Genomic DNA, 56,382 nt, shown 5'->3' with positions numbered 1-56,382 from the left:
CTGTCGCGCCCGGCCGGTACCCGTCGGCCCGGGACGCCGAGGGGCGCCCGCGTACGGACGCATCTCATGAATGTGAATATTCCCCCGCTCGAACTATTGCAAATCCACATTCACTTCGGCAGGATCTGCCGAGGCCACGCCGGTCAGCCGCATATTTGGCTGCCCGTGGACCCCTGGGTCGCTGAAACGACACACCCTGACCTCTGCGTCAGCCCCTGGCGGGCCTGCTGTCCCCTGGGAGAGCACCGCCCGGCTGCGCCGTTGTGGTTTCTCTTGAAAGGCACGTCCGTTGAGCATGAGATCCGGCACCGGAGGCGGTCTGCGGGCGGATGCCCTCAGCACGTACGACATGGTGGTCATGGCCGTCGCGGGATGTGGTCCTGCGTACACGGTCGCCGGAACGATTCCCGCGCTGATCGCCGCTGTCGGGATAGCGAGCCCCGCCGCTCTGCTCTACTGCGCGATACCGGTGATCGGCATCGCCCTGGCCTACCGGCAACTCGGCCGTGTGGACCCCAACGCCGGGGCCGCATACAGCTGGGTCGCCCGGTCGTTGCACCCGTTCCTCGGGTTCCTGTGCGGCTGGTCGCTCGTGGTCGCCTGCGTCGTCTTCATGGCGTCCAGCACTGTGCCCGCCGGCAACGCGACGCTGTCGCTCGTCGCGCCGAGCCTGGTCGGTGACCCGGTCCTGGCCGCGGTCGTCGGCTCGGGCTGGTTCCTCCTGATGGCAGGGGTGGTTGCGTACGGAGCCCGGATCGGGGCACGCGCGCTGGCCGTCATCACCGCCGTACAGCTGGTCCTGCTGATCGGCTTCGCGGTGACTGCGCTGCTGTCCGACGGGAGCGGGACCGAGTTCTCCCCGTCCTGGTTCGGCTTCAGTCACTTCGACGGACAGGAATCCTTCGTGACGGGCGCGCTGATCGCGACCTTCGCGTACTGGGGATGGGACGTGACCAGCAACCTGGGTGAGGAGACCCGGCGCGGCTCGCGTGGTTCGGGGTTCGGCGGGGTCATCGGTGTGGTTCTGGCGTTCCTGCTGTTCGCGCTGGTAGCCGTCGCGGTCAATGTCCTCATGACGCCGACCGCCGTTTCGAACACCCCGGACGGCATTCTGATCGAACTCGGTCAGCAGGTCTGGCCGGGTGTAGGCGGCACGCTTCTGGTGCTCGCGCTGCTGCTGTCGACCGTCGCCATGCTGGAGACCGCCCTCATCCAGGCCAGCCGCACCCTCTTCGCGATGGGCCGGGACAGGACCCTGCTCCCCGTCCTCGGCCGTATCCACGCCAAGCGGCATACGCCGTGGGTGGCCACCGCAACCATCGCGGTGGCCGCGAGCACGCTCGCCATCGTCGAGGCCGCCCGACTCGAGCCCGGCGAGTCGCTGCTCTCGGACGCTGTGAGCGGAGTCGGTCTGCACGTCACCTTCTACTACAGCCTCGCCGGACTGAGCGCCGTCGTCGTCCACCGCAAACTGCTGCGCACCTCCGCGTCCAACTTCTTCCTCATGGGACTCTGGCCGCTGGCCGGTGCGCTGTTCATGCTGTGGATCATGATCGAGTCCGTGGCCTCCCTGAGCACGTCGGCGCTGGTCATCGGGTTCGGCACGCTCGCCCTGGGACTCGCCCCGATGTTCGCCGCGTGGCTCCGGCAGCGGCCGTACTTCGAGCCCGGGCGTCTCGACGCCGAAAAGGCACGCGCCATGGACGATTCCTTCGGAGGCGCGGACTCCGACGAGACACACGTCGTCAGCCTGGCTCGGAGCCAGGACGAGCTCCTCACCGACTTCTGACTCCAGTTCCGCCTTCTGATCAAAGGACGCCTGCCATGGCCCCGGCCTGGAACCGAAGACGCTCCGCAGCACCTCACTACGACCAGACCTTCGGCGACAAAGCGCTGTCCGCCGCGTGCGAGGACATGGTCATGGGCCGCTGGGAAGGCGCACACGACCTGCTGGCCACCGGCCCCCACAGGGACTGGGACCGCCGCAGTCACCGCATCCGGCTGCTCGCCCACACCGCCGCCGACAAGCGGATCGTGGAAGCCTGGCAGACCGCCCAGCCGAACAGCGCGGACGCCGTCGTACTGCGGGCGGACACCGAGGTGATGCGGCTTTTCGCGGCCGCGCGCATGGGAACCCCGCCGGGCGCCGGGAGCCTGGACCGCACGGCCCACATCTGTCTCAATGCCTCCGAGGCCTTCCCCGAAGACCCCCATCCCTGGGTGTCGCTGATCACGCTGGGCAGGCTGTACGGCAGCGGGAACCACTCGATGAACCGGTGGTGGCCCGAACTGCTTGCCCGCGACCGGTACCACCGCGAGGGGCACCATCAGGCTCTGCGCTACATGTCGGCGCGCTGGCACGGCTCGCACGGCCAGGCCTATGCCTTCGCCCGTGACTGCGCGGTCTACGCGCCGGCCGGCTCTTCGTTGCTGGTCATGCCGCAGATCGCCCGCGCGGAGGAGTTCCGTCACCGCACCGAGGCCGAAGGGGCCAGGCCGCACACGATGGTCGGCTTCTGGGCCGGGGAGCGATGGGACCTCGTGGAGACCATGGAACGCTGGATAGCGGTCCGATCCCCGGTCGAGGCGGCCCAGGACGTCGCCGACCTCAACCATCTCGCTCACGGTCTCGCGCAGGCCGGACTTCTCGTCGAGGCCGCTGGGGTCTTCGACCTGCTCAAGGGACGCGCCACCCGGGCGCCGTGGTCGTACACGGGTGACGCGGAAGCGGAGTACATGCGCTGGCGCGAGCGGTCGTCCCGTGCGGCGGCGGAGCATACGGATTCCCGGAAAGGCTGACTTCTGATGCGTGCCGGCTCCTTCAACGAGTCCAGCCTGCTGGACCAGGCGGTGCAGGCTGCGTTGAGCGGTGCGAGTTTCGCTCCGTTCACCGAGGGGCCGGTCGGTGCCGTCGACCGTCGCCGAGGGGCGGCGCACAGTGCGGGAGCGGTGTTCCGGTCGATGCTCGGGAAGGACTTCAGCCTGGGGCAGCCCGGTGCCCGTGAACGGGTGGGGACCGAGTCGTCTCCGTACGGTCTCAGCCTGGGCGTACGTTATCTCCGTTCCGAACCCAGTGAGTTGGTGGAGGCGGCGGTGCGGGCGATCGCGGGCTGGCGTGCGGCGGGACCGCGGCGCCGGGCCGGGCTCGCGGTGGAAATGCTCTGCCGGCTCCACGACCGCAGCCATGAGATCGCGCACGCGCTGCACCACACCACTGGGCAGGCGTACACCACGGCCCACCGGTCGGGCGGTGCGCAGGCGCAGGACCGGGGACTCGAGGCCGTGGCCCATGCGCTGACCGAGTCGGTGCGCAGACCGGCAGCCCTGTCCTGGGAGCACCACGGCAAGTTGGGCGCCCCGGTGCGGATGGACGGCACGTGCACTGTCGTCCCGCGCGGCGTCTCGTTGCTCATCGGCTGCCCGGACTTCCCCACCTGGAACGGCTATCCGGGCCTCTTCGCAAGCCTGGTGACCGGGAATCCGGTGATCGTCAAACCCCACCCGCGGGCGGTCCTGCCGCTCGCGCTGACCGTACAGGTCGCCAGGGACGTACTGACGAAGGCGGGGCACGATCCCAACGTGGTGACACTGATGGCGGAAAAGCCCGGTGAGAAACTGGCGTCCCGGCTCGCTACCGACCCCGCGGTCCGGCTCATCGACTTCACCGGCTCCGCCCGGTTCGGCGACTGGCTGCGGCGCAACGCCCGTCAAGCCGGCGTATACGCCACATCGATCGGGGCCAACACGGTGCTGGTGGACTCCACCGCCGACTACCGCAGAATGCTGCGCGAACTCGCGCTGTCCCTGTCGCTGTGCAGCGGCCAGAGCTGCACCGCGCCGCAGAACATTCTGGTGCCTTCCGGCGGGATCACCACCGACGAAGGACACAAGCCGATAGGACGGTTCAGCGTTGATCTGGGCCGCGCGGTGAAGCGGCTCCTGGCGGATCCGCGGCGCGCGGCAGGCATTCTCGGGGCGATCGGCAGTGACCGCATCCGCAGCTCTCTCGCTCATGCTGCCGGATGCGGAGTGGTGGTGCACGAATCCCTGCCGGTCGCACACCCCGACCACCCGGCGGCGGACATCCGTACCCCGCTGATCGTCCGGCTGGAGGCACACGACGAGCAGGTGTACTCCCGCGAATGGGCCGGGCCCGTCTCCTTCGTGATCGCCACCAGATCGACCTCCCAGAGTCTGGACATCTTCCGCCGCACCGCGCGCGGACACGGCGGCCAGTACGCCTCGGTCCACTCGACGGACCCGCTGGTCCTGGGGGCCGCCGAGGCGGCATCCCTCGACGCCGGAGTACATCTGTCGGAGAACCTCGCCGGGAATGTCTTCATGGACCAGTCGGCGGTGTACGGCGACTTCTGCGAGGCAGGCGCGCCGGCGGGTGCGCACACCGCCCTCGCGGACCCTTCCTTCATCACCGGCCGCTTCCGTGTCGTGCAGGCCCGCCGTCCCGCGGCCCCGGTACTGGGCATGAGCTCTGTCGGGGCGTAACAGGGCGTAAGAGGTCGGTGGCACGAAGGGGCCGTGTTTCCGGGCCTGTGCACCCGACTGCCCGAATCGGACGCGGTCGGCGTACTGGACCTGGTCAGCAGCGCAAACCTGACGGTGTGGGTGGATGGCGGACGGGGCGGTCAGCCGTCAGCGGTGCCGCCCCGTCCTGTGGAGCCCGCGCGCGGCGGATTCCCCCGCCTGAATGTCCGTCCGAGGCGCAGTCGCACGAAACGCCACTGAGGCGCGATCATTGCCTGGGGCCGAGACACCGGTCGCGGAGGAGGAGTGGACTGATGCCGAACGAACACGCGGGACAGCTGGCGCGGCCCGAGGATCTCATCGATGTCGCCCGGCTGGTGACCGCCTATTACGCCTTGCACCCCGATCCCGCAGAACCCTCCCAGCGCGTCGCCTTCGGTACGTCGGGACACCGCGGGTCGTCCCTGGCTACCGCCTTCAACGAGGATCACATCGCCGCGACGAGCCAGGCAATCGTCGAGTACCGGGCCCGTCAGGGCACCGACGGGCCCCTGTTCCTCGGCGCGGACAGCCATGCGCTGTCGGAACCGGCCCGGGTGACCGCGGTCGAGGTCTTCGCGGCCAACGGAGTGACCGTACTCATCGACACCGCGGACGGTTACACCCCCACACCGGCGGTGTCCCACGCGATCCTTGCGCACAACCGCGGGCGTGCCTCCGGGCCGGCCGACGGAGTCGTGGTCACTCCCTCGCACAACCCGCCGTCGGACGGGGGGTTCAAATACAACCCGCCGCACGGAGGGCCGGCCGGCTCCGAGGCAACCGGCTGGATCCAGGAGCGCGCCAACCAGATCATCGAGGGGGATCTGAAGGATGTGCGCAGGCTGCCCTACGTCCGCGCGCTGGCCGCCTCGACCACCGGGCGGTACGACTTTCTCGGCTCCTACGTGCGGGACCTGCCGTCGGTACTCGATCTGGACGCCGTGCGCGCCGCGGGCGTGCGAATCGGTGCCGACCCCCTGGGCGGCGCGTCGGTCGCGTACTGGGGCCGCATCGCCGAGGAGCACCGTCTCGACCTGACTGTGGTCAACCCGCACACTGATCCGACGTGGCGGTTCATGACCCTGGACTGGGACGGCAAGATCCGGATGGACTGCTCATCCCCGTACGCGATGGCGTCACTGATCGAGCGCCGCGACCGCTTCCAGATCACCACCGGCAACGACGCGGACGCCGACCGGCACGGCATCGTCACGCCGGACGCCGGGCTCATGAATCCCAATCATTACCTCGCCATCGCGATCGACTATCTCTTCAGCCACCGCGAGCAGTGGCCGGCCGGTGCCGGCATCGGCAAGACGCTGGTGTCGTCCGGCATGATCGACCGGGTGGCCGCCGACCTCGGCCGCGAGCTGGTCGAAGTGCCCGTCGGGTTCAAGTGGTTCGTGGACGGGCTCCTCGACGGCGCCCTCGGATTCGGCGGTGAGGAGTCCGCCGGCGCCTCCTTCCTGCGCCGCGACGGCTCGGTGTGGACCACCGACAAGGACGGCATCCTCCTGGCACTGCTCGCGTCCGAAATTCTGGCGGTGACGGGGCAGACACCGAGCGAGCACTACGCGGCGCTCACTGCCCGGTTCGGCGAGCCGGCCTACGCCCGTGTCGATGCTCCCGCGACCCGGGAGGAGAAGGCGGTGCTGAGCCGCCTCTCCGCAGACCAGGTGACAGCCGACTCCCTCGCCGGGGAACCGATCACCTCGGTGCTCACGCACGCTCCGGGAAACGGGGCTCCCATCGGAGGTATCAAGGTGACCACGGCCAACGCCTGGTTCGCCGCACGCCCTTCGGGCACCGAAGACGTCTACAAGGTGTACGCCGAGTCCTTCCTCGGACCCGAACACCTGACCCTGGTGCAGGAGGAGGCACGGTCGGTCGTGTCCGCGGCCCTGGACGCCTGACACCGCTGCTCGCCCCCGCTGGGCGCACAGCGGACCACTCCTGGGTCGTACGGCAGTTGTGCCGCCGTACGGCCCAGGGGCTCATTCCGTCAGCTGCGCAGCGGTCCGTCGCAGGAGTAGTCGGCGCTGCCGGCGCGGCCGTCCGTCCAGAGGTCGACCTTGCCGAAGTGGCAGTTCATGTCGGCCAGGTTGGTGGACGCTGGGCGAGTCCGGTCCAGGATGAAGTAGTCGACCGTTTCGGACATGTCCTTGAAGACGCGGTCGGGGCTCGAGGAGTCGGTGAGGTTCGCGGTGATCCGTCCGGTGCAGACGAAGCGGTGCCTCGTCGGATCCGGTGCGGTCACGCAGGCGGGGCTGAGCTGGGTGGCGCCGGCGAAGGAAGCGCGGACGGCTTCGGCCGACGAGTCCCTCAGCCGGTCGTTCGGATTGAATGTGGTGTTCGGCACGAAGAGCTCGTCGACCTGGGCGATCCGTGCGTCCAGGAAGCTGTCGTACGCCCGCTGCAGAGCCGCGTCCGCGCCCAGCCGGTTCCGCCAGGCGTCGAAGCCGGCAGGGTCGTTGGCGCGCAGGTACCCGTACATCTCGCGGATCAGCGACGGCCGCTCGGTCCACAGGAACTCGAAGAATGTGCCCGCATAGTCGTAGAAGCGGAAGCCGTCGCCGTCGTAGGTGGCGTGCAGCAACTGCCGTACGGTCATGCGCGGCCCGCCGCCCGCCGTGTCCTCGATGACGCCCTGCACCAGTGACTTGCGCACGGCGATGCCGTCGTCACGGGTGGCGCCGTCGAAGAACTCGGCCGTGCCTTCGTCCATCGCGGTCGTGCGGTCGTCCTGGTACCACGGACCCTCACCGAAGTAACCGGGCACCGCCCAGCGGCCGTTGAGGTAGTGCGTGTACTCGTGACGGAAGAGCTCCTCGAGCGTGAGTGAGGAGTCCTGCGGAACACGCCGCTGGTAGGTGTAGAAGGTCGCGCCGCGCTCGATGTAGACGCCGCCGTTGTTGGTACCCATCCCGGTGAGCAGCGGGTGGTACGTCTCGTAGTCGGCGCGTGAGGCGTAGAGCACGATGTTCAGCGAGGTGTTGGTGTCACCGGCCAGCGGCGCGTCGGTGCCGAGCACGCGGTGGAACTGCGCCTTGACCTGCTTGCTCGCGTAGTAGAGCTGGTCGACGGTGGCCCGGTCCAGCCCGGTGCGGACCTCCATGGCGCCGTTGTCGTAGCTGTAGGTGTACGGGAAGATGCGGCGCTCGATGTCGTCCTTGCACACCCCGTACGGCTTGCACGCCTCGTAGAAGTTGAGCCAGCCGGCCACCTTGGCCCACGGCTGGCTGCCCTCGCCGAAGTTGCGCGTGGTGAGTGGCACCAGTGCACCCAGGCCGGAGACGGTCTCGGTCCTCAGTGCCTCGACCTGGCCGAAGCGCCCGTACTCCCCGAGCGCGTCCCGCACCACCCACTCGTTCGGCGTGCCCTTGAGATGGGTGTGGCCGGCGAACTTCTTGAAGGCGTCGCGGTAGGTCGAGTTCCGGGCGACCAGCGCGCGGAAGGAGGTGTCGTTGTTCCCGGGGTAGATGCCCAGGTAGTTGACGGAGAGCCCGGCGAGCGCGGCGCCGCCCCAGGCGGGGTCCTTGTAGGTGGTGGTGTGGTACCGGTCCATGGTGGCCAGCACCTTCTGGATCAGGCCGAGCTGGGATTGGCGCAGCCCGGGGCCGCTGCCCGCGTAGAGACCTTCGCGCAGGGTTTCGGCGTTGGTGCGTGTCACGGTGAAGGAGCGAGCCGCTGTCCCGAAGGCGTTGATGGCACGGCGCATGGCCTCGGTGGTGGGCGCGTCGGTGACGTCGATCTCGCCCCGTGAGAAGTCGTGGTACACCACGGCGTGGAGGTAGGTGAGCATCTCCAACAAATGACTGCCGTTCTTCCCGTCGTGGGCCGGGGAGAGCGTGGAGATGCGCCGGGAGACGGCCTGGACGTGGGCATCGGACATGACGGGGGCGAGGCGGGCGTCCCAGGTCCAGATGACGTCACGCAGACAGCCGTCGGCGGTGACGGCCGGATCGGCGAGGAAGTCCGCGAACTGCTCCGGGCTCAGACGGGTGATGCCGTCCAGTGTGCACGGCGCCACGAGAGCGCCGGCTGCCGTCTTGGCCCTGCCTGCCGCACTGGCGCCGGGGACACGGCCCTGCGGCAGCCCGCCGGGCGCGGGCGCGGTACGGGTCGTGAACCTGGGTGCGCCGGCGAGGCGTTCCACCTCGTCCTGCGGGCTGTGGCGCTCGACGGCCCCGGCGGGAGCGGCTGCCCGCTCCGGCTGCGCGGGCGCCGCCGATGCCTGGCCGAGCGGTGCGAGGGGAGCCAGCAGCGCTGCGGCCGTTATCACTGCGGCCAGCAGAGGTCTGGGTGCATTTCTGTATCGAGACACCGATGTCTCCTGAGGGGGGTTTGGGGATGAAGTGCCGTGTCACAGGCGGTAGTTGAGGAGAGAGACCCGCCTACCGCCATGTGATGCGTAACGTAGTAATGTGAAATTGCACTGACAACCCCTGTGCACACCCCACTTCTCCGGAACCTTGTCCCAGGGAGACGAATCCGATGACCGAACAGGCGCTCCGCACCGGAAGCCACGACCTGACGCCTTCCGCAGAGTTCCAGGCCTTCATGACCCATGACTGGGCCGCCGGCCCGCTGTCCGGCGAACTCCTACTGCCCGCCGCCCGGTTCACCCCCTCCCGCCGTGCCCGGCTGTCCGCCCGCTTTCCGGGCGAGCGACTGCTGATTCCCGCGGGTGGGCTCAAGGTCCGCTCCAACGACTGCGACTACCGGTTCCGCCCGCACAGCGCGTATGCCTGGCTGACCGGACTGACCGGCGAGGACCAGTCGGGACATGTACTGGTGCTGGAGCCGTCGGGGCCGAGCGGCCACGAAGCCGTGCTGTATGTCCGGCCCCGCTCCCCGCGCGACAACGGCGAGGAGTTCTACCGGGACCGCCGCTACGGCGAGTTCTGGGTCGGCCGGCGGCCCGACCTCGGCGAGGCGGAGCGAATGACCGGTATCCGCTGCGAGCACCTGGACGCGTACCGAAAGCTGCCCCCCGGCCGCGACGCGTCACACAACGCCGAACTCGCCTCCGTGCTGAGCGAATTGCGGCTGATCAAGGACGCCTGGGAGGTGGGCCAGCTCCAGCAGGCCGTCGACCACACCGCGTCCGGTTTCGAAGACGTTGTCAGGGCGCTGCCGCGAGCGCTCTCCCATCCGCGCGGCGAGCGCTGGATCGAGGGGGTCTTCGGCCTGCGCGCCCGCGCCGAGGGAAACGGTACGGGTTACGACACCATCGCGGCATCCGGCGCGCACGCCTGCGTACTTCACTGGATACGCAACGACGGCGCGCTGGACCCGCGGAAGCTGCTGCTGCTCGATGCGGGCGTGGAGACCGACTCCCTCTACACCGCCGACATCACCCGCACCCTTCCGCTGTCCGGGCGCTTCTCGTTCCTCCAACTCCAGGTCTACGAGCTGGTGCTGGCCGCCCAGGAAGCGGGCATGGCCGCGCTCAGGCCCGGAGCGAGCTTCCGGGACTTCCACCGGGCAGGCATGCGGGTGATCGCCGAAGGACTGGCCGAGTGGGGCGTTCTGAAGAGCCCGGAGGGCGATCTGCACCGGCGCTACACCCTCTGCAGCAGCGGTCACATGCTCGGACTCGACGTCCACGACTGCGCGCAGGCCCGCGCCGACACATATCTGGACGGTGTACTGGAAGAGGGGAATGTACTCACCGTCGAGCCGGGCCTGTACTTCCAGCCGGACGACGAGACACTACCGGCCGAACTGCGCGGCATCGGAGTACGGATCGAGGACAACCTCGTGATCACCAAGGAGGGTGCACGGCTGATGTCCGGCGCGCTGCCGCGGACGCCCGACGGGATCGAGTCCTGGATGGGCGCGCTCCTCAACGGCTGACTTCCCATGGCGGGCGTCCGGCCGGTCTTCTGCGGGACCTTGGCAGAGAAAATGCCATGTGACATATTACTCCTGTGCCCACAGGAAAATCCCCGGACGTCGTCGTCATCGGGGCCGGGGTGATCGGCGCGGCCTGCGCCTACTACGCCGCCCGGTCCGGCCTCGCCGTCACCGTGATCGACCGCGGCCCCGTCGCGGGTGGCACGACCGGTGCGGGTGAAGGCAATCTGCTCGTCTCCGACAAGGAGCCCGGCCCCGAACTGGAACTGGCGTTGCTGTCCGCCGCACTGTGGCGTGAGCTCGCCGAAGTGCTCCCCCGGGAGGTCGAGTTCGAGGCCAAGGGCGGACTCGTCGTGGCCAACGACGAGAACCGGCTGACCGCGCTGAGAGAGTTCGCCGCGACGCAGTCGGCGGCCGGGGTCGAAGCCATGGACGTACCTGGCGCCTCGCTGCACGAACTGGAGCCGCACCTGGCGCGGGGACTGGCGGGAGCGGTCCACTATCCTCAGGACGCACAGGTCCAGCCCGCGCTCGCGGCGGCACATCTGCTGCACGCCTCCGGCGCCGGTGTGCGCCTCGGTGAGGAGGTCACCGGGATCCTCACAGGATCCTCGGGCGGGATTCGGGGCGTGCGGACCGCCTCCGGGGACCTGCACGCCCCGTATGTCGTCAACGCGGCGGGCACCTGGGGAAGTTCGGTGGCCGACATGGCGGGTGTTCCGCTCCCTGTCCTGCCCCGGCGGGGCTTCGTCCTCGTCACGGAGCCCGTCCCGCGCCTGGTGCGGCACAAGGTGTACGCGGCGGACTATGTGGCTGATGTGGCCAGCGGTTCGGCCGGGCTCCAGACCTCGGCCGTGGTCGAGGGCACCCCGGCGGGCCCCATCCTGATCGGAGCGAGCCGCGAACGGGTCGGCTTCGACCGTTCGCTCTCGGTGGACGCCCTGCACCGCCTGGCCGCACAGGCGACCAGCCTCTTCCCGGTACTGGCGGGCGTACGCGCGATGCGCACATACGCGGGCTTCCGCCCGTACCTGCCCGACCACCTCCCCGCCATCGGCCCCGACCCCAGGGTTCCGGGCCTCCTCCACGCCTGCGGCCACGAAGGCGCGGGCATCGGCCTGGCCCCGGCCACGGGCCTGCTCGTCACGACCGTCCTGACGGGCGGCGAACTCCCCATGGATACACACCCCTTCGCCCCGGACCGCTTCGGAGACCCGCGGTGACCGCACACGCTTCGCGGCAGGAAAGGACCAGCATGCGCACCCCCGCGGAACTCGTCCACGCAACGGCCCGGGTGTCGTTCGACATCACCATGGACGGGCACCCCGTCACCGCCCTGGCCGGGCAGTCCGTCGCCGCCGCCCTGTGGGGCGCCGGCATCCTCGCCTGGCGAACCACCCGGACCGGGAACCGTCCGCGCGGCGCGTTCTGCGGGATCGGCCAGTGCTTCGACTGCCTGGCCACCATCAACGGGCAGCCCAACCGGCGGGCCTGTCTCGTGCCGGCCCGGCCCGGGGACGCCGTCATCACACAGGAGGGGCACGGCCATGGCTGATCGGTACGACCTCGCGGTGATCGGAGCAGGGGCCGCCGGTCTCGCAGGCGCTGTGACCGCTGCCGAACTGGGGCTGCGTGTCGCCCTGCTGGATTCGCAGGCCCGGACGGGCGGACAGTTCTACCGGCACCCCGACCCCGCGCTCGGCGCCGTACGCCCCGACAGGCTGCACCACGACTGGGCGACGTTCACCCGGTTGCGGCGTCGGCTCGCACACTGCGGCGCCCACCATCTCGCCGCGCACCATGTCTGGACAGTGACCCAGGGCCAGGATCTGTGGGACGTGCATGCCGTGACCGGGGACGACGGGGACGGAGAGCGGCCCGTGCGGGTACGCGCCCGGGCAGTACTGCTCGCCACCGGGGCGTATGAGCGACAACTCCCCTTCCCCGGCTGGACCTTGCCCGGCGTCGTCGGTGCCGGCGGGGCACAGGCCATGCTCAAGGAGGGGCTGGTGCTGCCCGGCAGACGGATCGTCGTGGCCGGAAGCGGGCCCCTGCTGCTCGCCGTGGCCTCATCGCTGGCCACCGCGGGGGCGCGTGTACCGGAGGTGGTGGAGGCGTCCCGGTACCTCGGATACGCGCGCCGGCCACGCGCCCTCGGCACCAACCCGGGCAAGTTCAGGGAGGCCCTGCTCCACGGCGCGGCCCTGCTGCGCCACGGGGTCCGGGTGCGCACCGGCAGAGCGGTCACCGAAGTGCACGGTACCGACCGGGTGGAAGCCGTCACCGTCTCCCGGCTCGACCGGGACTGGCGGCCACTGCCCGGCACGGGCCGCCGGATCACCTGCGACGCCCTCGCCGTGGGGCACGGTCTCGTGCCCCGGATCGAACTCGCCACCGGCCTCGGCTGCGCCGCCCTGCGGACACCGGACGCCACCTTTGCCCTCGCCCTGGACGGGAACCTGGAGACCTCGGTGTCCGGCGTCTGGGCCGCGGGGGAGGCCGGAGGCATCGGCGGTGCCCAACTGGCGTTGACGGAGGGGGAACTGGCGGCTCGGGCGATCGCGGCACGGCTGTGCGGAGCACCGGCCGTCACCGCGGCGCTGCGCCGCCGCCGGGCCCGGATGCGCGCCTTCGCCGACGCGATGGGCGCAGCCCACGCTCCCGGTCCGGGTTGGCCCGGCTGGCTCACCGACGACACCGAGGTCTGCCGCTGCGAGGAGGTCACCGCGGGCCGGATCCGTACAGCCGTGGACGAGCTCGGTGCCCGGGACACGCGCAGTGTCAAACTCATGACGCGCGCGGGCATGGGCTGGTGCCAGGGCCGTATGTGCGGCCAGGCCGTGGCCTGCCTCGCCGGCGGAACCGAGTCCCCCGAACGCCGGCCGCTCGCCACTCCCGTCCCCCTCGGTGTACTGAGCGGGCTCGACCCCACCGACTGAACCAACTCCGCGAACCCTTGCACGCCCCGTAGGAGCCTTAATAAAATGTCACACCTCATCGAAGGGGATCCTTCATGACCTCCCACTCCTGGAGCAGCGCCCACCCGTGGCGCGGCATCATGGTCGCCACCGCCCTCCCGCTGCGCGACGACCTCTCCGTCGACTTCGACGCGTACGCCGAGCATGTCGCATGGCTCATCGCGAGCGGCTGCGACGGCGTCGTACCCAACGGCTCCCTCGGCGAGTACCAGACACTCACCGACGACGAGCGCGCCCGCGTCGTCCGCGTCGCCGTGGATGCCGCCGGTGACGGAGCCCGGGTCATGCCCGGTGTCGCCGCCTACGGCAGCACCGGGGCCCGCCGCTGGGCCGACCAGGCGGCCGAGGCCGGGGCCGGCTCGGTCCTGCTGCTGCCGCCCAACGCATACCGCGCCGAAGACCGTGCCGTACGCGCCCACTACGCGGAGGTCGCCCGGGGCGGACTGCCGGTCGTCGCGTACAACAACCCCTACGACACAAGGGTCGACCTCACCCCCGAGCTGCTCGCCCGACTGCACAGCGACGGCAGCATCGTCGCCGTGAAGGAGTTCAGCGGCGATGTCCGCCGCGCCTACCAGATCGCCGAACTCACCCCCGACCTCGACCTGTTGGCCGGCGCCGACGACGTCCTGCTCGAACTCGCCGTAGCCGGAGCCGTCGGCTGGATCGCCGGCTACCCGAACGCCTTCCCGGCCACCTGCACAGAGCTCTACCACGCCGCCGCCGCAGGCGACCTCGACATCGCACTGCCCCTCTACAAGTCCCTGCACTCACTGCTGCGCTGGGACTCCAAGGCCGAGTTCGTCCAGTCCATCAAGCTGTCCATGGACATCGCCGGCCGTCGCGGCGGGCCGGTCCGACCGCCACGTTTCCCGCTCACCGGCGCCGTCGAGGCCGCGGTGCGCGCCGCCACCGAGAAGGCCGTCGCCGACGGTCACCACTGACCACTTGGGGCCCACGCATGCGTACCCGCAATGTCTTCCATGCCGTCGACTCGCACACAGAGGGCATGCCCACCCGCGTCATCACCGGCGGCGTCGGCGTCATCCCGGGCGCCACCATGGCCGAGCGGCGGCTCCACTTCATCGAGCACCTGGACCACATCCGCACGCTTTTGATGTACGAACCCCGCGGCCACGCCTCGATGAGCGGCGCGATCCTTCAGCCGCCCACGCGTCCCGACGCCGACTACGGGGTCCTCTATATCGAGGTCTCCGGACTGCTGCCGATGTGCGGACACGGCACCATCGGCGTCGCCACCGTTCTGGTGGAGACCGGCATGGTGCCCATGACCGAGCCGGTCACCAGGGTCCGCCTCGACACCCCGGCCGGTCTGGTCTCCGTGGACGTCCACATCGAGGACGGCGCGGCACAGTCCGTCACCCTCACCAATGTGCCCGCCTTCTGCGTGGGCCTGGACCGTACGGTGGATGCGCCGGGGTACGGGAAAGTGACCTACGACCTCGCCTTCGGCGGCAACTTCTACGCCTTCGTCGAACTCGACGCGCTGGGGCTGCCCTTCGACCGGGCCCGCAAGGACGATCTGCTGGCCGCCGGGCTGGCGATCATGGAGGCCATCAACACCACCGACCGGCCGGTCCACCCGGAGCAGCCGGAAATCGGCGGGGTCAAGCACGTGTATCTCGCCGCACCCGGCTCGGACGCGCATCGATCCCGGCATGCCATGGCCATTCACCCGGGCTGGTTCGACCGTTCCCCCTGCGGGACCGGCACCTCCGCCCGGATGGCGCAACTGCACGCCCGCGGGCTGCTGCCGCTGCACCGCGACTTCGTCAACGAGTCTTTCATCGGCACCGAGTTCACCGGTCGGCTGATCGAGGAGACCACCGTGGGCGGACTGCCCGCCGTGGTGCCCACGATCACCGGCCGAGCCTGGATCACCGGCACCGCCCAGTACTTCCTCGACCCGGACGACCCCTTCCCCGGAGGTTTCCTGCTGTGACCGCCGTCGCCTCGCCGGTTCAATGCCCCGTACGCCGGCGACGACTTCCACCTGCCGCCCGGGGGCGAGGTCTCCAGCCGCGGACCGCGTGAACAGGACCACGCGCCCCGGGAGCCGGCCGCGGCCGCACTCACACCCGCGCACCTGCGAAAGCAACGTGACATTGTACCCTGGTGATCCGCGGCAGCACGGAGGGAACACCATGGGGCACCTGAAGCAGCGCAACCTCATCACGGCCCGGGAGCGGCTGCGCGACCAGGTGGCCCACGCCCTGCGGGCCGCGCTCATTTCCGGCGAACTCCGCCCGGGCGAGGTCTACTCGGCGCCGGGGCTCGCGGAGGACTTCGGCGTCTCCGCCACCCCGGTGCGTGAGGCGATGCTCGACCTGGCCCGCGAAGGCCTCGTGGAGCCTGTACGGAACAAGGGGTTCAGGGTCACCGAGGTCAATGAGCGCGACCTCGACCAGTACACCGAGATCCGCACCCTGATCGAGGTGCCGATGGTCGGCCGGATCACCCGCAGCGCCTCCCGCAAGGACCTCGAAGCGCTGCGGCCGGTGGCCGAAGAGATCGTCCGCGCCGCCCGTGAGCACAACCTCATCGGCTACCTGGAGGCCGACCGCCAGTTCCATCTCACCCTGCTCGGCCTCGCGGGCAACGAGCGTCTCGTCGAGACGGTCGGCGATCTGCGCAAGCGCTCCCGCCTCTACGGACTGACGGCCCTGGACGAGCGCGACCAGTTGCTGCCGTCCGCCGAGGAGCACCTGGAGCTCCTCGACCTGATGCTGGCCGGTGACGTCAAGGCCGCCGAAGCCTGCATGACCCGGCATCTGGGCCATGTGCGGTCCCTGTGGGCGGAGGGCCTCAAGGACACCGAGTCCGCCGCAGCGCGCCGCCCCCGGCGGAAGTCCGCCGCAGCGGGCTGACACGGCATGCCCGAACGGGCCCTGCCCGGAACGGCCCGACTCCTACGTGTTGATCTACTTGGTCTCGGACCAGGACGATCCGGTGGGCCATGAGGCCTCCCCGGCCCACCTCGCACACCACCTGACCGGCGGACACTGCCCCCGGCTCGCGGTCGCCGCAGCCCCCTGGTGACTCGGCTCGCCCGGACCCGGGCTCAGCGCCAGGGAATGTTCCGCCACGGGCTGCCCTCGTTCTCCGTCAGGAGACGGTGGGCGACGACATTCTGCTGGTAGAACGAGCCGTACTCCTCGTCGTCGAAGCGCAGCACCCTCCCCAGCGCGTACGCCGCGGAGAAGTCTTCCCACGAGTGGTAGGCCGATTTACTCAGCGCTCCTGCGTACACGATCGCCTGCTCGGCCTCGTGCGGATTGCAGAACCGGGCCGACAGCCCCCAGCGGGCCAGGTTCACGGCACGCCCGTAGTCGTAGGCGACCGTGGTGGTGACCCTGCCGTCCGGCGCCAGCAGCCCGTCGGCGCGGAACCGGGCCTCGTAGCGGATGATGCGTCGCACGAGCTCCTCGATGTTCTGGACCGTGCCCTGGCCCGCTCCGATGTCCTGGGCGTGCCCTGCGGCGGTCTCGCGCCACAGCTCGGCCGACGGCGGCTCGCCGAGACCGGCCCGTAGGTCTTCGCGCACCCGGAGGGCGAAGTCGGGTTCCGGCGGGCTGTTGCGTGCGTCCAGAAGGAAGTTCAACTGCCGCTGCCAGCCGGTGCGTTCAGTGATGCCCCAGGATTCGCGCAGCGATTCGAGCTCCTGGGAGTACTCGTTGTAGGCCGTGCCGACCTCGTTCCACGGCACGCCGTTCCCGATCGCCAGATGCACGCCGCAGGCCAGACCGTAGGCGAGCGGCCCGTACAGCGCGCCGTGCCGCAGCGCGATCAGCCGGTCTCCGTCCGGCTGGTCGTTCTCCGCGTAGTACCGGAGCCACATCGCGCGGTGTTGCGGCGTGGCGGGGAGGAGAATCTGGGCCCGAGTGCCGGTGTTGACCGCCAGCAGCTGCCGCGGATCCCGCCACTCGAACTCGGCGATCCACTTGAGGGAGACGCCGTGGAACACCCATTCGGGGTGCCACGGCGGCAGCATCCCGCGGGTGAGCACCGGCTTGCAGCTCCGCCCCGCCTCGTCCCGGTGCGAACGCCAGAGAACCATGTCGGGTTCCGCGTCGACCTCGGCCTTCGGTGCGCCTATATAGAGCTCCGCGCCGGCCAGCACCCGTAGCTGCGCCTCTACGTCGCCTCGCATCCCCGCCTCGTACAGTCGATGCTCGGTCTCGGACGGGGACACCCAAGGGGCACCGTACGCGGGGTTGTTGGGGTAGTGCGGCAGGCTGGGCTGGTTCATGACCATGGAATGTTCCGGTAGGGGCTCGTGGGGTCCTGGGTGAGGATGCGGTGTTGGGCAAGCGACTCCTGGTACTTGGCCCCGGAGTCGTCGTCCTCGTCGAAGTGGATCAGCCGGGTCAGCGCGTAACCGAGAGAGAATTCCGTCCAGGATCCGTACGCCTGCCGCGCCAGTTCAGCGATCCGCAGCACGGCCTGCTCAGCCTCGAGCGGATCGCAGTAACGGGCGCCCAGCGCCAGCCGTACGACATTGACCGCACGCCCGTAGTCAAAGGCTGCCAGGGTGTCGATCCGCTCGTCGGCCGCGAGTACGCCGTCGGCCCGGAACCGGTCTTCGTACCGGACGATGCGTCGCAGCCACTCACCGGCCTCCTCCATCTCCGAGCCGGACGCGCGGCGTTGGGTCAGCCTCCCGGTGACGCCGTCGGACCATTCCTCGTGCGAGGGCGCCCGCTTCAGCTGCCTGACGAGACCGCGCCGGGTCTGCAGTACGAACTCAGGGGTGCGGCCGATCAGCCGGGTGGCCATCAGCGAGTCGAGCTTCCGCTGGTAGCCGACTCGATTGCCGACGCACCACGGATTGCGAAGCCGTGCGATGTCCGTCTCGTAGTCCTCGTAGGCGGCGCCGAGTTGATTCCAGACGAGGCCGTTGTGCACGGCGAGGTGGGCGCCGAGGGCCAAGCCGTGCGCGACCGGTCCGTGCAGCTGACCGCCGCTGTGCGTGAGCAGTCGGCCCCCCTGCTGGCCGGCCGACTTCGCGTCGGCCTTCAGCCACGCCTTGCGGTGCGTCGGCCGGGCCGGCACGGCGGCCGCATACGGCGTGCCCAGATTGACCCCGAGCCACCACTTGTTGTCCGGCCAGATTCTCGCGAGTTCGGCGAGCGTGGTCTGCCGGAACACCCAGTCCGGATGCCAGGGCGGCAGCATGCCGGGCGTCAGAACGGGGACGCATGTCCGGCCCGTCGCACGATCGTGCTGCGACGGGAGCGGGACGGTGAGGCCGGGAGTATCGGCGTGGAGCCGGGCGACGAGCAGATAGAGCCGGCTGCGGGAGAGCGTGTCGAGCACCGCCTCCCCGTCGTCGCGCCTTTTCGCCTCGTGCAGCAGCCGTTCGGCCTCTGTCGGCGCCGCCCAGCCGGTACTTGCCCCCGTTGTCACGGTCCGATCCTACGAAACCGGGTCGGGGCCGCTGTGCGGCAGGTATCGCGGATACCGCGGGTGAGCGGCTGCCCATCGGCCATTGCGGAGCTCACGAAGTGCATCCGGGGCCGCAACCTGCGGTGACCGCGGGTTACCGGGTGAGGACCGAGCGGAATCAATTGACCTCAACGTTGGTTGAGGTCATAACGTTCTGGGTGCGCCCCTGGCCATGTCGGCCGACGGGAACCGCGTCGGCCCACCAGATTCCGGAGGCACCCCTTGGACATGGAAGTCACCGCGTGGACATCGCTGCACAGCGCGATGAACGCCCAGCAGGACCGAAGGCCCTTTTCCCGGGCCACCCTGCGCCGTATCGCGGCCTTCGCCCGGCCGCACCGCCGGCAGCTGTACCGCTTCCTGCTGCTCAGCGTGGTCACGGCCCTGCTCGCCGTGGCCACACCCGTGCTGGCAGGACGCGTCGTCGACGCGATCGTCAAGGGCCAGGAAACCGGCACGGTCATCCGGCTCGCACTGCTGATCGCCGTCATCGCCGTCGCCGAGGCGGTGCTCGGTCTGCTCACCCGCTGGCTGTCGGCCACCCTCGGCGAGGGGCTGATCCTCGATCTCCGCACGGCAGTCTTCGACCATGTCCAGCGGATGCCGGTGGCCTTCTTCACCCGCACCCGCACCGGCGCGCTCGTCAGCCGGCTCAACAACGACGTCATCGGGGCCCAGCGGGCCTTCAGCAACACTTTGTCCGGCGTCGTCTCCAACCTCGTCACCCTGCTGCTGACGCTCGCCGTGATGCTCAGCATCTCCTGGCAGATCACGCTGCTCGCCCTCGTCCTGCTGCCGGTGTTCGTCGTCCCCGCCCGCCGGATGGGCTCCCGCATGGCCAAGATGCAGCGCGAGGCGGCCAACCACAACGCCGCCATGGGCACCCAGATGACCGAACGCTTCTCCGCCCCCGGCGCGACCCTCGTCAAACTCTTCGGGCGGCCCGCCGACGAGTCCGCCGAATTCGCCGCCCGCGCCCGCCGGGTGCGCGACATCGGTATCCGTACCGCCATGGCCCAGTCGGTCTTCATCACCGCCCTCACCCTGGTGTCCGCCCTGGCCCTCGCCCTGGTCTACGGACTCGGCGGCTATTACGCACTGCGCGGCAGCCTGGACCCGGGAGCCGTCGTGGCCCTCGCCCTGCTCCTCACCCGCCTCTACGCCCCGCTGACCGCACTGGCCGGCGCGCGCGTCGAGGTGATGAGCGCCCTGGTCAGTTTCGAGCGGGTCTTCGAGATCCTCGACCTGAAACCGCTGATCGCCGAGAAGCCCGACGCCTGCCGGGTGCCGGACGGGCCGGTGTCCGTGGAGTTCGACGGGGTCCGCTTCGGCTACCCCTCCGCCGACAAGGTCTCCCTCGCCTCCCTCGAGGAGGTCGCCACCCTCGACTCCCGCGCCGGCACGGAGGTTCTGAACGGCATCTCCTTCCGCGCCGAACCCGGCCAGATGGTCGCGCTGGTCGGCTCCTCCGGAGCAGGCAAGTCCACGATCGCACAGCTCGTTCCGCGGCTGTACGACACCGACACCGGTTCCGTACGGCTGAACGGCATCGACGTACGCGACCTGACCTCGGACTCGATCCGCGAGACGATCGGCATGGTCACCCAGGACGGACACCTCTTCCACGAATCCGTCCGCGCCAACCTGCTCCTCGCCCGGCCCGACGCCACCGAGAGCGACATCTGGGACGCCCTGCACCGGTCCCGCCTGAGCGGGCTGGTGACCTCACTGCCCGACGGGCTGGACACCGTCGTCGGCGAGCGCGGCTACCGGCTCTCGGGCGGCGAGCGGCAACGCCTGACCATCGCCCGGCTGTTGCTGGCCCGCCAGCGAGTCGTCATCCTCGACGAAGCGACGGCCCACCTCGACTCCACCTCCGAGGCGGCCGTCCAGGAGGCTCTGGGCGAGGCTCTGGAGGGCCGTACCGCCGTGGTGATCGCCCACCGGCTCTCGACCATTCGGGCCGCTGACCTGATCCTGGTCGTGGAGGACGGCCGCATCGTCGAACGCGGAACCCACACCGAACTCCTGGCCGCCGGAGGCCGATACGAGGAGCTGCATCGCACCCAGTTCCGACGCCCGGGAGCGGATGAAGCACACCCCGTCCACTGACCCACCGCACCGGCACGCGGTCCGCCGCCCGGCTGTCCCCGTATCCGCCACGTCGGCAACCGACCGCGCCCCACCAACGACGGTGCGGACGATGCCGGTTGCGGCGGGTCCGCAGTACCCGGACTCCGGTTGGGCGGCTCCGCGGAATTCGTCTCGCTCACGTCCGGGCAGACAGGACCGCTCTCACATGGACACGTCACTGGACCTGACACTGCCGCAGATCGTCTTCTGGAGTGTTTCCGGGGTCAGAGGCACGAAAAGCCGGCTGCTGCGACAGCTCCCGCCGGAAACCCGACGGTGCCGCATCCGGTCCACCCAGGCCCCGGCAGGCAGGCCGATGAGGAGGAAGGCGGCAGTGCTGAGGGTGGCCAGGAGCCCGACGTGGCCGGTGCTCGCGTCGAGTGCGGACATGGCGATCATCGGAACGGCGACATAGCCGATGTTGGTGCCCAACTGGCTGAGCGCGGTGGCCATGAACAGCGCGCGGAAGTCTGCTGTCCGCCAGAGGTTCTGTGTTGGCATGACCGGTACGGTGCCCGGCGGCCAGGTCTCGTGCCAGTGATTTAGCCCCCTGCCGGATTTCGGCGCGGGCGTGGCACCGGATGGGTGCCACGCCCCTGCGGGCTCAGCTGGTCAGCACATCTTGTAGTCGACCCGGGTCGAGTTGTAGGAGCAGGTGTCGACCTTGCTCCCGTTCGCCCTTTTCAGGGTGGCGGTGTCCTTGTCGTTGTTCCACACGTACCACCCACGCCCCTGGTAGCGGTTGCCCGCAGTATTGGTGCCCTTCCCGGTGCGCACCGTCACCGTCTTGCCCTTCCCGAGGGTGTACGTGCCGAAGGTGTACTTGTGGTTGGACGCATCGACCAGGACCCAGCCCTTCAGGCTGACCGCCGCGCCGGTCGTGTTGCGGATCTGCACGAACTCCGCGTTCAGGCTCGAGTTGGCGCCGCGGTCCGAGCCGGGGCTGTCGTAGTAGATCTTGTACAGGTGGACCGAGCCGGCTGCCTGCGCAGGCGACGGCAGGGCTATGAGACCGGCGAAGGCCACGACGGTTGAGGCAGCGGCTATGGAACGGGTACGGAGCATGAACATCCCTCGGGGTCAGGCCGGGCACCCCCCCAAAGCGGGCCCGGCAAGACGCCAAGAATAGGGACTATCCGGCCCGATACGTCAGGAGTTCGAAAAACCGGGATACGTCGGCCTGTTGTCCGGCTGGTCGCAGACGCGCGTCGCCGCACACTCCGCCGGCGTCGGACCGGAGTGTCAGCGTCGGCGGACCACGTGGGCTCGTTCCCCCGCAGCCTGGAGCGAGCGCAGTGCGAGCAGCAGAAACCCGATGTCGTCGAGGAGGACCGGGTCGGGCAGCAGATCGACAGGACACACCAGGTAGATCAAGGCACCCCAGAAGACCGCCTTGTTCTCCACCGGAATTCCGGCATCCCTCAGCTGCCGCCGTGCCTTCACAAGTCTGACCATGAGCACACCGGCCAGCACGACGGTGGTGACGACCAGGACCGCGGCGACCACCGCCACCGCCACCCACATTTCGGTATGCACGGCCTCTCCCATCTCCGTCCTCCCCTCAGAACAGGTACCCCGATTGGGCGGAGGCTCTCCCTGCGTACCGTCAGACGGGTGTCGCTCATGCGTTCACGGCCACCACCTCCGGCGCAGCGAGGTCGCCGCTCTGCGGCTGGGGGTAGTCGCGGAACAGCTGCACGGTCCGGGGGCGGAGGTGATGCGGGCGGCGCTGCAGTTCCAGGCCGAAGGCACCTGCGACTACGCGGAAGGACGGCTGCACGGCAGCGTCCCGGAAGGCACCTGATCGCGCGCTTCCGGTCCGGTACGGGAGTACCGCGGGTCCGGTACGGGACTCACCCCCCGTACCCGACCGTGGAGCGAGGCTCCGCCTCATGTTCGGCGGCGCGACCTGGCGGGAAGTGCGGCAGCACCCCTTTACACCGTGATGACGACCTTGCCGCGTGCGTGGCCGGCCCTCAAGTACTCAATGGCCTTGGGGACCTCACTCAGCGAGTACGTCCTGTCGACGATCGGAGTGAGTTTTCCGGCCTCGATCAGTTTCCCCAACAACTGGAGGTCCCCCTCATTCTCCGTGGACACCAGCATCCTCAGTTTCTGGCTCACGAACGGTGACAGCATCGCCGCCCGGAGCGCGCGGTCCACGCCCTGGGCCCACCGTCCTCCCTCTTCGGATCCGACGATGACGAGAGTTCCCCGAGGATCGAGAGCACGCCGGAGGTGCGACAACGAACGACCACCCGCGGCGTCGAGTATCAGGTCGTAGCGGCTCGGTCCGTCCGCGAAATCCTCGCGTGTGTAGTCGATGACTTCGTCGGCGCCGATCGAGCGGACCAGGTCCGTCTTCTTCGTGCTGCACACACCGGTGACGTGCGCGCCGAACTCCTTGGCCAGCTGCACCGCGAACGTCCCGACGCCTCCACCCGCACCGATGACCAGAACCTTCTGCCCCGCCTGGACCTGTGCACCGCGGCGAAGACCCTGGAGGGCGGCGAAAGCGGAGCTGGGGACTGCCGCCGCCTGCGCGAAGGTGACGTTCGCCGGCTTGGGCGCGAACTTGTCCTGGCGCGCGCAGGCGTACTCGGCGTAGGAGCCCGAACAGGTGCCGAACACCTCGTCACCCGGCTGGAACCGGATCACGTTCCGGCCGACCGCCTCGACACGCCCCGCGACATCCAGACCCGGGACACGGTTTTTGGGTCTGCGCAGCCCGAACCCCATGGCGCGAAGGAGGTACGGCAGGCCCGTGACGAGGTGCCAGACGCCCTGGTCGACGCCTGCGGCGTGAACACGTACGAGAACGTCGTCATCGCCGACAACCGGCTTGTCGATCTCTTTGAGTTCCAGGCCATCGGGTGACCGGTACGTCTCCCGGACTACTGCCTTCATGGTGTCTTTCCTTCGCTGTCCGGGTACTGGAACACAGTGTCGAGCGGGACTCTGAACACCCTGGCGATCTGAAATGCCATTTCGAGTGAAGGCGAATACCTGCCTTGTTCGATGGCAATGACCGTCTGGCGTGACACACCGATGCGTTCTGCCAGTTCCGCTTGTGTCATCTCTCCGTGGGTGAACCGGAGGCCCCGGATCGCATTCGTGACCCTGGTCGGTTTCACCATGGCTGAAATCCTCGGCGATAGGCGACGATCTTGGCCGCGGAACCGAGGATCGCCGACAGTACGAACGCCAGATAGACCGCGTTGGCGATCCAGAAGTAGTCCATCTCGGCCATCGCCATGCCGAGCGCCGCCACTCCCCCGATGACGACGAATGACTGGCCGATGTGTTCGCCGAACCGATTGATCTCCCTGTCGCGCTGATCCTTCTTGCGGGCGTCCTTCGGACCGAACATCGCGATGAGCATATGGATCACGATCGACGCCGCGATCGAGATACCCAGGGCCCACAGCAGCGCCGCCTCGTACGGCACCTCCGCGAGGGGGGCGTTCCCCGCTCGCCCAAGAATGACGACGAGGTAGCCCGTGTACGTGCCGACCGCGAGAACCCCCATGACCCATGCGCTCTTCTCTTCGAATGGCATGCCGCGAATGTAAAGCAACGCAGACACCATGTCAAAGTTTCTTAACATTGCCGGGCGCGATCGCCCCTGGCCCGCCTACGGGGGAGCGCGCCTGTGGCCGAGAAACTGGTCCCGGCTGATCACGTGCAGCCCCGAGTCCCGGGCGGGACAGAGCAGTTCTGGATCAACGGTCGGCGCGAGGCCAGTTCCGGGATCGGCGGTCGGCGGTCGGCGGTCGGCGCGAGACGGACCGGCGCGAGACGGACCGGCGCGAGGCGGACCAGCGGGTGCCCGCGCAGGCCGCCACATTCAGGCACCGGGGCACAACACGACGGTGCCCCTGGGCAAGGTCGTACACGAAACACCCAGGGTCGACAACGCCCGTGCCGAAAAGGCGAGTTGGGGAGCCCCGAGGATTACTGCGCTTGAACTGACCGCCCCGGCGTGTCTCCCCCCGCAGTTGAGGCCACGTCAATGTCTTCCGGGCACTCCCAGGCGACGGACGGCGCTTTCAACCCGGACGGCGCCCCGCCCTGTCATCGCACTCTGACGCCCTTGTCGCTGCCGCCCTCTTCCTCGTCGTCGGAGCCGGGCACGTAGACGTCGAGCACATTTATGTTGATCTCGACGACTTCCAGGCCGGTCATCGTCTCCACGGTGTCCGTCACATTGCTGCGGATGTTCTTGGCGGTCTCCATGATCGGAATGCCGTATTCGACGACGATGCCGACATCGATGGCCGTCTGCTTCTCCCCGACCTCAACCCTGACACCGCGACCGAGGTCGGAAGACCGAGCCATCTTGTCCCGGACCGCGCCCATCGCTCTGGAGGCCCCTCCACCTACGGAATGAACGCCGTACGTGTCCCTCACCGCGATTCCAGCGATAGTGGACACCACGGAATCGGCGATCGTAGTCCTGCCGCGCACGCTGTCCCCGTCGGAGCTCTCCTCCACGGTGGTAGCGCCCGGGCGGTCGATACTGGCCATCGGAGATCCTCCGCACACAGTCGGTTCCTCGATCGGCGGAGTGGACCCTGACAAGGGTCCCCCACCGCCCTGGCCCCCATTCCACTGTGCTCCCGGCCTTTGGCATCCGCCATTCGGCGGAACGGAGAACCGGGTCGAGGGAGCGCGCATCCGTGGTTGCGGCGAAAACATGTGCTGCTCGAGGGCGGCCGGCTCGCGCTGGACGCTCTACTGCCGGGCTTCGTGGCCGAGTTGAAGGCCTCGGGCGCGCCACGGCTCGGCATGCCGTCGGACATGGTGCAGTGGCAGAGCGGCCGTTGGTTCCGGCGCACGGCGGCGACTTCGTACATCTACAGCGGCTCCCGAGGACAGGTCGAGTACACCAGCTCCCGAGGAAGGTCGAGCATCGTTCCGAGACGCCCGCCGAACCCCCGATGACGCGGGGGCCCGCCAACGGCTGACTGCCCGCTCTCGGCCCCGTTGTTGCCGCACTTCCGACGCTTGCCCACGACCATGCGGCAACAGCGATGGACCTCAGCGGGCGAGTGCGTCGCGGGCGGCTTCGCACGCCGCTCGGCGGTCGTGCGGGACGAGACCGATACGGGTGCGCCGGTCGAGAATGTCGGACTCGTCGAGGGCTCCCTCGTGGCGGACCGCCCAGAGCAGTTCGGCTCCCGTGACCGGGTGGCCGGGAACCACGGGCAGAGCCAGGGACGGGTCGGCGAGGCCAAGGGCGTGGACGGCCGGGGCTTCGGATCCGTAGCGGCGGACCAGGCGTCGGGGTGCGGCAAGCGTGGCGAGCGTGCCGGGCCGGGCGGCGCCGACAAGGGGGATCGAGGTCGTGCGGCACCGTTCGGCGGTCAGACCACTCCCGGTGACGGCGGCATCCACGGCGTCCTGGGCCATCCGCCGGTAGGTGGTGAGCTTGCCGCCGACGACCGTGACCACTCCGTGGGCCGACGTCACAACGGCGTGCCTGCGGGAAATGTCGGCGGTGCGGCCGGTGTCCGATGTCGTGGTGTCCAGGAGCGGACGCAGCCCGGCGAATGCTCCCACCACCGAATCGCGGCCGACGGATACGTCGAGGGCCGAGCCCAGGACGTCGAGGAGGAAGCCGATGTCCGTCTCGGGCACCTCCGGTACGTCGGGGATGGTGCCGTCGATCGGCTCGTCGGTCAGCCCCACGTACACCCGGCCGTCGCCCTGCGGCAGGACTAGCACGAACCGGTTGGATTCCCCCGGGATGGGGATGTGCATACCGGCGGTGAGGCTGCCGATCTCCTCGGAGCGCAGGACCACATGCGTGCCTCGAGAGGGGCGCAGCCGTACGTCATCGACGAGACTGCCCGCCCAGACTCCCGTGGCGTTGATGACCGTGCGGGCACGGATCCGAAGTTCTTCCCCGGTGAGTTCGTCGCGGGCCCGGGCGCCGGAGCCGGTCAGCGAGAGCGCGCGGGTGCGGGTGAGGATGCGGGCGCCGTGCGCGGCCGCTGTGCGGGCTATCGCGGTCACCAGGCGCGCGTCGTCGGTGAGCTGGCCGTCCCAGGACAGCAGGCCGCCGCGCAGGCCGGTCGGCCGCAGCGCGGGGATCATGTGCCGCGTCTCCACCGTGGAGAGGGTTCGAGGAGCGGGCAGGGTCGTACGTGAGGTGTGGGCGGAGGCACGCAGCAGGTCGCCGGCCTTGAACCCGGCCCAGGCAAGCGCGCCCTGGCGGCGGGAGACCAGTGGGGTGAGCGGCAGGACGAACGGCTGAGCTCGGACCAGGTGGGGGGCGGTGCGTTCCATGAGGACGCCGCGTTCGACGGCGCTTTCGTGGGCGACGTCCAGCTGGCCTGTGGCGAGATAGCGCAGTCCGCCGTGGATGAGCTTCGAGCTCCACCGTGAGGTCCCGAAGGCGAGGTCATGGGCGTCGATGGCGGCGACGGTCAGTCCGCGTGAGGCGGCGTCGAGTGCGGCTCCGGCGCCTGTCGCGCCGAGGCCGATGACAAGAACGTCGACCTGGAGGCCGTCGGCCAGTTCGGCCAGCTCGCGGCGTCGGCGTGCCGCGCTGAGCGACGAGGGGGCAGGAGCGCGGCCACGTGAGCTGCTCATGGCGTGAGGGTCCTCTCCAGAAGGGTCCGCAGCTCTTCGAGGAAGGCCGCTTCGGTGAGTTCGGGGTCGCTTTCGTCGGTCATCGTGCGCAGCGAGAGCGTGAAGGACTGCGCGGCGAGCAGCAGCGAGCGAGCCTGAAGATCTGTGTTCATCCGGCGGACGGAACCGTCGTCGTGGCCCTCCCGCAGGGCACCGGTGATGAGCCCCAGCAGCGCGTCCTGGCTGGTGCCCCGGTGGTCGAGCACGTAGGGCAGAAGTAGCTCGGGGTCCACGTCGATGATCTTGCGGAAGAGCGGATGGGCGCGAAAGGCGGTGACTCCGGCGACCATTCCGTCGATGAGCCGGGTCCGGGTGGGGACGCCGGGCTCCGGGCCGGGCATCGTGCCGACGGCGAGTGCGATCCACTCCCGGGTCATCACGTCGCCGACCAGGGTCCGTACGTCCGGCCAGCGGCGATAGAGCGTCATACGGGACACGCCGGCGCGCCGGGCCACGTCGGTGAGGGTGGTGCGGCGTACGCCGACAGCCAGGACACAGTCGCGTGCCGCGTCGAGAACGGCATCTCCGTCCGAACGGTTGTGACGAATGGGCGTCATCTGTCACAGTGTAATACCAGTGCAGGCCGTGCGGCACTACGACCGGCAAAACCGAGGGTGAGGATCCAAGTGGACATGTTGTGGAGCGGCTGGGGCGACCCGGCCAAGGCGGCCCCGCTGCCCGACACGGTGGTGGGTCTGCTGCGCGACCTGCTCGGCGTGACGCCCAGCGAGAGCGGACCCGCGCACATCGAAGGCATCCCCGCTCCCGAATCCGCCCTCACCGACGAGACCCGTAAGGCACTCGTCGATTGCCTGGGCGACGCCGCGCATCTGCGTACCGATGCGGAGGCGCGCATCCGGCACACCCGGGGCAAGTCCACCCCCGACCTTCTGCGCATCAGGGCCGGCGAGGTCGACGACATCCCGGCAGCCGTGGCACTGCCCGGCAGCCACGACGAGGTACTCGCCGTGCTGCGAGTCTGCGCCGAACACGGAGTGTCCGCCGTACCGTTCGGAGGCGGAACCTCCGTCGTCGGCGGACTGGCCCCGGAGCCGCAGCGCTGCTTCATCGCGCTGGACCTGCGCCGACTGGACAAGCTGCTCGCCCTCGACGAGGTCTCCCGCACCGCCGTTCTGCAGCCGGGGCTGCGGGCACCCGAGTGCGAGGCGCTCCTCAATGCACGGGGCTTCACCCTCGGCCACTTCCCGCAGTCGTACGAGTGGGCCTCGATCGGCGGGTTCGCCGCGGCACGTTCCAGCGGCCAGGCCTCGGCCGGTTACGGCCGATTCGACGAAATGGTGCTGGGCCTCACCGTGGCCACCCCGGAGGGCACCCTGGAACTGGGACGCGCGCCCCGATCGGCGGCCGGCCCGGACCTGCGCCAGCTGGTCCTCGGCTCCGAGGGCGCACTGGGTGTCATCACTTCGGTGACCGTACGGCTCCGGCCCGTGCCGCAGACCAGGATCTACGAGGGCTGGCGTTTCCCGTCCTTCGAAGCGGGCTCGCTGGCACTGCGCAAGCTCGCCCAGGACGGTCCGCAGCCGACCGTGCTACGGCTGTCGGACGAAACGGAGACCTTCATCGGCCTCGCACAGCCGGACGCCATCGGAGGGTCCGATGCCCCGCAGTCGGCCGGCTGCATGGCAATCGCCGGCTACGAGGGCACCGCTGAGGACACCGCGGACCGGCGCGGCCGGGCCCGGGAGGTACTGCTCGCCTGCGGCGGTGAATTCCTCGGCGAGGAACCGGGCGAACGCTGGGCCCACGGCCGCTACAACGCCCCGTATCTGCGTGACGCGCTGCTGGACGCCGGCGCGTTCGCCGAGACCCTGGAGACCGCGACTTTCTGGTCCGGCCTGCCGGCTCTGTACGACGCTGTGCGCCAGGCACTCACCACGACCCTGACCGACGCGGGCACCCCGCCCCTGGTCATGTGCCACATCTCCCATGTGTACGAGAACGGCGCGTCCCTGTACTTCACCGTGGTCTCGGCGCAGGGGGACGATCCCGTCGCCCACTGGGCCCCGGCCAAGCAGGCCGCCAACGACGCGATACTGTCGGCCGGCGGCACCATCAGCCACCATCACGGCGTCGGCACCGACCACCGCGACTGGTACACGCGGGAGATCGGCCCTGTCGGAGTCCATATCCTGCAGGCCGTCAAGAACGAGATCGACCCGTCCGGAGTCCTCAACCCCGGCGTCCTCATCCCCGTCCGCTGACTTGCCCCGTGCCGACCGGAGGCGCCTTCATGCGACATTTCACAGCCATCGTCAACCCCACCGCAGGCGGTTCCAGCGGTACGGCGGCCCTGCTTCCGCTGGCCCGCCTCCTGCGGGAGGCCGGGGCACAGCTCGACACCCAGTACAGCCGCAGCCTGGAGCACGCGCGGGAGGTGGCACAGCAGGCCGGCGAGCGTGGGCACGTCGTGCTCGCCGTGGGCGGCGACGGGATCGCCGGCTGTGTCGGCGGGGCACTCAGTGGCACTGACGCCGTGTTCAGCATCGTCGCGGCCGGCCGGGGCAACGACTTTGCCCGCGCGCTCGGACTTCCCACCGACGCCCCCGGCCTGGCCGATCTGCTGCTCAATGGCACGCCGCGGGCGATCGACACCATCCAGGTCGAATCGGCGGTGCACCCCCGTACATGCGTACTGGGCAGTGTGTACGCCGGCGTCGACGCGGTCGCCAACCAGTACGCCAACACCGCCCGGCTGCTGACGGGCGCCGCCTCGTACTACGCGGGCGGCATGCGCGCCGTGCTGACGTGGCGGCCCGTCTCCTACCGCATCACCGTGGACGGCGTGCCGCACGAACGACGCGGCTACACGGTCGTGGCCGCCAACTCCCGCTTCTACGGGTTCGGCCGCCAAATCGCCCCCGACGCCCGGCTCGACGACGGCCTGCTGGACGTGGTCGTCATCCGGCACGCACCCAAGCGGCTGTTTTTCGCGATCATGAATGAGCTCAAGACAGGGGCACACCTGCAGCGCCCGGAGGTGGAGATCCTGCGGGGCAAAGAGATCCGCATCGAGGCCGATCGCGAAATCCCCTATGGCGCGGACGGCGAGATCGAGGCGACGCTCCCAGTGACGGCAAGAGTGCAGCCGGGGGCACTCAGCATGCTCTGCTGACGCGAAGCCGGGTCACACACCTCGCGCATCGCCGACGGAACGTCCCAGGTCCAAGGCCGCTCAGTGGGCGGCGGCGCCGGCGATGCGCCGGGTCCCGATCCGCTTGCGGAAGACCAGTACGTCCAGCCCCGGTACAGCAAACACGAATTGGCGCACTCGCGGTTCTTCGGCGGCCGTCCTCTCGCCGGGCAGGTCCTGGCGAGTGCCGCACCGTCCCGCCGGCGGGAGAGCGTCACCCTCGTGGGGGCGAGGTCGGCCGCGTAGTCCGGCACAGGCCGCGCACGCCGGACCCAGCGCGCGACGGCCTGCCGCACACCCACCCCCAAGGGCGCGGTGCCCTGCTCCGTCGGAGCGGCGACGACCCTCCGCGACGATTCGCACCACACCCGGCCGGCGGCGCTACCGGCCGGTGGTCCAGCGCTGGTCGCTGTCTCCGTCGGCCGGGTCGAAGTCGAGCAGACTGCCCTCGGAGCTACCTGAGGGTTCAAGGGCGAAGTCCGGCGCGACCCGGGGGTGTATGGCTCCTGATCCATCGATCGTGAAAAGCAGATTCAGCCCGTTCCTGCCGTTGACGGAGGAGCAGGACCAGATCCCGACGCCGCGGTCGGTATCGCCGCGCGAGTCCAGGCAGAAGTCGGGGTCCGCGTTACTTCGCAGGAGGCCGATGGACTCCATGCTCCACTGCTGGGTCTGGGCACTGGTGCAGCGGGCGGCGACGACATCGGTACGGTTCTCCATCACACCGTTCGCAATGTCCAGGCACAGACCGGAATCCGCGTGGACGACCTGGGTGTAGCCACCTCCCGGGACGATCGGCACCGGCCGGCGCGGGACGCTCTTCGACGGAGCGGGCGCCGGAGAACGGGAAGCCGGAGGACTGGAGGCAGAGGCCGAGGCGGTGGGGCCGGGGGAGCGTGAGGGCTTCTTCGACGGCTCCCGGGTGGGGCTCGCCGACGGAGCGGGGGCGGGGGCGGCCGCGGTGGGCCAGGCATCCCGGAGTGGGGGCTCCGCGCGGTCGCGTGCCGGAGCGGAACCCTCGGATGCGGTCGCCAGGAGAGTGCCGGCGACGACGGCAGCCGCGACCGCCACAAAGACGAGTACGACGGTCCGGGACAGCCGGCTCACACCGTTCCGCGGCGCCCCCTCGCTCTGCGGCGACTCCGCCCAGGCGGTGAACGCCGACGTGCCGGCCGTGGACTTCGACCGGTCGGGCGGGGCGGGCACGGTGTCGAGCAGTCCGCGCACAGGACCACGCGCAGCGTAGGCCGCTCCACCCCATCGGAGCAGGCCCTCGGCCAACACCGCGCGGGGGTTCTCCACCATCCGCGTCAACTCCGCGACCAGCCGCGTGCAGCTGGGGCATTCCGCCAGATGGATCGTCAGATCCCCGCTGCGCCGCCGGTCCCCCGGCCGCGCCGCCGCCTCGATGATGCGGCGGAACCCCAGACACTTCCTGTCCCCGCTCTGCTCCAGATACGCCTGGAGATAGGCCTGGCGCATGGCGTCCTGTGCCTTGTCCCGCAGCTCGGGAACGATATTCGGCTGGACGCTGAGGAACGTGGCGACGGTGGCGTCCGACTCCTCGTCGACCACCGCGTACCAGAGGACGCCCCGCGTCAGCTGCGGCAGCCGGTAGAAGCCGGTGAGCATGGCCGACGACGCCTCGAGCCGAAGGCGCTGGGGCTCGGACAGATCTGTCGCGCTGAACTCGACGGTGTCGTCGATCCATGCGACGAAGTCGGATTCGAGCCTTCCCCGTCGGCCACTCGCGGCCCAGGTGAGACCCACCCGCTGAACAAGCATCAGCACATGGTGACGCCAGTTCCCCCGGGGCTCGATGCCCCGGCACGCTTCCCGGGCAGCGAGGTCGAAGGCCTGGACGGCCAGTTGGTTCCCAGCGACCTGGTTGCGTGCGCAGAGCCGGGCGTAGCTGAGGACGGCGGGCAGGTGGCGGCGCTTGAGCTCCTGGGTGGCGGGATAGGCGGGCGGGGCACCGGCGCGGATGCGTTCGGTGAGCTCCGCGTCCGACAGGGCGGCGTACACCGGCTTCTCGTCCGCGGAATCCGGACCGACCTGGTGGAGTTCTGGCAACCTGACTCCTCGTTCACTACGGCGCGACCGACCCACCTGCCCAGGCGGAGACGCGCCGGTGTTACCTGTGGGAAACAAGAGCCCATAGTGAAGCAGCCGGACCTGCGGGGAAAGGGGTTTCCGTGGGTAAGTCGTCGCCGAAGGCCGCCCCACGAGTTCGTGTCTGCCCCGGAGGAGCTGTGTCAGCCGCAGACACGTCTCCGACATTCCATGAAGGCGTCAAGTGGCGCACCGTCAACTTCCCGGGGCCAAGCCGTGACCGTGGTTCCCATCGACTGAACGGTCACGTCGCAGGGCTGTTCTTGTCCTGCGGTGCATGCCCTTCCGGGGCCGACTCGGGCGTCGAGGCCAGCTGGGCAGCGCGGATGGTGAGGTGGTGTCGTTCCGGAAGGCTGGTCGTACGGTTTGCCGCTGCGCTGTAGTTCTCGATGGCGGCCTGCCGGTCGCCGGTCATTTCAAGGAGATGAGCCCGAACGGCATACAACCGGTGATGTCCTGCCAGGCTCCCCTCGGCCTCGATGGCCTTGAGGATCTCGAGCCCGGCGGCCGGGCCGTGAACCATGGCGGCGGCGACGGCCCGGTTGAGTGAGACCACAGGATTGGCGGAGATGCGTTCCAGCACGCCGTACAGCGCGAGAATCTGCGGCCAGTCGGTCTCCTCGACGTTCTTCGCCTCGTCGTGGACGGCGGCAACCGCAGCCTGTACCTGGTACGGGCCGATGGGACCCCTGGGCAGGGCGGCGGTGACCAGGGCGATGCCCTCCTCGATGGCGCTGCCGTCCCACAGGCTCCGGTCCTGTTCGGCGAGCGGGATCAGTTCGCCACCCGGCCCTGTACGGGCCGGGCTGCGGGCATGGTTGAGAACCATCAGCGCGAGAAGTCCGGCGACCTCGCTGTCATCGGGGAGGTGTTCGTGCACAGCCCTGGCCAGCCGGATCGCTTCACGGGACAGCTCGACGCGCTGGAGATCGGGGCCGACGCTGCTGGTGTAGCCCTCGTTGAAGATCAGATAGAGAACGGACAGCATGGCATCGAGCCTGGATGCCCAGTCTGTGCGGTCCGGCATCCGGAAGCGGATCCCGGAGGCCTTGATGCGCTGCTTGGCCCGGCTGATCCGCTGGGCCATCGTCGCCTCGGGGACCATGAAGGCACGCGCGATCTCGGACGTGGTCAGGCCTCCCACCGACCGCAGTGTGAGGGCTACCGCCGACGCGGGCGTCAGGGCGGGGTGACAGCACATGAACAGGAGGATCAGCGTGTCGTCCCGGTCCAGCGCCTGGTCCTCATCGGCCGGCGGCGCCGACCGACGGTCGGCGGGCTCCCGTCTGGCCGCAAGATCCTCCCGGCGGCGACGCGCCTGTTCGCTGCGCACCTGCTCGGTCATACGGCGGCTCGCGACCTGGATCAGCCAGCCCCGCGGATTTCGCGGCAAGCCCTCGTCCGGCCACTGGGTCGCGGCGGCCAGCAGCGCCTCCTGGACCGCGTCCTCGGCCGCGTCGAAGTCCCCGTAACGCCGGGTGAGCACACCCACGACCTGCGGCGCCAGTTCGCGCAGCAGGCCATGGGCGTCCGCATCCGTCGCGGCCAGTGCCTACAACTCCTCGGTCGGTGCCGACATCACCTGGCGCACCTCGATCGCCATGTTCAGCGGGGCACCGCCCGGGCCGGGTGCGGCCGAGACGTGCGCGGCGATCGTGTACGCCCGCTCAGGGGTGTCACAGTCAACGATCCAGTAGCCCGCCAGGAACTCCTTGGTCTCAGGGTAGGGACCTTCGGTGATCAGTGGCGCTCCCCCCTCCCCCGCACGCACGATCCTTGCCTGTTCCGGCATGGCCAGCCCTTGTGCGTCAACGAACTCCCCCGCGTCGGCGATCTTCTTGTTCGCGTCCTTCATGAACGCGATGTGCGCCTGAATCTCCTCCGGCGCCCAGGTCCCGATCGACGGGAAGTCCGCTGTCTGCTCGCTGAACTGCATCAGCAGCATGTACTTCATGGCCTGCTCCTCACACTCGTGCGCCTGGTCGGCGGTCTCATGGACAGGTAGAAGCACGCGCCGGGATTTCGACATCCTCGGCAAGGATCTGCCGAAAAAGTTCCACGGGACAAGTCCGGCCACCGGGCCGGTCACCTTCGCCAGGGCCGGCCCCTCAGCCGGGCAGCAGCACGTCGGATGCGGTGGCGAGGCTTCGAGCCCTAGGGCAGTGCGAAGATAGTTTCTCTCCAGGACCTGGAAAATCTACCGCGTCCGGGCTAGAAATAACGCGCCCTCACGGTTAGAGTTTCTCGCGTAGCCGACGATGTGAGCGAAACACTACGGAGTCGGCCCTGGCGGCCCCCCAGGTCGCCCTGCAACACCGCATTTCTCAGAGCAGTACGACCCGAACAACCAGAGAGGAGCAGACGCCATCAGGATCGCCCGGGCGAGGATCCCGTTCGCCCGGGTACCGCAGGCCCCGATTGGAAGGTGGTCCCCGGTCACGCATCCGCGATCCCCGCACTTCCGCCCTCAAGGGCGGACACGCGGAATACGAAAGCCAGCGCACAGCGCCGGCAGATGGTGTTGATACCCCTCGGGGCCCCGGTGTCTACGCACCGGGGGCCCCTCGACGCGTCCCGAAAAGGTGCAAATGACTCCAGAAGCCTCACCGCAGACCAGCGACCGGTTCGATGACGACGACTACCCCGCCTACACCATGGGTCGCGCCGCCGAAATGATCGGCGCTACGCCCGGCTTCCTCCGGGCCGTCGGCGAAGCCCGTCTCATCACCCCGCTGCGGTCCGAGGGCGGCCATCGCCGCTACTCCCGCTACCAACTGCGCGTCGCCGCTCGCGCACGCGAACTGGTCGACGGCGGGACACCGATCGACGCGGCCTGCCGCATCGTCATTCTGGAAGACCAGCTCGAGGAAGCCCTGCGGATCAACGAGGAACTGCGCCGGCCAACGGCTGACTCCGGCGGGGCAACCGGCTCCTGACCGCTCCGGGCACCGACGGACCCCCGCCCCCTGCCAGGCACACGCCCGGACAGGCCTGCCGTTCACCGGCCCGGCGAAGAGGTCACGTTCCCCTACCCGCGGCGCGTCGGCCGCCCGGCCCGTTCCGCTCCCATGTGCTCCACTCACCCGAGTATCTATTGCCGCAGGCACAGATATTCGAGCAATGCGCGATGAGGGTTTATGGCACGGCGGGCGGAGTGATATTACTCGCCGCGCCCGACCGCTTGCGCCGTGCTACCGTTGTTCTCAGTTGCAGTTGTGGTTCCCAAAGACTTCAAGTGCCCGTACCGGCGTTAATGCCGGAGCGTGCACTTAATGTATTTCCGGATGTTTTCCGGGCGGGGCAATCATCGCGGCGACGCGGAGTTCGCACAGTGCGGGCTCCGGGCACTGCCCCGAAGGAGATATGACATGGCTACTGGCACCGTCAAGTGGTTCAACGCGGAAAAGGGTTTCGGCTTCATCGAGCAGGATGGTGGCGGCGCTGACGTGTTCGCCCACTACTCGAACATCGCCGCCCAGGGCTTCCGTGAGCTGCAGGAGGGCCAGAAGGTGAACTTCGACGTCACGCAGGGCCAGAAGGGCCCGCAGGCCGAGAACATCGTTCCCGCCTGACGCTGACAAGCACGACGCAGCTGGGGCCCGCACCTTGGGGTGCGGGCCCCGGCTCGTTGCTTTTTCCGGGTTCGGCCAGGGCCGCGGCTGCTTCACGCGAGGCGAGAGGCAATACGCGTTTTCTCACCGCACGGCAGTCGAACCCTCCACGGGACCCGCCTGACACAGGTCCGCCCGATTCCCATGATTCGGCATCCCAGCCCCTCTGGCGTTTGCCAGTCATTTTGACGTATCGGCCCCGCTCTTTCGTCGGCGGCCAGACTTCGTTCCCGCTTTCACTTCGGCTCGTTCTTGCGATTCCGTGGCGCTCATTGCTGCTGAGAATCCCTCGATACGTGCCATATCGAGGAAGGTTCTGCATGAACCGCTCAGCTCGCACGAACGACCGCTACTCCAACCCCCGCACCGCCGGTTCCGACCGGGGCGCCCGCTTCCGCCCGCAGGGCCAGAGCCGCCCCGGCAACCGCTCCGGCGGCTACGGGCGTCGTCCCGCCGCACTGCAGGGGGAGTTCGCCCTGCCCGTCACCACCACCCCGGCGCTGCCCGCCGTCGAGGCCTTCGCCGAACTGGACATACCCGCGCCCCTGCTCGCGGCGCTGCGCACCGAGGGTGTGACCGTGCCGTTCCCGATTCAGGCGGCCACGCTGCCGAACACGCTGGCCGGGCGGGATGTTCTGGGCCGAGGACGTACCGGCTCCGGCAAGACGCTCGCCTTCGGCCTGGCCCTGCTGGCGCGTACCGAGGGCAAGCGCGCGGAGCCCCGGCAGCCGCTGGCGCTGGTCCTGGTGCCCACCCGGGAGCTGGCCCAGCAGGTCACCGACGCGCTCACCCCGTACGCCCGGTCGCTGAAGCTGCGGCTGGCCACCGTGGTCGGCGGCATGTCCATCGGCCGCCAGGCCGGCGCACTGCGCGCCGGGGCCGAGGTCGTCGTGGCGACCCCGGGCCGCCTCAAGGACCTCATCGAGCGCAAGGACTGCCGCCTGGACCGGGTGAACATCACCGTCCTGGACGAGGCCGACCAGATGGCCGACATGGGCTTCATGCCCCAGGTCACCGAACTCCTGGACCAGGTACGCCCCGAAGGCCAGCGGATGCTCTTCTCCGCCACCCTGGACCGCAACGTCGACCTCCTGGTCCGCCGCTACCTCCACGACCCGGTCGTCCACTCCGTCGACCCCTCCGCGGGCGCCGTCACCACGATGGAACACCACGTCCTGCACGTCCACGGCACCGACAAATACGCCACCACCACCGAGATCGCGGCCCGCGACGGCCGGGTGATCATGTTCCTGGACACCAAGCACGCCGTGGACCAGCTCACCAAACACCTGCTGAACAGCGGCGTACGCGCCGCCGCACTGCACGGCGGCAAGTCCCAGCCCCAGCGCACCCGCACCCTCGCCCAGTTCAAGACCGGCCACGTCACCGCACTGGTGGCCACCAACGTCGCCGCCCGCGGCATCCACGTCGACAACCTCGACCTCGTCGTCAACGTCGACCCGCCCAGCGACCACAAGGACTACCTGCACCGCGGCGGCCGCACCGCCCGCGCCGGCGAATCCGGCAGCGTCGTCACCCTGGTCCTGCCCAACCAACGCCGCGACATGGCACGCCTCATGGCAGCCGCCGGCATCACCCCGCACACCGCCCAGGTCCGCTCCGGCGAAGCCGAACTCAGCCGCATCACCGGCGCACAGCCCCCCTCCGGCATCCCCATCACCATCACCGCACCCGTGACCGAGCGCCCCAAGCGCAGCGCCTCGTCGTCCCGGGGCCGGCGCAGCCGCCCCGCCCAGGCGCGCCGCTCCCCCGCTGCGTCCCAGGGGCGGACGGGCACCTCGCAGCGCCAGTCATCGTTCAGAAGCGCCGCGTGAAATCGCAGCCCTGGCAGTCGCGCTCGGCCCGTTGATCCGACGAACACGAAAGGTGTCCCTTGACGCTGATTCTCACGCAGCCACGGCAGACGGCCCGCATCGGGCTGACTGCCGCCGACGCCATGACCAAACCCGGACCTCAGGTCGGCGATGACATGATCGTCGACGTCGCCCTGTCCGTCCTCATCGGCGCCGGCGTGGGGCACCTGATCGTCCGCGGTGAGGACGATCGCTGTGCCGGTCTGGTCTCCCGGGCCCAGCTCACCGCATACCGCAGTGGCTCCTGGTACGCCGAGGACACGCGGTTGCGTGACATCGTCCACGACCGGGGACCGTTCACCTTGTCCGAGACGTCGCTGCCCGAAGCGGAATACGCCATGCGGGCCCGCGAACTCGGTGCCTCACCTGTGGTCGACGAGGACGGGTACATCCTCGGTGTCCTCGCCCTCACCCACTGATCTCACCTGGCCTGAATTCCGTCTCCGCCCATCCCTCCAACCCTGTTGAGGCACTATGCGCTGCGTCATCGCCCGCTTCCCCTTCGACCTGGTCAAGAATGATGTGCAGCAGTCGATGAAGGGCATCAAGCCCGAACCCGTCACGGGTGAGTCCGTGACCATCGGCCGCCGCACCTTCCCCGTCAAGCAGGTGGGCGAAGTGATCACCGGACAGGATCGCCGCGATTTCACCGCCGGCGAAGTGACCAGGGCCCTCACGCGCCTCGGGTTCACCTGTCACACCGCCCCCGCGATCGTCCATCCCCCCGTTCTCACCCCGCTGGAAACGGCTTCGGCACAGCTCGGAGCAGCGGCGCAGATGTGACCGGGACCCGATAGCACTGAGGGCTCCGACAGGCAGCTGGTCGGAGCCCTCTTCCGTCCGGGTGGGCCGGTGTTCCGGAAGGACAACGGCACGTTCAGTGACCCGCGAGGAACTTCACGCCCACGACGCCCACGCCGATCGCGGTGTCCAAAAGGCCTGACGTGAGCGCGCTCAGCGGCCCGTTGCCCATCCGCAGGCCGGTCCGCCAGCCCCAGAAGAACAGGGTCGCCACCTCCACCCCGGCACCGGTCAGCAGCGCCGTACCCAGACCCATCGCGCCCAGCGCCGACATGCCGATCAGCGCCAGTGGTCCCACGGCACTCAGCAGCAGCGGACTGGAGACATACAACCCTGTCCGGATTTCTGCCCGGTTCGCGCTGCGCCGGGTCACAGCACGGTGCGCCTGCTCGTCAGCGACCAGCGTGGCCAGCCAGACCCCGAGCGCTGTCACGGCCACGGTGAGCGCCGCTTCCAGGTGGTCGGGCTCGCCCGCCTCGGCGAGAGTCACCACGACAGCGGTCAGGGTGATGGTCGCGTAGATCCGTTCCTTGAGCCGTGCGGCCGCGATGTCGCCGGCACGGGCGGCGGTGGCGTCTCTCTGCCGGAGTGCGGCCGGTGACGGTTGCGGATCCGGTGTCGTCATACCGACCCGTATTCGGGCACGCCTGCCGCAGCGCCGGCCAGGATCGGGGTCATGCGTGCGCCTTTCCGCCGTGAAGCCACCGTGCCCGAAATGCAGGTTTCAGTGACAAACCGTAGCCGACCCGACACAGCACAGTGGTGTGTCCGCGACCACGCAGGTACCGGGCGGGGGTGCAACCGCGGCGCCGCCGACCCGCGAGGCCTCACCCGTTCACTCGACCGGCCAGGTATGGGCAGGTGCGTTGAGATGCATGTAGTCCATGTACTGCTGTGTCATACGCCGCAGCGCTTCATGGCGCCCCACATGGGTGGAGTCATGGATGTGATGGAACATCTCCTTCTGCCACACCGCGCCGTTGCGGCCGGTGACGCACCGCTGTTCGATGATCCCCAGCAGCGGTTCCCGCCACGCCGCGTCCATGCCCGACCGCTCCAGCCCCCGGTGCGCCAGCGGCAGTAGACGCCTCAGCACCAGTTCGGACACCGGCACCTCACCCATCCCGGGCCAGTACAGGCGCGCGTCGATCCCCTGGCGCGCCGCTGCGTGCAAGTTGTCCTCCGCCACCGAGAACGACATCCGCGACCAGACCGGCCGTTCCTCATCGACCAGGGCGCGCGTCAGCCCGTAGTAGAAGGCGCCGTTCGCGAGGGCATCGGCAACCGTCGGACCGGCGGGGAGCACCCGGTTCTCCACCCGCAAATGCGGTTTGTCGTGGGCGACGGCGTAGACCGGGCGGTTCCAGCGGTAGATCGTGCCGTTGTGGAGAGTGAGCTCGGCCAGTTCGGGCGTGTCTCCGCCGTCCAGTGTCTCCTTCGGATCCTGCTCGTCACACAGGGGCAGCAGCGCCGGGAAGTAGTGCACGTTCTCTTCGAAGAGATCGAAGACGCCGGTGATCCACCGCTCTCCGAACCACACCCGGGGTCTCACCCCCTGCACCTTGATCTCTTGCGGCCGGGTGTCGGTGGCCTGCTCGAAGAGGGGGATACGTGTCTCGTGCCAGAGCTCCTTGCCGAACAGGAACGGCGAGTTCGCAGCCAGGGCCACCTGCACCCCCGCGATCGCCTGCGCTGCGTTCCAGTAATCCGCGAACTCGTCCGGCGAGACCTGTAGATGAAACTGGATACTCGTGCACGCCGCCTCGGGCGTGATGGTGTCCGCGTACGTCCGCAGCCGGTCCACCCCGTCCACATCGATCCGCAGATCCTCTCCCCGGGCCGCGAACACCTGCTCGTTCAGCAGCCGGTACCGCGGATCCTCCGACAGCGCCGCCTCACTCACATCCAGCTGCCGCAGCGTCGGCAGGACTCCCACCATGATCAGGTGCGCACCGACCGCCGTGGCCCGCTCCTCCGCATGGTTGAGGGCATCCCGGATCTCCTTCTCCCACGCATCGGGACCACCGGCCGTCAGGCGCCGCGGCGGGATGTTGATCTCGAGGTTGAACCGGCCCAGCTCCGTCGCCCAGGCGGGATCCGCGATCGCCTGGAGTACGTCGGTGTTACGCATAGCCGGTTCGGCGCGCTCGTCCACCAGATTCAGCTCGATCTCCAGACCCACCTGCGGCCGCTCGAACTCGAATCGTGACTCGGCCAGCATCTGCGCGAACGCGTCGAGACACTCCTGCATCTTGATCCGGTACCGGCGGCGGTCCTCGCGGGTGAACACCAGCGCCGGGACATCTCGTCCCATCAGCCCTCCCGAGTCCCCTCGGCAGACACCCCGCTCCAAGGGTCTCACTCCCCCACCGCCCGGACCAGCCAAGACCGGGGGCGCACGCCGCACGTATGCCCCCTGACGCGCACCTTGACCGCCCGTGAGCTGCGGACACGAGCAGTCTCCCGCTGCACCTCTCACCTTCTCCGCAGGAGAGCGCAAGGCGGTCCACGTCCGGGCCCGCGCTCGCTCTTAGGCTCGGCACGTGGCCCACACCGAAGAGCGCGCCGAGGGCGCAGGACCGTTCACCACGCGCCTCAGCTGGCGCCTCGCCGGAGGCGGCAACGCGGTCTGGGAGTCGCGCGCGGCACGCAAACGCGGCGTGCTCAGGGTCGGGCCCGAGGGCGCCGAGGCCAGCGCGCAGTATGCGGACGAAGAGACCCTGCACAGGCTTCGGGCCCTCAACGCCGTGGCCGCGACGGCGTTCACGGCCGGTGGGGCACTGTTCGTCCTCGGCGCCGCACTCGCCCAGTTCGGATCCGGCAATCCGACCCAGAGCGCGACGGTCTACTTCGTGGGCGGCCTGTTCTTCAACACCGGCGCCTATGCCTCCCTCCTGCAGACGATCAACGCCCCTCGGCGGGCCGGCGGCGCCGGCGCCCTGGCCACCCGCCGCTGGCGGTGGTGGAGCTACGAGCCGATGCGGATCGACTGGCTGAGCACCTTTGTGCTGTTCGCCGGGACAGTGGTCTTCGGCATCAATCTGCTGGACTCGTTCCTCCAAGGGCTGTCGGCCCGGCAGGTGAACCGGCTGATCTGGGCGCCCGACGTCGTCGGATGCCTGCTCTTTCTCGTTTCCGGGCATCTGGCGCTCCTCGAGGTCAGCCACGGCCGTCCCGGTCTGCGCCTACGGAGCCTCGGCTGGTGGATCGTCGCCGTCAACCAGCTCGGCTCTGCGCTGTTCCTGGTTTCGGCACTGGCCGACTTCACGGATCCGAGTACCGGAAACCTGGTCAACGTCGCCATCGCCAACTGGGGAACCATGGCGGGAGCCGCGTGCTTCTCGATCGGCGGCGTACTGCAGCTCTTCGAACGTCCCTAGCTCCCTCCGGCGTCCGCAGGACACCGCGACAGCCGAGCCGCCGGATCGGGTCCCGGCGAAGTGCCGTACGCGTCGGGCCATGGTCATCATGGAACTGCCCGGCCGACAGGAGCGCGGGGCAGGAAGGGGAACGCGATGGAGCTGTTCCCGCAGATACCGCTCGCGGAGTGGCAGGACACCAAGGAAACGCTGCACAGGTTCGCGCAGGTCGTCGGCAAGATCCGCCTCGCCGCGAGTGCCCGGCGCAACCACTGGTGGAACGTTCCCTTCCATCTGACCGGACGCGGCATCACCACACGTCCGATGCGAGAGGCCGACGGTCATTCGGTCTTCACGATCGACTTCGACTTCGTCGACCATCAGCTGGTCGTGGCGACCTTGGACGGCAGAGCGATGTCCGTACCGCTCCTGGGCCAGTCCGTGGCGTCTTTCCACAGCGGCATCCTTGAGGCTCTGGCCGCGCTGGGTGTCCGGGTGAGCATCAATATTCCCCGGCCGTTCGACCTGCCCGATGCCGATCGGCCGTTCGCCGAGGACACAGAGCATGCGGCCTACGATCCCGTACTCGCCAACCGCTACTGGCAGGTGCTCAGCCAAGTGGCTTTGGTGCTGGAGGAGTTCGCAGCCGGCTTTTCGGGAAAGGCCAGCCCCGTACACCACTTCTGGCACACCTTCGACATCGCCCACAGCCGGTTCTCCGGGCGTCACATCGACCAGCCGCCGAAAATCGATCCCGTAACACGGGAGGCGTACTCCCGAGAGCTGATCAGCTTCGGGTTCTGGTTCGGTGACGATACGTTCGCCAAGCCCGCCTTCTACTCCTACACCTTCCCCGAGCCCGCGGAACTGACCGGGGAGCCGCTCACGCCCGCTGCGGCACACTGGGTTGCACGCAATGACAACCACCTGGCCGTGCTCCCCTACGACTCCGCCCGCGCCGAGAGCGATCCTCGTTCCGCCGTACTCGCCTTCTACGAGAGCGCGTACCGGGCCGGAGCCCGACGTGCCGGCTGGGACACCGCCCAGTTCGCCTCACCCGGCGGAATTACGGACCCTCAACTGCCGGTCCCCCGTGTGTGAACGCCGGGGCGCCGTGCAGGACACCCGCACCATAGTGGCCCCGGCACGGCGTCCACCGTGCCGGGGCCCGGGCGTCAGCCGCACCTACGGCCGCTGTTGATGCAGCCCACTGCCTTCCTCATCAGCGACGAGGACATCACGTTGATGAAGTCACCGTGGTCCGTCACCGGCTTGTGCAACTGCTCGGGGAAACTGTCGACGGCGAACACCGAGCCGGGCGCAATCTTGTACGTGATCCGCTGGACCAACTGAGGGATGGCCCGGAATCCCTTGGGGCAGGCGCCGTTGGGGCCCGCGAAGGCCACATGCGTGCGGTGGTTCGCACTGTCGGTGTTGCTGCCGTCCCAACAGCTCTGGAAGTTGAACGTACGCACCACATTGCTGCCTCGCGGGCACAGTGGGTACTTGTCCTTCAGCTGCCGGTTCTCGAAGCCGGTGCAGCTCCAGGAGGCGTTGGCGTTGGCTGTCCCGTTGGTGAACGCCTTGGCATCACCGGTGATGATGCGCAGGAACGTGGGCATCGCGGTGACTTTGCTGACGGGGCTGCCGCGGAAGGTCAGTTGCGCCGAAGCAGGCTGGAGAATGCGTCCGACATTGCCGTCCTTTCCTCCACCGGGGAGGTCCGCGTCGCCCTCGATCTTCCCGTTGCGCAGGCGCAGGACCGGCCAGTAGTGGGTGGAGCGGTCACCGTTGGTGCACGTCGTGCCCGCGGCGGCGAGGTCGTCATTGGTGGCGAAGGCGTCGGTCTCAAGGTTCCCGACGTAGTCGTGCATGTGGTGGGCACCGTTGCTCACACCGGGGGCGACGATGACGTTGTCGGGGTTGAAGTGCTTGTTCTCGTTGCGCCCGCAGCGCGACTGGAACGTACCGCGGGAGGCGTTGCGCTGCAGGCGGGGAGTGGCGACATTGGGGCGCACCTTGCGGATGTCCACGAAGTCCGACCTTTGGGGACCGGTCTGCGCCGGACTGCCGCCGGCCGGAGCGGAGGCGCCCGGGGCGGGAGGGTTCGCAGCTGCGGCGTCGGGGGCGGCCGCGGATGCCGAAGCCGAGGCGGGGGCCACAGCGTCCTGTTTGACCGTGCAGGATGCCAGCGATTCCAGCTGCTGCGGACGGTTCGCCACCCGGTCGATCTCGGCGGCGATGCGGTCCAGTGTGAGGCGGCGCTGGGACGACAGCGGGTCCAGCACTCGTGTGCGCACCCACTTCTGGTCAGCCTTCCCACCGGCTGATGCGAGCTGCCCATAAGCATCCGCGACCTGGGTGTCCAGCTGCGCCAGCTCGTTGTCCACCGTAGGCCGCGCCTGCTGCGGCACTTGCGACAGACGGACTGCGACGTCCGGACAATTGATGGTCATCGGAGCCGCCGCGGCCCACTGCCGGCGCGCGGGTTCCCGGGCCGCAGAGGCGTTGTTGTCCGTCATCAGGAGAGCTCCGCCCCCCACAGCCATTGCTGCCACAGCGGCGACTGTCATGCCGATCCATCTGGACCGCTTGTGTCTCTGCCCGTACCTCACAGGCTCGCCCCTCTTTGGTTTCGTCACACCGGGGACTTCATGCCCCTCGGCCGGGTCAGCCGTGCCTGCACCCGCTCGGGCACGAAACACAGCACAACGCAGTGAGATACGGAAACCAGGGCTGTTCTACTCAGCAGAGAATCAGCAGAAAAATCTGACGCGGCTGCCGGGCGGCACCTTCACGGACCTCGCTCGGGTCCGTGCGAAGCAAAGCCCTGGTCGGCCGCCCAACAGGACCTCGCCCAGTGGCGGGCGGAGCTGCGGTTCCCTGACGCCGCAACGCAGCGGGACGGCACTGTCAGGCAGCGAACCCGATGTTGGTGACGTAGTCGTTCTGGCCCCATTGGGATCCGAGGTCGACGATCTGGTCGATCCAGGCGTGGTCCAAGGCTCGGTCGTCGTTCGCGGCCCAGGCCTCGACGATGCGGTCCCAGGCCGGACGTTGAAAGTGCGGTACTCCACCACTCGCTGGTGCGGGCGGGGAACTTGGGACCGGTTGAGCGGGCGCAGCTCGACCCGGGTGCCGCATCCAAGCCCGCAGTGTGAACTCAGTAGCGCTCGACCGTCGACGCCCCTCCATACTTGGAGCCGGACAGACCAAGCGTCGCGTCGTATGCCTTCTCGTGATCGCCGTTGCTGTCGTGCGCCTCGATGGCGTCCGAAACCGCTTCACGCAGCGCCTTGTCATCCTTGTTCATGCCGACGCCGTAGGGCTCCTCGGTGAACGGACTACCGACGACCCTCAGCTTGTCCGGGCGCTGGGCGGCGTAGCCCATGAGGATGGCGTCGTCCGTGGTGACGGCATCGACCTCTTCGTCGAGCAGCTTCACAACGCACTCGTTGTACTTGGACGTCTCGACGGTCGTGGTGTTGTACTCGGGCTTCTTGATCTCCCGGAGCGCGGTCGAGCCCTTGACCGAGCAGACCGTTTTGCCCTGCAGAGAGAACGGACCACTGATCGTTCTGTCGTTCTTGCGGACCAGGAGGTCGGCACCCGCCGTGTAGTACGGGCCGGCGAATCCCACTCGCTTCTTGCGTTCGTCGTTGATCGTGTACGTGCCGATGTACAGGTCGACGGCGCCACTGGAGATGGCGGCCTCGCGATTCTTGGTGTCGACCGTTTTGAACTCGATCATCTCGGGCGAGAACCCCAGGTCGGCGGCGACCATCTTGGCGATCTCGATATCGAAGCCGGACCGCTTGCCGTCCGCGTCCTGGAAGCCGAGGTAAGGCTGATCGTTCTTGGCACCGATGACGAGCTTGCCGGCCGCCCGGGCCTTCCGCAGGGTCGGGGAGTCGATCTTGACGTCCTTGGCAACCGTGTACGTGGGCAGCTTCGGCTGGTCCCAGCCGCCGGAGCTGGCGGCGGCCTTGTCAGCGGCACTGCCGGAGTCCCCGGAACAGGCTGTTGCGCCGAGGGCGACCGCAAGCACAGCGATCGCCGCAGCTGCGGCGGACGTGCAGGGCTTCATGGTGAAACATCCTTATATCAACGAATTGAGCAGATTGGGCGGTTGGGGACGTTGGGGGCGTCGCCGCAGGGAGTCGCGCGTCAGGAGTGCAGGATCTTCACAGGAGGTCCTTGCCCAGTCGCTGCGCGGGTTGTTGCGGAACTCATCCGGCGCGGCCGCTTCGACGATCCTGCCATCGGCCGCGAACACGAATCGGTTCGCGGCAGGCTGCGCGAAGCCCGTCCCGAAACGAGAGTCATGCCGGCATCGACGCGCAGCCGAGCCGACTCCTCGCTCTCCTGACTAACGGTTTCCCGCCGATCGAAGCCAGGTCGGCCCGCAGCAAGGACGGCGCCCCCGGCCACCGAAGTGCCCGTCATTCGGCTCTTTACTCCGTCCTTTTCGTTGGGGAGGACAATAGGGACACGACCATCTCGCCGTCACTACATCTGAGCGGAATTTGAGCATCACGGTCCGGCCACGTGTCCATCTCGGTCCGGTCGTGGCCGGCTGCCCCACCACTCCGGTGTCAGCGACACCGCCCAGGAGCGCTGGTTCGCGCCCGGTCGGCGCCGGTGCCGGCCCGCCCGCGATGAGCGCACACGTGCTTGACGGAACACCGCCATAATGCTCGGATGACTGTCGCCTCCTCCCCCTCCTCTTCTGCACCGGTACAACGCACCCGCGTCGTCATCGTGGGCGCGGGACCCGCCGGTCTCACAGTCGCCAACATCCTGCGAGCCGCCGCCGTCGACTGCGTACTGCTGGAAACGGAGAGCAGAGAGTTCATCGAGCAGCGGCCCCGCGCGGGCTTCATCGAGGAGTGGGCGGTGCGGGCCCTCGAACGGCGCGGGCTGGCCAACCGTTTGCTGGTACATGCGCAGGCGCACAGCGAGTGCGAATTCCGGTTCGCGGGAGAGCGTCACAGGTTCCGGTACGGCGAGCTGTCGGGACACCGCCACTTCGTCTATCCACAGCCGCTGTTGGTGACAGATCTGGTGCGCAAGTACGCGGACGACGCGGACGGCGACGTCCGCTTCGGCGTACGCGATGTGGAACTGCACGCCATCGACACGGATCGGCCATCGGTCTCCTATACGGACCCGGAGACGGGCGAGCGCCGGCGCATCGACTGCGATGTCATCGCGGGCTGCGACGGCGCACGCGGCGTGAGCCGCGCGTGCATGCCGCCGGAACACACCACCGTCGCCCGGAATGACTACGGTGTCGGCTGGCTGGCTCTCCTCGCCGAGGCGCCGCCGTCCTGTGACTCCGTCGTCTTCGGCGTCCATCCGCGCGGCTTCGCCGCCCATATGGCCCGAAGCCCCCGGGTAACCCGCTACTACCTCGAGTGCCCGCCCGGCGACGACCCGGAGAACTGGCCTCACGAGCGGGTGTGGTCCGAGCTCCGCGACCGGCTGTCGGCGGACGGGGCCCGGCCGCTCGCCGAGGGACGGCTGATCGAGAAGCGGGTGCTGGACATGCACAACTACGTCGTGGAGCCGATGGCATACGGACGGCTGTATCTGGCGGGCGACGCGGCCCACCTCGCGGCGCCGATCGCCGCGAAAGGCATGAACCTCGCGCTGCACGATGCGCTGCTGCTCGGTGACGCGCTCGTCGCGTACTTCGGCAAGCGCGACGACAGCGGGCTGAGCGGCTACTCGGACGCCTGCCTGCGGCGTGTGTGGCAGTACCAGGAGTTCTCGCAGTGGCTCTCCGAGGTGCTGCACGGAGCATCGTCGGGCGACCCCTTCCGTGCGGGCTCCGCCGCTGCCCGGCTGCGGCGCATCTTCGGCTCGCCGGCCGCCGCAGCCACTTTCGCCGAGTTGTACATCGGCAAGGACACCGACTACTGACCTGCACCGGCCGGGGCGGTTGCCTCCCGTGCTCGAAGTCGTCCTTCGAGCACAGCCGACTCAGCGCACCACCGCTTCTTCCACCAGCAGCCTTGCGGCGGCCGCGATCGACTCCGCGTCTATTCCGGACGCGTGCAGTTGCTCCTCCGGCGTGGCCGACGCGGGCATGTTCTGGACGGCGAGCCGTACCAGTCGCGGTGCGGGGCGGCCGTCCGAGAAGACTGCCGCCACCGCGTCACCGAGGCCGCCCTCGGGGCGGTGGTCCTCCACCGTCAGCAGACAGCCGGTCTCGTCGGCCGCGTTCCACAGGGTCTCCGTGTCGACGGGCTTGACGGAGTAGAGATCGACGACGCGCACACCGATGTTCTCCCTCTCCAGCAGCTCGGCCGCCGCGAGCGCCTCATGGACCGTCACGCCGGCGGCGACGACGGTGAGGCGGTCCCGCTCCCCCGTGCGCAGCACCTTGGAACCGCCCACCGGAAACTCCTCGTCCGGACCGTAGACAACCGGCATCTCGCCCCTGCTGGTACGCAGATAGCTCACATTCGGCAGATCGGCCATGGCCTCGACGAGCCGGGCTGTCTGGTTGCCGTCGCACGGGTACAGCACCGTGCTGCCGTGCACGGCACGGAACATCGCCAGGTCCTCGAGACCCATCTGGGACGGCCCGTCCTGGCCGATCGCGACCCCCGCGTGCGAGCCGACGAGATTGATCGAGGCGCGGCTGACGGCTGCCATCCGTATGAAGTCATGGGCGCGGGTCAGGAACGCCGCGAAGGTGGAGGCGTACGGGACGTATCCCCGTGCCTGCATCCCCACGGCCGTCGCTACGAGCTGCTGCTCGGCGATGTAGCACTCGAAGTAGCGGCTCGGGTGCGCCTTCCCGAAGTATTCGGTGCGCGTCGAGTCGCCGACCTCCCCGTCGAGCGCGACGATGTCGCCGCGCGCCGAGCCGAGTGCGGCGAGCGCCTGTCCGTACGCGGTGCGGGTGGCGACCGAGTCGCCGATGTCGAAGCGCGGCGGGGGAAGAAGCACGCCGCGGGCTCCGGCGAGCACCCGTGCCGCGGGAGGGGACTGGACCTCCACCCGGATGAAGCGCGGCCCGCCGAGTTCCTCGATGGCCTCCTCCGCGTCGGGCAGCGGTTTGCCGTGCATGCCCTCCCGGTCCTCGACGGCGGAGACGCCTCGCCCCTTGTGGGTGCGGGCGATGATCGCGGTGGGCCGCCGGAAGGTGGAGCGGGCCTCCGCCAGCGCCGCGTCGACGGCCGCGACATCGTGCCCGTCGATCTCGATGGTGTGCCAGCCGAAGGCCTCGAGCCGCCGCGCGTACGCGTCGAGGTCCCACTCGTGGCGCGTGGGACCGCGCTGGCCCAGCCGGTTCACATCGATGAGCAGCGTCAGATTGTCGAGACCCTCGTACGCCGCGTGCTCGACGGCCTCCCACACGGACCCCTCGGCCATCTCGCTGTCGCCCGACAGCACCCACACCCGGTAGGGGATCTGGTCGAGTTTCTTGCCCGCCAGGGCCATGCCGACGCCGACCGGGAGCCCCTGCCCGAGAGAGCCGGTGGCTACGTCGACCCAGGGCAGCCGGGGCGTCGGATGGCCTTCGAGGCGGCTGTCGAGACGCCGGAAGGTGAGCAGTTCTTCGTCGTCGACGACGCCCGCCGCCCGGTAGAGGGCGTACAGGAGCGGCGACGCGTGCCCCTTGGAGAAGATCAGCCGGTCGTTGCCGGGGTGCTCCGGCCGGTCGAAGTCGTAGTGCAGATGGTTGGCCAGCAGGACACCGGCCAGGTCCGCGGCGGACATGGAGGACGTCGGATGCCCGGAACCTGCCGCGTCGGAGGCGCGGACGGCGTCCACGCGCAACTGCTGGCCCAGTTCCGTCAGTAGTTCGGTACGCATGTCACTCCTCCTTGACGGTGGGACCCGGGACCCGGGCGAATCCGCACCGGGATCTGCCATGCCCGGGCCCCTCAGGCGTGGGGACGGGGAACAGCGGACCGCGGGCGGGGACCGCCGTCCGCGCCCGGAGCCGCTTTTGTCCATTCGTCCCATGGCCGCTCGGCCGATTCGTCGAGTCCCCTTCCCGGACACCGCCAAACATGCCGTTGCGTTTCGAGGTACTCCGGCGCGCAGCGTGAGGAGGGCTGCACGGCGTCGCGGCTCGCGAGTCCCCCGCCTCCGGGGCAGGATGAGGTACGCAACCGATTCCCTTTACTCCGCGTGACGCGCCGAGAACCATTCGACCGGGACACCGAGTGTGATGGACAAGGAAACGAAAGCGGCCAAGTCCGCAGCTGCAACCTCGAGCGCCGCCGTGTTCGGCGCGCCCTGCTGGGTCAGTCTCATGGCCCGCGACCTGAAGGCTGCCCAAGATTTCTACGGCGCGGTCCTCGGGTGGCGCTTCCGCAAGGGCAAGCTGGGTGACCAGTTCAGCGTCGCCTTCCACGAGGGCGAACTGGTCGCAGGCATCGGAGCCCTCGCACCTCAGCTGCAGGTCCCCGTCGCGTGGACCCCGTACTTCGCCGTCACGGATACGGATGAGGCAGCGGCACGTATCCGGGAGCGCAGCGGCACCGTCGCGGTCGGTCCGCTCACCTTCTCGCTGGGGCGCGGAGCCCTGGCATCCGACCGGGACGGCGCCGTTTTCGGCATCTGGGAAGGCGAACTCATCCCCGACTGGCACAGCTGGCGCAAGACCACACCCACCTGGCTGAGGCTGCGGACCCGGAACGCATTCGAGGCCGCCATCTTCTACGGAGAAGTCCTCGAGTGGGCGTGCGGGCGCCCTGGCTGCTGCGAGGTCAGCTACGAGGAGGAAGAGGTCGTCCTGCACTGCGACGGGCACGTTCTCGCGCGGCTCAGCTCCGGTGCGGCCGAAGCCGTGCCGGATCCCATGATCCAGCCCCGCTGGCACATCCACTTTCCGGTCAAGGACGTGGACGCCACCACCGAGGCGGCCGTCAAAAACGGCGGCTTCGTAGTGGTCCGGCAATCCACACCCCATGGACCCGAGACGACGCTCTGCGATGCCGACGGCGCGCTGTTCACGGTCACCAGCCGTTTCCTCGACTGACGTTCCCCGCATGGCCGTCGCACGGCGCGCCTGGTCACCGCAGCAGAAGGCGCCGGCAGCGGATGAGCCCCCCTGTCCGGCGCCTCCGTTCCCCGTTACGCAGGGAATATGCTGACGGGCCCTGTGCCCTGACAGCAGCCTTACGGCCGCGACACGGCGTTCACGACTTCCCGAGCAGTGGCGTACGCCCCCTGCGCCGGCAGTCCGTTCACCAGATCGATCAGTCGGTCCGGGGCGTGCCGCTCACTCAGAATGTGTACCAGGTCCCCACGCGTCGCCGGGAAAGCGGCGCGGCCGAGGTAACGGGCCAGCTCAACCCTCAACTGGTCATCGGCGCCCACAGACCCCACCGCAGGCACGGGGCCGGACGCGATCTCCGGGTCGTCATCGGCACCCGGCTCCGGGTCATGCCACTCTTCTACCCGGGTGGGGTGTCCTGAACGGAGCAGTCCCTGCAATTCGTGCTTCATCTCGTCGTCCTTGCGGACGCTGAGGCGGTCGCTGCCTCGCTGCATTTCTCCTCCTCGCTCGTGGGGACTGGGCACGTACCCGATCCGTTCTCCCTGACACAGGCAGGGAGAGTCGGAAATGCACGAGGTGCTGGACCCCGGTCAACGAGACGCGCTGCGCCGCGACCGCTTGTCATGCGCCCATCGGCGTATGGCGAAGAGCTGCGGGTGTCGTTCGTGCTGCTCGCGTGAGGCACGGTCCAGTTCCTCCATCAGTCGCCGGGAGCGATGGGCAATGTCCAGCTCTGCCAGGATCCGGTCGATCTCCGTGAGCAGCGCGCCGTAGAGCTGCCAGTCGCGCGGTTGCCGTTTGACGCCCTCGAGCAGCAGTTCCGCAGCCTTCTCGCGGGCCGCGGCGGCCGCGGCGAGCTCACCGGCCAGCCGGGACTCCGCCGCGTCGGCGCTCTCGCTCACCTGCGTGGTCACCAGGACGGCGAAGCTGACGATGGCGTCGGCGACGTGGGACAGCAGCTCCTCGAGGGCGAGCCCCTCCTCCGGCGGAAACAGGTCTTCCTCGCTGCGCTCCTTGGCGAGGTCGGTCATCGTGCGGGCAAGTACCCGCAGAACCACCGCACAGATCTCCAGGGTATCGAGCCCGGTACGCAGCACCACTCGACGCAGCAGTCCTTCCTTGACCCGCGGATTGAGCCGGAGGCTGTCCTCCGCCTGGCGCAGCGCCGCGTCGACCTCCGCGATGTCGTGATCGAGGCGTCGTGCCTCATGGAGGCGGGCGGCGGCGCGCTCCACAGGAGTGGGGCTGGTCAGCTCCTCCCCGATGCGGAGAAGCAGCCGGCGCATCCGCCGGGCCAGGTCCTGGATGGAGTCACCGGCCGGCCCCACCCAGACGGGAGGCACGAGCAGAACGTTGAACAGGAGGCCAACCCCCGCACCGATCAGTGTCTCCATCACACGGTCCCATGCGGTGTACGCAACCCGGCTCACACCGAGCACGAGCATCGCGCTGATCGCGACCTCGGGGACGAACTCACCGACACGCACCACGCGCCCCACCACCAGGGAAGCCAGGATGATCAGGCCCAGGCTCCACCACGTCAGGCCGACGAGAGCGCTGAAGCCGCTGGCGATCAGAACGCCGACGATCACAGAGTTCACTCGGCGGATGCCGGTGGTGAGAGTGGAGTAGAGGGTCACCTGGACAACGAGGAGCGCGGTAAGGGGAGCGGTGAGCGGAGCGGGTTCGCTGGTCAGCCACAGGGCTGCGACGTAGGCGAGAGTCGCGGCCGCCGTCGAACGCAACGTCTGGACGACGGCGACTTCCCTGCGCTTGCTGACGAGCTCGGCAATCGGCGCTCTTACTGAACTAAGAAGATCAGACACCCCTTGGTTCTTCCCGCGCTCGAGCAGGCCAGACGAAATCCAGCTGTATGGCCCGCTAGCGAGGTGCGCGCCTCCGCGGCGCTGCCCCTTCCTCCGCGGGCCCGTGCTTCCGCCGGCCTCGCGCGACGTAGCGTTCCGCAGCGACGACGGCTTCTCTGGCCGTGCGCTCACCCATCAGCACACACAGGGTGTAGGCGGTGTCCTCGAAGCGCATGCGCGCTTCACCGTCGTGGGGGGCAGCCAGAAAACGGTGCTCATGTGCCCGGTAGCGGGCCATCAGTCCGGTGATGACAGCGAGGTCAGGCAACAACATCAGTGCCCTCCTTGAGTGAAAGCACCAGCGGGTGCGCACCCAGCGGTCCGGGCCAGTGTTACCCGCAGCGGCGACCACCGCCATTCGTGTGACTACTCTCAGCGATCATCGCAGGTCAGAACCAGCTCTGGTCTCGTTTGGCCCGGCCCGGCGGTGCTGGCCCGCACTGTCCGTCCAGCCCTGGTCGGCGCGGGCCCGCAGCAGGTACCCGGCCTTCTCCTGCGGCGGCAGCCGGTCGGAGTACGTCCCGTACAGGGCCTTGTGTGCCTTGCTGATGACGTCGTTCCGGCCGGTGTCCCGGTCCTCCCCGAGCAGATACGCGATGAGGTCGCTGCCGGGCCGTCCGAGCGCTCGATGGATGTCGTACACAGCCACCCGGTGCCCGGCCTGCCGGAAGGCACTGGCAACTGTCGCTCTCCGGAAGGCACGGCATCGCACCGGCCTCTGCTCTCATCACCTGGGGAGCAGCGGCCCCAGCGGCCCCAGGTCGATGTTGAGATCCTCGGGCTCAAGTCCGAACTTCTCCCTCAGCAGGTCCATCCGGTCCTCGAGCAGCATCAGGGTGAGCCCGATGCGCTCCTCCTGGTCCTCCGTCAGATCCCCCACGTCCACGCGACGCAATGCCTGCCGCTCCATGAGCTGACGCAAGAGCTCCACCACTGTCAGAACCAGCTTCGCCAGATCACGTTCGACGGTGTCGGGATCCAGCTCGACCCTGCGCTTGCCACTCATACGGGCTCCTCCCAGGGGGATGGGACCCGGGCGTTCACCGAGCTGACCAGCGCCTTGAGGTCGATACGTACGAGATCGACGTCGGCAATCCGCAGGGTGACGTCGCCGGCGATCACGACACCGCCCCCGAGCAGTCTGTCGAGCAGGTCTACCAGCGCGATCTCGCGATGGGCCGGCGGCGCCGGTGCGGTCATCGGTCCCCCTCCTCGCCCGTGAAGGAATACGGGGCCCACGGGCCGGTCAACTCCACACGTATGCCCGGCTCTTGCGGCCGCAGCTCGTCCAGGCCCTCGACGAATGCCGCGCTCTCCTCCCGCGGAACGAGATAGGCGGCGTTGAGGACATTGTGTCCAGCGGCCCCGGAGAGCTGTGCCTGCTGCGGGCGGTGCAGCCTGTCCGCCTCCGCATGACGGGACAGCTCCTCGTGCAGTCGCCGCGACACCGCGTCGGCACGCTCCCAGATTCCTTCGCCGGCTCGGCGCTCCAGAAGGCGCCTGCGGAGGTAGTCGCGGCCGGTCGATCTGGGGGCAGGTGCGGAAGCAGGTGCGGGGGCCTCTTTTGAGGGTTCCGGCGTTTCCGCGTACACCTTGACACCCCATTCGACGCGTCCGTCGAGCCTGTCCAGGGTGCGTACGAACCGGTCGTGATCCGAATCGAGCAGTCGTCGCACGCCGTCGTCGTCCCGGCAGACGGTGGCGAGCCGCAGCGGCAGCGGACAGCTCAGCGAGGTGAGCGCGGCGACCACGGCCTGGTGGGCGTGGGCGGTCTCGGTCAGCCAGTCGAGCTCTTCGAGATGGGCGCGGAGCGGAATCTCGTTGAAGTCGTCGGCGGGCACCGCGGATACGACAGCGACCAGGTCGTCGTGGTGCAGTACATACGGTCGCGTGGCCGCCACCCCGCGGAGCTCTTCGGCCAGCGGCCCGTCGAAGGGACGGGTCACGGCGTACACATAGCGCAGCTCGTTCATGCCGACTCCTTGCGGTCCTCACCTGTTCGATCGGACGATTCGAGTTCCGCGATACGGCGCTGCAATCGCTCGTTCTCCTCCGCCAGTTCGCGGCGACGGGCACCGGAGGAGAGCGCGGGGTCGTCCTCCCACCAGTCGATTCCCATTTCCTTGGCCTTGTCGACGGAGGCGACGATCAGGCGGAGTTTGATCGTCAGAAGCTCGATGTCCAGGAGATTGATGCGGATGTCGCCCGCGATCACGATTCCCTTGTCGAGCACGCGCTCAAGGATGTCGGCGAGATTCGCGCCGCTGGAACCGCCATAGGGATCTGGGAGCCTGCTTGCCGTGGTCATCGGCGGCCGCCGTTGCCGGTCCGGGCGGACACGGCCTCGTCTTCTTCCTCGGCCATGCCCTGGTCCTTGTCGTCGGCCTCGTCGTCGGTCTCGTATTCGTACTCCTCTTCCGGCTCCTCCTCCGCTGCGTCCTCCGCGTCGTCCTCGTACAGGTCCGCCTCGTCCGGCTCGCCCTGCTCGTCCGGCTCATCGGGTACGGCCTCGTCGTCGGGGCGCACCACCTCGCCGTCCCGGATCTCGCCCCGCCACCCGTCTTCCGCCTCACCGCGCAGCGAAATATGGCGGGCGAAGTTCTTCAGATCGAGCCGGGCGCGCCGGCCCTGGGCACGCCAGATGTTGCCCGTCTTCTCGAACAGCCCCTTGGGGTAGTACTCCAGGACAAGCAGCACCCGGGTCAGGTTCTCGCCCAATGGATGGAAGGTGACGACACCGTTCGCGCTTCCTTTGGCGCCCTGCGACGTCCACTGGATGCGGGTGTCCGGTATCTGCTCGGTGATGTGGGCCTGCCAGCTACGGCTCGACCAGAAGACCTTCAACTGCCAGTCCGATGTCACGTCGTCGGCGATGCTCACGCTCTTGACGCCCTTGGTGAACGTGGAGAAGTCCTGGAAAAGTGACCACTGGTCGTAGGCCTCGCGTACCGGGACTCCGACATCGACGGTCTCCATGATGACGACCGG

The 56,382-nt window shown here is 69.0% G+C and carries 53 protein-coding genes and 2 pseudogenes (1 of these 55 only partly in view); 24 read left to right on the top strand and 31 right to left on the bottom strand.

The features are described 5' to 3' along the window. The first annotated feature begins 295 nt into the window (after window positions 1–295). The 4 genes from OG966_RS37350 (at window position 296) to pgm (ending at window position 6,437) form a co-directional block, all read left to right on the top strand. On the top strand, window positions 296–1,789 hold the full coding sequence (locus tag OG966_RS37350; RefSeq protein WP_326655527.1) for an APC family permease: 1,494 nt from the start codon (window positions 296–298) through the stop codon (window positions 1,787–1,789). A 35-nt stretch (window positions 1,790–1,824) separates the two neighbouring features. Next, window positions 1,825–2,799, top strand: coding sequence for a hypothetical protein (locus OG966_RS37345; protein ID WP_326654530.1), 975 nt, complete (start codon window positions 1,825–1,827; stop codon window positions 2,797–2,799). Between the two features lie 6 nt (window positions 2,800–2,805). Next, window positions 2,806–4,503: a phenylacetic acid degradation protein PaaN gene (paaN, locus tag OG966_RS37340; protein ID WP_326654529.1), complete on the top strand. Its 1,698-nt coding sequence runs from the start codon at window positions 2,806–2,808 to the stop codon at window positions 4,501–4,503. Between the two features lie 293 nt (window positions 4,504–4,796). Further along, a complete protein-coding gene (gene pgm / locus OG966_RS37335; RefSeq protein ID WP_326654528.1) occupies window positions 4,797–6,437 on the top strand; it encodes a phosphoglucomutase (alpha-D-glucose-1,6-bisphosphate-dependent) in 1,641 nt (546 codons plus the stop codon). Between the two features lie 89 nt (window positions 6,438–6,526). On the opposite strand, the gene OG966_RS37330 is transcribed toward pgm, so the two are convergent. After that, on the bottom strand, window positions 6,527–8,806 hold the full coding sequence (locus OG966_RS37330; RefSeq protein WP_326654527.1) for a collagenase: 2,280 nt from the start codon (window positions 8,804–8,806) through the stop codon (window positions 6,527–6,529). Window positions 8,807–9,018: 212 nt separating this feature from the next. Between OG966_RS37330 and OG966_RS37325 the strand changes: the two genes are divergently transcribed. The 7 genes from OG966_RS37325 to OG966_RS37295 all read left to right on the top strand — a co-directional run bounded on the left by OG966_RS37325 (window position 9,019) and on the right by OG966_RS37295 (window position 16,249). Beyond that, the gene (locus OG966_RS37325) at window positions 9,019–10,383 is read left to right on the top strand and encodes an aminopeptidase P family protein (RefSeq protein ID WP_326654526.1); all 1,365 of its coding nucleotides are present in this window, start codon (window positions 9,019–9,021) and stop codon (window positions 10,381–10,383) included. 74 nt (window positions 10,384–10,457) lie between these two features. Next, window positions 10,458–11,606 (top strand): NAD(P)/FAD-dependent oxidoreductase, encoded by a 1,149-nt coding sequence (locus OG966_RS37320; protein WP_326654525.1) that lies wholly within the window; start codon window positions 10,458–10,460, stop codon window positions 11,604–11,606. Window positions 11,607–11,638: 32 nt separating this feature from the next. Continuing rightward, a complete protein-coding gene (locus OG966_RS37315; RefSeq protein ID WP_326654524.1) occupies window positions 11,639–11,938 on the top strand; it encodes a (2Fe-2S)-binding protein in 300 nt (99 codons plus the stop codon). Beyond that, window positions 11,931–13,322 carry an FAD/NAD(P)-dependent oxidoreductase gene (locus OG966_RS37310; protein ID WP_326654523.1) on the top strand — a complete coding sequence of 464 codons (1,392 nt, stop codon included), beginning with the start codon at window positions 11,931–11,933 and terminating at the stop codon, window positions 13,320–13,322. The genes OG966_RS37315 and OG966_RS37310 overlap by 8 nt, the downstream gene beginning before the upstream one ends. Before the next feature lie 74 nt (window positions 13,323–13,396). Beyond that, entirely contained in the window at window positions 13,397–14,305 is a 909-nt protein-coding gene (locus OG966_RS37305; RefSeq protein WP_326654522.1) for a dihydrodipicolinate synthase family protein, read from the top strand. Between the two features lie 17 nt (window positions 14,306–14,322). Continuing rightward, window positions 14,323–15,324, top strand: coding sequence for a proline racemase family protein (locus OG966_RS37300; protein ID WP_326654521.1), 1,002 nt, complete (start codon window positions 14,323–14,325; stop codon window positions 15,322–15,324). Window positions 15,325–15,526: 202 nt separating this feature from the next. Continuing rightward, window positions 15,527–16,249: a GntR family transcriptional regulator gene (locus OG966_RS37295; protein WP_326654520.1), complete on the top strand. Its 723-nt coding sequence runs from the start codon at window positions 15,527–15,529 to the stop codon at window positions 16,247–16,249. A 194-nt stretch (window positions 16,250–16,443) separates the two neighbouring features. On the opposite strand, the gene OG966_RS37290 is transcribed toward OG966_RS37295, so the two are convergent. Continuing rightward, window positions 16,444–17,637 carry a DUF1266 domain-containing protein gene (locus OG966_RS37290; RefSeq protein WP_406730331.1) on the bottom strand — a complete coding sequence of 398 codons (1,194 nt, stop codon included), beginning with the start codon at window positions 17,635–17,637 and terminating at the stop codon, window positions 16,444–16,446. Continuing rightward, window positions 17,628–18,788, bottom strand: coding sequence for a DUF1266 domain-containing protein (locus OG966_RS37285; protein WP_326654518.1), 1,161 nt, complete (start codon window positions 18,786–18,788; stop codon window positions 17,628–17,630). Before OG966_RS37285 ends, OG966_RS37290 begins: the two co-directional genes overlap by 10 nt. Window positions 18,789–19,049: 261 nt before the next feature. Here OG966_RS37285 and OG966_RS37280 point away from each other — a divergent pair, with 261 nt between their 5' ends. Then, the gene (locus OG966_RS37280) at window positions 19,050–20,939 is read left to right on the top strand and encodes an ABC transporter ATP-binding protein (RefSeq protein ID WP_326654517.1); all 1,890 of its coding nucleotides are present in this window, start codon (window positions 19,050–19,052) and stop codon (window positions 20,937–20,939) included. A 183-nt stretch (window positions 20,940–21,122) separates the two neighbouring features. On the opposite strand, the gene OG966_RS37275 is transcribed toward OG966_RS37280, so the two are convergent. The 8 genes from OG966_RS37275 to OG966_RS37240 form a co-directional block, all read right to left on the bottom strand. Continuing rightward, window positions 21,123–21,461 (bottom strand): hypothetical protein, encoded by a 339-nt coding sequence (locus OG966_RS37275; protein WP_326654516.1) that lies wholly within the window; start codon window positions 21,459–21,461, stop codon window positions 21,123–21,125. 111 nt (window positions 21,462–21,572) lie between these two features. Next, window positions 21,573–22,025 carry a lamin tail domain-containing protein gene (locus OG966_RS37270; RefSeq protein WP_326654515.1) on the bottom strand — a complete coding sequence of 151 codons (453 nt, stop codon included), beginning with the start codon at window positions 22,023–22,025 and terminating at the stop codon, window positions 21,573–21,575. 177 nt (window positions 22,026–22,202) lie between these two features. Continuing rightward, window positions 22,203–22,496, bottom strand: coding sequence for a YkvA family protein (locus OG966_RS37265; protein WP_326654514.1), 294 nt, complete (start codon window positions 22,494–22,496; stop codon window positions 22,203–22,205). Window positions 22,497–22,581: 85 nt separating this feature from the next. Continuing rightward, complete coding sequence (locus OG966_RS37260) at window positions 22,582–22,740, bottom strand: hypothetical protein (protein WP_326654513.1); 159 nt, start codon at window positions 22,738–22,740, stop codon at window positions 22,582–22,584. A 155-nt stretch (window positions 22,741–22,895) separates the two neighbouring features. Continuing rightward, the gene (locus OG966_RS37255) at window positions 22,896–23,867 is read right to left on the bottom strand and encodes an NAD(P)-dependent alcohol dehydrogenase (RefSeq protein WP_326654512.1); all 972 of its coding nucleotides are present in this window, start codon (window positions 23,865–23,867) and stop codon (window positions 22,896–22,898) included. Further along, entirely contained in the window at window positions 23,864–24,097 is a 234-nt protein-coding gene (locus OG966_RS37250; RefSeq protein WP_326654511.1) for a helix-turn-helix transcriptional regulator, read from the bottom strand. The genes OG966_RS37255 and OG966_RS37250 overlap by 4 nt, the downstream gene beginning before the upstream one ends. Then, on the bottom strand, window positions 24,091–24,519 hold the full coding sequence (locus OG966_RS37245) for a hypothetical protein (RefSeq protein WP_326654510.1): 429 nt from the start codon (window positions 24,517–24,519) through the stop codon (window positions 24,091–24,093). The genes OG966_RS37250 and OG966_RS37245 overlap by 7 nt, the downstream gene beginning before the upstream one ends. Before the next feature lie 515 nt (window positions 24,520–25,034). Beyond that, the gene (locus OG966_RS37240; protein ID WP_326654509.1) at window positions 25,035–25,487 is read right to left on the bottom strand and encodes an Asp23/Gls24 family envelope stress response protein; all 453 of its coding nucleotides are present in this window, start codon (window positions 25,485–25,487) and stop codon (window positions 25,035–25,037) included. Between the two features lie 156 nt (window positions 25,488–25,643). Between OG966_RS37240 and OG966_RS37235 the strand changes: the two genes are divergently transcribed. Further along, a complete protein-coding gene (locus tag OG966_RS37235) occupies window positions 25,644–25,904 on the top strand; it encodes a hypothetical protein (protein WP_406730333.1) in 261 nt (86 codons plus the stop codon). A gap of 96 nt (window positions 25,905–26,000) precedes the next feature. Here the strand turns inward: OG966_RS37235 and OG966_RS37230 are convergent, their stop codons facing one another. Then, window positions 26,001–27,557, bottom strand: coding sequence for a glycerol-3-phosphate dehydrogenase/oxidase (locus OG966_RS37230; protein ID WP_326654508.1), 1,557 nt, complete (start codon window positions 27,555–27,557; stop codon window positions 26,001–26,003). Next, window positions 27,554–28,153: a TetR/AcrR family transcriptional regulator gene (locus OG966_RS37225; protein WP_326654507.1), complete on the bottom strand. Its 600-nt coding sequence runs from the start codon at window positions 28,151–28,153 to the stop codon at window positions 27,554–27,556. Before OG966_RS37225 ends, OG966_RS37230 begins: the two co-directional genes overlap by 4 nt. 69 nt (window positions 28,154–28,222) lie before the next feature. Here OG966_RS37225 and OG966_RS37220 point away from each other — a divergent pair, with 69 nt between their 5' ends. Both OG966_RS37220 and OG966_RS37215 read left to right on the top strand, forming a co-directional pair. Then, on the top strand, window positions 28,223–29,818 hold the full coding sequence (locus OG966_RS37220; protein ID WP_326654506.1) for an FAD-binding oxidoreductase: 1,596 nt from the start codon (window positions 28,223–28,225) through the stop codon (window positions 29,816–29,818). A gap of 29 nt (window positions 29,819–29,847) precedes the next feature. Beyond that, window positions 29,848–30,729: a diacylglycerol/lipid kinase family protein gene (locus tag OG966_RS37215; RefSeq protein WP_326654505.1), complete on the top strand. Its 882-nt coding sequence runs from the start codon at window positions 29,848–29,850 to the stop codon at window positions 30,727–30,729. Window positions 30,730–31,128: 399 nt separating this feature from the next. Here OG966_RS37215 and OG966_RS37210 read toward each other — a convergent pair whose 3' ends face one another. From OG966_RS37210 to OG966_RS37200, 3 genes are all read right to left on the bottom strand, one after another. Next, window positions 31,129–32,820 (bottom strand): RICIN domain-containing protein, encoded by a 1,692-nt coding sequence (locus tag OG966_RS37210; protein WP_326654504.1) that lies wholly within the window; start codon window positions 32,818–32,820, stop codon window positions 31,129–31,131. Window positions 32,821–33,103: 283 nt separating this feature from the next. Then, window positions 33,104–34,408 (bottom strand): RNA polymerase sigma factor, encoded by a 1,305-nt coding sequence (locus OG966_RS37205; RefSeq protein ID WP_326655526.1) that lies wholly within the window; start codon window positions 34,406–34,408, stop codon window positions 33,104–33,106. 3 nt (window positions 34,409–34,411) lie between these two features. After that, on the bottom strand, window positions 34,412–34,813 hold the full coding sequence (locus OG966_RS37200; protein WP_326654503.1) for a YciI family protein: 402 nt from the start codon (window positions 34,811–34,813) through the stop codon (window positions 34,412–34,414). A 634-nt stretch (window positions 34,814–35,447) separates the two neighbouring features. On the opposite strand from OG966_RS37200, the gene OG966_RS37195 reads away from it, so the two are divergent. The 5 genes from OG966_RS37195 to OG966_RS37175 all read left to right on the top strand — a co-directional run bounded on the left by OG966_RS37195 (window position 35,448) and on the right by OG966_RS37175 (window position 39,127). After that, window positions 35,448–35,795 (top strand): MerR family transcriptional regulator, encoded by a 348-nt coding sequence (locus tag OG966_RS37195; RefSeq protein WP_326654501.1) that lies wholly within the window; start codon window positions 35,448–35,450, stop codon window positions 35,793–35,795. A gap of 432 nt (window positions 35,796–36,227) precedes the next feature. Continuing rightward, window positions 36,228–36,431, top strand: a complete 204-nt coding sequence (locus OG966_RS37190; RefSeq protein ID WP_069775160.1) for a cold-shock protein — start codon at window positions 36,228–36,230, stop codon at window positions 36,429–36,431. 359 nt (window positions 36,432–36,790) lie between these two features. Next, entirely contained in the window at window positions 36,791–38,305 is a 1,515-nt protein-coding gene (locus OG966_RS37185) for a DEAD/DEAH box helicase (protein WP_326654500.1), read from the top strand. 59 nt (window positions 38,306–38,364) lie between these two features. After that, the gene (locus OG966_RS37180; RefSeq protein WP_326654499.1) at window positions 38,365–38,763 is read left to right on the top strand and encodes a CBS domain-containing protein; all 399 of its coding nucleotides are present in this window, start codon (window positions 38,365–38,367) and stop codon (window positions 38,761–38,763) included. Between the two features lie 55 nt (window positions 38,764–38,818). Beyond that, entirely contained in the window at window positions 38,819–39,127 is a 309-nt protein-coding gene (locus tag OG966_RS37175) for an SCO5918 family protein (protein ID WP_326654498.1), read from the top strand. Between the two features lie 94 nt (window positions 39,128–39,221). Here OG966_RS37175 and OG966_RS37170 read toward each other — a convergent pair whose 3' ends face one another. Both OG966_RS37170 and OG966_RS37165 read right to left on the bottom strand, forming a co-directional pair. Beyond that, a complete protein-coding gene (locus OG966_RS37170; RefSeq protein WP_326654497.1) occupies window positions 39,222–39,770 on the bottom strand; it encodes a hypothetical protein in 549 nt (182 codons plus the stop codon). Between the two features lie 210 nt (window positions 39,771–39,980). Beyond that, entirely contained in the window at window positions 39,981–41,459 is a 1,479-nt protein-coding gene (locus tag OG966_RS37165) for a glutamate-cysteine ligase family protein (RefSeq protein WP_326654496.1), read from the bottom strand. Between the two features lie 229 nt (window positions 41,460–41,688). Here OG966_RS37165 and OG966_RS37160 point away from each other — a divergent pair, with 229 nt between their 5' ends. Beyond that, window positions 41,689–42,525: a hypothetical protein gene (locus OG966_RS37160; protein ID WP_326654495.1), complete on the top strand. Its 837-nt coding sequence runs from the start codon at window positions 41,689–41,691 to the stop codon at window positions 42,523–42,525. Window positions 42,526–42,660: 135 nt separating this feature from the next. Further along, a complete protein-coding gene (locus OG966_RS37155; protein ID WP_326654494.1) occupies window positions 42,661–43,605 on the top strand; it encodes a DUF5996 family protein in 945 nt (314 codons plus the stop codon). Window positions 43,606–43,679: 74 nt separating this feature from the next. Here OG966_RS37155 and OG966_RS37150 read toward each other — a convergent pair whose 3' ends face one another. From OG966_RS37150 to OG966_RS37140, 3 genes and pseudogenes are all read right to left on the bottom strand, one after another. Continuing rightward, on the bottom strand, window positions 43,680–45,077 hold the full coding sequence (locus OG966_RS37150; protein WP_442806788.1) for a DUF1996 domain-containing protein: 1,398 nt from the start codon (window positions 45,075–45,077) through the stop codon (window positions 43,680–43,682). A 340-nt stretch (window positions 45,078–45,417) separates the two neighbouring features. Continuing rightward, window positions 45,418–45,650 (bottom strand): annotated as a pseudogene (locus OG966_RS37145) (transcriptional regulator); the annotation flags it as partial. Window positions 45,651–45,667: 17 nt separating this feature from the next. After that, on the bottom strand, window positions 45,668–46,591 hold the full coding sequence (locus tag OG966_RS37140; RefSeq protein ID WP_326654491.1) for a glutamate ABC transporter substrate-binding protein: 924 nt from the start codon (window positions 46,589–46,591) through the stop codon (window positions 45,668–45,670). A gap of 614 nt (window positions 46,592–47,205) precedes the next feature. Between OG966_RS37140 and OG966_RS37130 the strand changes: the two genes are divergently transcribed. Next, on the top strand, window positions 47,206–48,429 hold the full coding sequence (locus tag OG966_RS37130) for a 4-hydroxybenzoate 3-monooxygenase (RefSeq protein WP_326654490.1): 1,224 nt from the start codon (window positions 47,206–47,208) through the stop codon (window positions 48,427–48,429). Window positions 48,430–48,489: 60 nt separating this feature from the next. Here OG966_RS37130 and OG966_RS37125 read toward each other — a convergent pair whose 3' ends face one another. Further along, window positions 48,490–50,334 (bottom strand): transketolase, encoded by a 1,845-nt coding sequence (locus OG966_RS37125; protein ID WP_326654489.1) that lies wholly within the window; start codon window positions 50,332–50,334, stop codon window positions 48,490–48,492. A 361-nt stretch (window positions 50,335–50,695) separates the two neighbouring features. Between OG966_RS37125 and OG966_RS37120 the strand changes: the two genes are divergently transcribed. After that, complete coding sequence (locus OG966_RS37120; protein WP_326654488.1) at window positions 50,696–51,508, top strand: VOC family protein; 813 nt, start codon at window positions 50,696–50,698, stop codon at window positions 51,506–51,508. A gap of 140 nt (window positions 51,509–51,648) precedes the next feature. Here OG966_RS37120 and OG966_RS37115 read toward each other — a convergent pair whose 3' ends face one another. The 9 genes and pseudogenes from OG966_RS37115 to OG966_RS37075 all read right to left on the bottom strand — a co-directional run. Next, the gene (locus OG966_RS37115) at window positions 51,649–52,023 is read right to left on the bottom strand and encodes a DUF2795 domain-containing protein (protein ID WP_326654487.1); all 375 of its coding nucleotides are present in this window, start codon (window positions 52,021–52,023) and stop codon (window positions 51,649–51,651) included. 96 nt (window positions 52,024–52,119) lie between these two features. Continuing rightward, window positions 52,120–53,355 (bottom strand): FUSC family protein, encoded by a 1,236-nt coding sequence (locus OG966_RS37110; protein WP_326654486.1) that lies wholly within the window; start codon window positions 53,353–53,355, stop codon window positions 52,120–52,122. Between the two features lie 55 nt (window positions 53,356–53,410). Further along, window positions 53,411–53,668, bottom strand: a complete 258-nt coding sequence (locus tag OG966_RS37105; RefSeq protein ID WP_326654485.1) for a DUF5133 domain-containing protein — start codon at window positions 53,666–53,668, stop codon at window positions 53,411–53,413. Between the two features lie 174 nt (window positions 53,669–53,842). Next, window positions 53,843–54,067, bottom strand: a pseudogene (locus OG966_RS37100) (HAD family hydrolase); the annotation flags it as partial. Between the two features lie 54 nt (window positions 54,068–54,121). After that, window positions 54,122–54,400 (bottom strand): gas vesicle protein K, encoded by a 279-nt coding sequence (locus OG966_RS37095; RefSeq protein ID WP_326654484.1) that lies wholly within the window; start codon window positions 54,398–54,400, stop codon window positions 54,122–54,124. Continuing rightward, on the bottom strand, window positions 54,397–54,594 hold the full coding sequence (locus OG966_RS37090; RefSeq protein ID WP_326654483.1) for a gas vesicle protein: 198 nt from the start codon (window positions 54,592–54,594) through the stop codon (window positions 54,397–54,399). The genes OG966_RS37095 and OG966_RS37090 overlap by 4 nt, the downstream gene beginning before the upstream one ends. After that, window positions 54,591–55,367 carry a GvpL/GvpF family gas vesicle protein gene (locus OG966_RS37085; RefSeq protein ID WP_326654481.1) on the bottom strand — a complete coding sequence of 259 codons (777 nt, stop codon included), beginning with the start codon at window positions 55,365–55,367 and terminating at the stop codon, window positions 54,591–54,593. The genes OG966_RS37090 and OG966_RS37085 overlap by 4 nt, the downstream gene beginning before the upstream one ends. After that, window positions 55,364–55,702: a gas vesicle protein gene (locus OG966_RS37080; RefSeq protein ID WP_326654480.1), complete on the bottom strand. Its 339-nt coding sequence runs from the start codon at window positions 55,700–55,702 to the stop codon at window positions 55,364–55,366. Before OG966_RS37080 ends, OG966_RS37085 begins: the two co-directional genes overlap by 4 nt. Continuing rightward, window positions 55,699–56,382 carry the 3' portion of an SRPBCC family protein gene (locus OG966_RS37075; protein ID WP_326654479.1) on the bottom strand. Its footprint extends 333 nt past the window's final position, so 684 of the gene's 1,017 nt are visible here — the last part of the coding sequence; its start codon lies beyond the right edge, outside the window; it ends in the stop codon at window positions 55,699–55,701. Before OG966_RS37075 ends, OG966_RS37080 begins: the two co-directional genes overlap by 4 nt.

Source organism: Streptomyces sp. NBC_01750, from assembly GCF_035918095.1.
Taxonomy (GTDB): Bacteria; Actinomycetota; Actinomycetes; order Streptomycetales; family Streptomycetaceae; genus Streptomyces.
The sequence above is the reverse complement of the archived record's forward strand: the minus strand, read 5'-3'. Positions and strand labels throughout refer to the sequence as shown.

Excerpts from the sequence above, each read along its gene's own strand:
- OG966_RS37270 (WP_326654515.1), bottom strand. The coding sequence starts at position 22,025 with ATGCTCCGTACCCGTTCCATAGCCGCTGCCTCAACCGTCGTGGCCTTC.
- OG966_RS37250 (WP_326654511.1), bottom strand. The coding sequence starts at position 24,097 with ATGGTGAAACCGACCAGGGTCACGAATGCGATCCGGGGCCTCCGGTTC.
- OG966_RS37230 (WP_326654508.1), bottom strand. The coding sequence starts at position 27,557 with ATGAGCAGCTCACGTGGCCGCGCTCCTGCCCCCTCGTCGCTCAGCGCG.
- OG966_RS37120 (WP_326654488.1), top strand. The coding sequence starts at position 50,696 with ATGGACAAGGAAACGAAAGCGGCCAAGTCCGCAGCTGCAACCTCGAGC.
- OG966_RS37195 (WP_326654501.1), top strand. The coding sequence starts at position 35,448 with ATGACTCCAGAAGCCTCACCGCAGACCAGCGACCGGTTCGATGACGAC.
- paaN (WP_326654529.1), top strand. The coding sequence starts at position 2,806 with ATGCGTGCCGGCTCCTTCAACGAGTCCAGCCTGCTGGACCAGGCGGTG.
- OG966_RS37095 (WP_326654484.1), bottom strand. The coding sequence starts at position 54,400 with ATGAGTGGCAAGCGCAGGGTCGAGCTGGATCCCGACACCGTCGAACGT.
- OG966_RS37105 (WP_326654485.1), bottom strand. The coding sequence starts at position 53,668 with ATGTTGTTGCCTGACCTCGCTGTCATCACCGGACTGATGGCCCGCTAC.
- OG966_RS37190 (WP_069775160.1), top strand. The coding sequence starts at position 36,228 with ATGGCTACTGGCACCGTCAAGTGGTTCAACGCGGAAAAGGGTTTCGGC.
- OG966_RS37115 (WP_326654487.1), bottom strand. The coding sequence starts at position 52,023 with ATGCAGCGAGGCAGCGACCGCCTCAGCGTCCGCAAGGACGACGAGATG.
- OG966_RS37300 (WP_326654521.1), top strand. The coding sequence starts at position 14,323 with ATGCGTACCCGCAATGTCTTCCATGCCGTCGACTCGCACACAGAGGGC.
- OG966_RS37225 (WP_326654507.1), bottom strand. The coding sequence starts at position 28,153 with ATGACGCCCATTCGTCACAACCGTTCGGACGGAGATGCCGTTCTCGAC.
- OG966_RS37350 (WP_326655527.1), top strand. The coding sequence starts at position 296 with ATGAGATCCGGCACCGGAGGCGGTCTGCGGGCGGATGCCCTCAGCACG.
- OG966_RS37290 (WP_406730331.1), bottom strand. The coding sequence starts at position 17,637 with ATGGTCATGAACCAGCCCAGCCTGCCGCACTACCCCAACAACCCCGCG.
- OG966_RS37325 (WP_326654526.1), top strand. The coding sequence starts at position 9,019 with ATGACCGAACAGGCGCTCCGCACCGGAAGCCACGACCTGACGCCTTCC.
- OG966_RS37090 (WP_326654483.1), bottom strand. The coding sequence starts at position 54,594 with ATGACCGCACCGGCGCCGCCGGCCCATCGCGAGATCGCGCTGGTAGAC.
- pgm (WP_326654528.1), top strand. The coding sequence starts at position 4,797 with ATGCCGAACGAACACGCGGGACAGCTGGCGCGGCCCGAGGATCTCATC.
- OG966_RS37165 (WP_326654496.1), bottom strand. The coding sequence starts at position 41,459 with ATGGGACGAGATGTCCCGGCGCTGGTGTTCACCCGCGAGGACCGCCGC.
- OG966_RS37150 (WP_442806788.1), bottom strand. The coding sequence starts at position 45,077 with ATGACAGTCGCCGCTGTGGCAGCAATGGCTGTGGGGGGCGGAGCTCTC.
- OG966_RS37175 (WP_326654498.1), top strand. The coding sequence starts at position 38,819 with ATGCGCTGCGTCATCGCCCGCTTCCCCTTCGACCTGGTCAAGAATGAT.
- OG966_RS37080 (WP_326654480.1), bottom strand. The coding sequence starts at position 55,702 with ATGACCACGGCAAGCAGGCTCCCAGATCCCTATGGCGGTTCCAGCGGC.
- OG966_RS37305 (WP_326654522.1), top strand. The coding sequence starts at position 13,397 with ATGACCTCCCACTCCTGGAGCAGCGCCCACCCGTGGCGCGGCATCATG.
- OG966_RS37125 (WP_326654489.1), bottom strand. The coding sequence starts at position 50,334 with ATGCGTACCGAACTACTGACGGAACTGGGCCAGCAGTTGCGCGTGGAC.
- OG966_RS37295 (WP_326654520.1), top strand. The coding sequence starts at position 15,527 with ATGGGGCACCTGAAGCAGCGCAACCTCATCACGGCCCGGGAGCGGCTG.
- OG966_RS37200 (WP_326654503.1), bottom strand. The coding sequence starts at position 34,813 with ATGAAGTACATGCTGCTGATGCAGTTCAGCGAGCAGACAGCGGACTTC.
- OG966_RS37245 (WP_326654510.1), bottom strand. The coding sequence starts at position 24,519 with ATGCCATTCGAAGAGAAGAGCGCATGGGTCATGGGGGTTCTCGCGGTC.
- OG966_RS37130 (WP_326654490.1), top strand. The coding sequence starts at position 47,206 with ATGACTGTCGCCTCCTCCCCCTCCTCTTCTGCACCGGTACAACGCACC.
- OG966_RS37085 (WP_326654481.1), bottom strand. The coding sequence starts at position 55,367 with ATGAACGAGCTGCGCTATGTGTACGCCGTGACCCGTCCCTTCGACGGG.
- OG966_RS37310 (WP_326654523.1), top strand. The coding sequence starts at position 11,931 with ATGGCTGATCGGTACGACCTCGCGGTGATCGGAGCAGGGGCCGCCGGT.
- OG966_RS37170 (WP_326654497.1), bottom strand. The coding sequence starts at position 39,770 with ATGACGACACCGGATCCGCAACCGTCACCGGCCGCACTCCGGCAGAGA.
- OG966_RS37345 (WP_326654530.1), top strand. The coding sequence starts at position 1,825 with ATGGCCCCGGCCTGGAACCGAAGACGCTCCGCAGCACCTCACTACGAC.
- OG966_RS37240 (WP_326654509.1), bottom strand. The coding sequence starts at position 25,487 with ATGGCCAGTATCGACCGCCCGGGCGCTACCACCGTGGAGGAGAGCTCC.
- OG966_RS37215 (WP_326654505.1), top strand. The coding sequence starts at position 29,848 with ATGCGACATTTCACAGCCATCGTCAACCCCACCGCAGGCGGTTCCAGC.
- OG966_RS37315 (WP_326654524.1), top strand. The coding sequence starts at position 11,639 with ATGCGCACCCCCGCGGAACTCGTCCACGCAACGGCCCGGGTGTCGTTC.
- OG966_RS37140 (WP_326654491.1), bottom strand. The coding sequence starts at position 46,591 with ATGAAGCCCTGCACGTCCGCCGCAGCTGCGGCGATCGCTGTGCTTGCG.
- OG966_RS37155 (WP_326654494.1), top strand. The coding sequence starts at position 42,661 with ATGGAGCTGTTCCCGCAGATACCGCTCGCGGAGTGGCAGGACACCAAG.
- OG966_RS37275 (WP_326654516.1), bottom strand. The coding sequence starts at position 21,461 with ATGCCAACACAGAACCTCTGGCGGACAGCAGACTTCCGCGCGCTGTTC.
- OG966_RS37185 (WP_326654500.1), top strand. The coding sequence starts at position 36,791 with ATGAACCGCTCAGCTCGCACGAACGACCGCTACTCCAACCCCCGCACC.
- OG966_RS37255 (WP_326654512.1), bottom strand. The coding sequence starts at position 23,867 with ATGAAGGCAGTAGTCCGGGAGACGTACCGGTCACCCGATGGCCTGGAA.